The sequence below is a fragment of the Flaviaestuariibacter terrae genome, assembly GCF_054777635.1.
This window is the reverse complement of record NZ_BAAHAL010000008.1, coordinates 283,209-339,422: the sequence shown is the minus strand read 5'-3', so window position 1 is coordinate 339,422 and position 56,214 is coordinate 283,209. Positions and strand designations below refer to the sequence as shown.

Sequence of the window (56,214 nt, the reverse complement as noted above, 5' to 3'; positions counted from 1 at the left end):
CATCCGAGGAAGACGTCGGTAAGCACGATGGGCGTGCCGCAGGGCCAGCCGAAGGCACCCGAAAACACAACGCGGTTCGTAGGCTGGTTGAGGGCGGTGCTGAAACATTCTTTCTTCGTCGCCAGGGTGCTGCCGACTACGCCGTTACTGAAGTTCTTTACGTTCGCATATACCACCACACCGACGCGGGGTGTGTTGGTCGTCAGCTCGAGGGCCAGCTTTACGCTGACCGTGCCGCTGCAGGAAAAGCTTCCCGACAGGCGCTGGAGCGTTACCGGATCGACCAGGTAGGCCCGAAGGATCTGTACGTCGTTGGACGTGCAGCCGGTCTTGCAATCAGCCGGTGTTTGCGGCGTCTGTGCCCGGGCGTTATAGCCCGCCGCCGAAGACAGTATAAATACGGTAAGCAGGACTAGGGTCTTTAACAGGAAGTGATTTTTCATGGTCAGTTGTTTGTTGTTGGAGATTGGAAGGCCGTGTGCCCGCGCGGGAAGCGGGGCGCAGGTAGCGCGTATCTGTCAGTGAACGGGGGAGAGGTATCTGCACAATGCGTGCAGAGGCCGGGGCGCACGGAGGAGCCGCCAGCTGCCGGGTGCAACTGCATAGAATGGTTTTTGTCGGTTAGCAACGAGGAGGCTCAGGGGAGCCTTTTATCCCGCAGAGGAAGTGATGCGGCCGGCGCCAATCAGGCCACGGCCCGGCTCTTTCCGTTACGGGTAACGTTTTTGGGAACGATACGATCGCATACGTGTGTTTTTAGGTTGGTAGGTTAGCTGTCGAATAGGTTGACGGTTTCTGATCGATGTCGGACGACACAGGATTCCTGAAACAATTTTCACACCGATCTAAGTGGATTGTATTAATACAACCCGGAACGGAAGTCGGCAACGATGAGGCACTGCCCGCTAAATAATTGTTGGTAAACCGCTTGCCGGCTACGGCGCAGCGGAATTTTTTTTTCAGAAGATTTTTCTACCGCCCGCCTACAGCAGGGGCAGCTTGCCGCCGGCTGCGGGACGCATTCCCCAAAGCCCGCGCTCCCGGCCGCTCTCCGGCCGCGCTGTGCCGCACGCGGAGCCCGCTTCAGCCCGGCAACCGAAGTACCTTGTCCCTGGCCTACTTTTGCTGCTCAATCTCAACGTTTGTCCCAGGAAAAAAAGAAAAAGTCCTTCGACCTGGCGGTACTACGCCGCGTGCTGACCTTTGCCGCACCCTACCGTAAGCGTCTTTACCTCTCGATCGCGCTGGCCATCGTGCTGGCGATCTTCACGCCCGTGCGCCCCTGGGCCATCCAGTATACGATCAATCACTATATCCGGGGCGGCCTGGCGGAAATGCTGGTCCGCGTTACGATCTTCCAGATCCTGTTTCTCCTGCTCGAAACAGGCCTCCGCTTTTATTTCTCCTTTCTCACCTCCTGGCTCGGGCAGGCCGTGGTGAAAGACCTGCGCACGACCACTTATAAGAAAGTGCTCGGCCTCAACCTCCGCCAGTTCGACAGTACGCCCATCGGTACGCTCACCACCCGCACCGTCGACGATATCGAGCGCATCAACGACATCTTCTCCGATGGCCTTATCCCCATCCTCGCCGACCTCCTGTCGATCATCTGCGTACTCACCTACATGTTCGTGGCCAACTGGCAGCTCACCCTGGTGTGCCTTATCCCGTTCCCGATCCTGATCGTGGCCACGTATTACTTCAAGGAGAGCGTCAACAAATCGTTCAACCGCGTGCGCAATGCCGTGTCGGAGCTCAACGCCTTTGTGCAGGAGCACCTCACGGGGATGTATATCGTGCAGGCCTTTGCCGCCGAGGAGCGCGAGATGGACAAGTTCAGGAAGATCAACAAGGAGCACCGCGACGCCAACATCCATTCGATCTTCGCCTATTCGGTGTTCTTTCCCGTGGTGGAGATCATCCTGGCCACTTCCACCGGCCTTATCGTGTGGTTCGTTGCCCATCCCAACGTGGATGCGGGGATCATCACGTCGTTCATCCTCTGCCTCAACCTGCTCTTTCGCCCGCTCCGCGTGATCGCCGATAAGTTCAATGTGCTCCAGATGGGGCTGATCGCTTCGGAGCGCGTGTTCCGCGTGCTCGACAACGACGACTACACCCGCGATACGGGCCATTTTGCGCCGAAGCAGGTGCTTGGCAAGCTCGAGTTCGACCGGGTAAGCTTCGGTTACGACCCCGCGCACCCGGTGCTGCGGAATGTCTCCTTCGCGGTGCCACCGGGCAAAACCCTCGCGATCGTGGGCCATACGGGCTCGGGCAAGACCACCATCATCTCGCTGCTCAACCGGCTCTACGAGACCGGGGCGGGGGAGATCCGCGTGGACGATGTGCCCGTCGACGAATGGCAGCTCGATGCCCTGCGGGCCAATGTGGGCGTAGTGCTGCAGGACGTGTTCCTGTTCTCGGGATCCGTGCGCGACAACCTCACGCTCCGCAACCCCGCCATCCCGCAGGAGCGGGTGGAGGAGGCGGCGCGGCTTATCGGGCTCCACGAGTTCATCCTCCGCCTGCCCGGCGGCTACGACTACAACGTGATGGAGCGCGGCGCCACCCTGTCGCTCGGTCAGCGGCAGCTGCTCTCGTTCATCCGCGCCCTGCTCTACAACCCGGCCATCCTGGTGCTCGACGAGGCCACCTCGTCGATCGACACGGAAAGCGAGGGGCTGATCGAGCATGCCATCCAGACCCTTGTAGCCGGGCGCACGAGCATCATCATCGCCCACCGCCTCAGCACCATCCAGCGCGCCGATCAGATCCTGGTGCTCGACAAGGGCGAAGTGAAAGAGACCGGTACGCACGCGGAGCTGCTGCAGCAAAGCGGCTTCTATGCCCGCCTCTACGAGATGCAGTTTGAGAAGAAAATAAATTCGCCCGCGGGGCGTTAAACTCTTTGTAATATTACGGGTCATAGGGCGTCCGGCGCGGGCCGTCGCCACCTAACCAATGAGCCTGAACACTTTACATCCCTTGTTATGAAGCTGAAGCACCGATCGAAGCTGGCCCTGCCGGTTCTTTTTTTCCTGCTCCTCCTCTCCGCCTGCCGTCGTGAGGAAAGCCTTGAATCCGGGTTTACCGCCGCTTATTCGCTCCAGGACACCTTCGGCACCTGCTTCGGCAGCCAGGTCGTGGGCACCTACTACGCCGGCCAGCCGCTCGGCGATTCCAACTACCTCCAGATTAGTCTGTACGTAACCGTTCCGGGCCGCTACAGCATCAATACCGATGTCCAGAACGGGTTTTCCTTTACGGGAACGGGCACCTTCGCCGATACCGGGATGACCAGCATCCGGGTGCCGGCGCGCGGCACACCGACAGCGGAAGGCATGACCACGCTGCGCATAGCCCGCGACTCTTCCTTCTGCGAGATCAACGTGCTCGTGGTGGCCACGGTGCCGGGCAACGGCGGCGGCAGCTGCAATGCCAGCGTCACCGGGACATTCAAGAAAGACTCGGCCCTGACCAGCGCCCACACGGTAACGCTCCAGCACAACTACAGCGCCACGGGTTCCTACATCGTGAGCACCGATACCATCAACGGCTACTATTTTGCCAAGACCCTCACGATCACGTCCGTCGGCAACCAGTCGATCAGCCTCGACGGGTTCGGCACGCCGGCGGCCCTCGGCACCAATAACTTCACCGTGCACTTCGGCGACGGAACGACATGCGGGTTCCCTGTTACGGTAATTGCCGGAACAGGCGGTGGAGGTGGCGGCGGCTGCGGTACGGTCAACGGCGCGTACACGGTCGGGACGGCCATGACGGCTGCCAACACGTTTACCAGCAACGCGCACACGTATACAGCCACTGGCTCCTACACCGTGCGGGTGACACCCACGGCCCCCGGTCTCAGCGCGTCGACGGCTACGGTAACCGTTACCACGGCCGGCTCGACACCCTCGATCAGCGTTCCGCTGTCGGGAACGCCCACGACGGCTGGCTCCTTCGCCGTCAACATCGATTTCGGCGACGGCAGCACCTGCAGCACCTCGATGACCGTGCTTCCCTCGGGAACGACGCCCTCGGGCGACTACTTCCCGGTCAGCGCCAACAGCTACTGGACCTATAATGACCCCGGAGGCGATACGGTTGTGGTGCGGAACGATGCCAGCGGAACACTGGGCAATGGCCAGACCTACCGGTTTTTCCGGTTTTCCGATGCTTCGGGCGTTTACGATACGGCTTACTTCCGGAAAGAAACCGGCATCGCCTACCAGGGAGCCGACGCCAATAAGCTGTTCGACGGCACTAACCTGGTCTTCGCAGCGGGCACCGTCCTGGAAATGCCCATCGTAAAGAATTCGCTTTCGGCGAACGAAACCTGGTATTCCAACGCGTACAACGCCACTGTCGGAGGCGCCCCCGTGCAGGTGCGGGTCGTCTTTAAATGCGTGACGAACAATGCCTCCCTCTCGTTGAATGGACAGACGTTCAACAATGTATACCAGGTAAGCTCGGGTTTTGAATGGAATCCCGGTACGGGCTGGCAGGCCTTCCCGTCGAGTCCGGATTACCGCACCCAGTGGTTCGCCCCCGGCGTGGGCATTATCCAGGAAGCTTTCCCGATGACCACACCCCTGACCATCCGGTTCTACCAGGTCCTGTAGGCCCCGGCCGGAAACATATCGGAAAAGGCGCCCCCGGGCGCCTTTTCTATTCTATTTCTTCCCTGTTTTTTGGCACCTCACCCTTATCTTTGCGCCAAATTTCGGGTACAGTTATGATGGTTAGAAGTGCAAAAGCCTTGTTGGTAGCGGTTTTCAGCCTGTTTTCGGTGCTGGTTTCCGCGCAGCCGCAGCAGGAACATACTCCGGACGGACATACGCAGACAGAAGAGCCGACCCAGGAAGCGACGGGTCATGGCGAGAAAAAGAGCTTCGACGCCAACGAAGTCATCTTCGGGCACGTGCTCGATGCCCACCAGTTTCACTTCTTTTCCTATAAAGGCTCCGACAATCAGGAGCACCACGTAGGGCTCAGCCTCCCCGTGATCCTGTATGATAAGGACAACGGCGGCCTCGTCACCTTCAGCTCGGGCGAGTTCGAGCACGGGCACCATGTGGCCAAGGGCCGCTACCAGCTCGTGACCGACCACTACCGCCACGAGATGATCAGCCAGGGCGTGCTGACCGAAGAGGAAGGCAAGTCGCTCCGCAACGAGAACATCATCGCCGTCGACGCGGCCGGCCACCCGATCCGCGACGCCAAAGTATACGACTTCTCCCTCACCCGCAACGTGGTGCAGATGATGCTCGCCCTCATCGTGCTTTGCTGGATCCTGCTCGGCGTAGCCAAGCGCTACAAGACCGGCCAGGGTGTTGCCACCGCGCCCCGCGGCATGCAGAACGCCATCGAGCCCGTCATCACCTTCGTACGCGACGAGGTGGCGAAGCCCAACCTCGGGAATAAATACAAGAAGTTCCTGCCCCTGCTGCTGACGATCTTCTTCTTTATCCTGATCAACAACCTGTTCGGGCTTATCCCGGGCTCGGCCAACGTCACCGGCAACATCGCCTTCACGGCCATGCTCGGTATCGTTTCGGCCATCGTGATCAACTTCTCCGGCAACAAGCACTACTGGGGCCACATCTTCAACCCGCCCGTGCCTTTCGGTATCAAGTTCATCATGGTGCCGGTGGAGATCCTCTCGATCATCACGAAGCCCTTCGCCCTCATCATCCGTCTGTTTGCCAACATGCTGGCGGGTCACATCATTATCATCTGCCTTATCTCCCTCATCTTCATCTTCGGATCGCTGAGCAAGGGTGCCGGCTGGGGCTTTATGCCGATCTCCATTGCCTTCTCGGTGTTCATCTTCGTGATCGAAGTACTGGTGGCCTTTATCCAGGCCTTCATCTTCACCAACCTCACGGCGGTGTTTCTGGGCCAGGCAATCGAAGACCACCACCATCACGAGGAGATCGGGCACAACGGTCACCCGCCGACGGAGCCGGTGATTATCTAAGATCTTTTCATCTCGGATCTCCGGATCTCGGATCTGGCTTCAGGGATAATAAAACGTGTTTTCTTTCATCATTATAAAACAACAACCATGAGCTTGTTAAGCATTCTGATCAGCACTGTTGCCTGGGCTAACGCAGGTGGTGCCATTGGTGCCGGTCTCGCCGCTATCGGCGCCGGTATCGGCATCGGCCAGATCGGCCGTGGCGCGGTAGAGTCTATCGCCCGCCAGCCCGAAGCCTCCAACGACATCCGCGCCAACATGATCCTGACCGCCGCCTTTATCGAGGGTGTTGCCCTCTTCGCGGTAATCGCAGGTATCCTGGCGATGTTCGTATAAGGACAGCGCTGACAAAAGAAGTTTCCGCGCCCGACGCACAGGGCCGAGGGCGCGGTTTCTTAATCTCAGATCTCGGATCTGAGATCTCAAGATCTGAGATCAGATCGAAGAATCAACACATACCCAAATTCCTAGATAATGGATCTGTTACTACCCGGCCCCGGCCTATTTTTCTGGACGCTGCTTGCTTTCCTGATCGTATTCTTCCTGCTCCGCAAGTTTGCCTGGGGACCCATCCTCAGCTCGCTCAACGACCGTGAGAAGACCATTTCCGATTCTCTGGAAAGCGCCCAGCGCGTGAAAGCCGAGATGGCCCAGCTGAAGAACGAGAACGAGGAACTGGCGGCCAAGGCCCGTGAAGAGCGCTCGATGATGCTGAAAGAAGCCCGTGAGATGCGCGACAAGATCGTGAACGAAGCCAAGGAGCAGGCGAAAACGGAAGCCAACAAGATCATCGCCGAGGCCCAGCAGGCCATCAACGCCCAGAAGATGGCGGCCCTCACCGAGGTGAAAAACCAGGTGGGCAAGCTCGTGATCGAGGTGACCGAGAAGGTGCTGCGCAAGGAGCTTTCCAGCCAGCCCGCCCAGGAAGCCCACATCGGCGGTCTTGTAAACGAAATCAAACTGAACTAATGTGGTAATGTGCGGATGTGGTAATGTGGTAATTGATCTGATTTCATCACCACATCACCACATCACCACATTCATAAATTACGAATATGCCTAATCCCCGTTTAGCCGGACGCTACGCCAAATCCCTGCTGGACCTCGCCATCGAGCGCGGGCAGCTGGAGGCCGTATATGCCGATATGCAATACCTGCGCGAGCTGCTGCGCCAGAGCCGCGATTTCGCGGTGATGCTGAAGAGCCCGGTGGTGTCGGCCGATAAGAAGCAGGCCGTCATCGACGCGATCATCGGCAAAAATATCAGCGAGCTGACGTCCGCTTTTACCCGCCTGCTGGTATCGAAGCACCGCGAAGGCGAGCTCGTGGAGATCATCCCCGCTTTCCTGAGCCAGTACCGCCAGTACAAGGGCATTCACACCGTGAAGCTCACGACCGCAGGCCCCATCAGCGAAGAGCTGAAGAACCGCATCGTGGCCCAGGTCAAGCAAAGCGGCAACCTCGACCAGATCGAGCTCGAAACTTCCGTAAATCCCGACCTGATCGGCGGCTTTGTGCTGCAGACGGGCGACAAGCTGATCGACGCCTCCATCGCTTACGAGCTGAAGGAGATCGGCCGCCAGTTTGAGAAGAATGACTTTATCTACAAGCTTGTCTAAACTCGTTGGAGTTTGGTGCCGGCAGTTGAATAGAACCAATTTAGAAAACACAATAAATCAGCAAAAATGCCTGAAATAAAGCCTGATGAAATCAGTGCCATCCTTCGCCAGCAACTGAGTGGTGCCAACACCACTGCCGAGCTGGAAGAAGTAGGATCCGTTCTCCAGATCGGTGATGGTATCGCCCGTGTTTACGGCCTCGGAAACGTCCGCGCCGGTGAGCTCGTGGAATTTGAAAACGGTGTACAAGGTATCGCCCTCAACCTCGAAGAAGACAACGTAGGTGTTGTATTGATGGGTGAGACCGGTGCCCTGCAGGAAGGCGCCAAGGTGCGCCGCACCGGCCAGATCGCCTCCATCAAGGTGGGCGACGGCATGGTCGGCCGCGTGGTCAACACCCTCGGTGAGCCCATCGACGGTAAAGGCCCCATCAGCGGCGAGCGCTACGAGATGCCCCTGGAGCGTAAAGCCCCGGGTGTAATCTTCCGCCAGCCCGTAACCGAGCCCCTGCAAACCGGTATCAAGGCTATCGACGCCATGATCCCGATCGGCCGTGGCCAGCGTGAGCTCGTGATCGGTGACCGCCAGACCGGCAAGACCGCCATCTGCATCGACACGATCATCAACCAGAAAGAATTTTTCCAGGCGGGTAACCCCGTGTATTGTATCTACGTGGCCATCGGCCAGAAGGCCTCGACCATTGCCGGTGTTATGAAGACCCTGCAGGAAGCCGGCGCCATGGAATACACCGTGATCGTAGCCGCCTCGGCTTCCGACCCGGCCCCGCTCCAGTTCTACGCGCCTTTCGCCGGTGCCGCCATCGGTGAATTCTTCCGCGATACCGGACGCGCCGCCCTCATCATCTATGATGACCTGTCGAAGCAGGCTGTGGCCTACCGTGAGGTATCGCTGCTGCTCCGCCGCCCCCCGGGCCGCGAAGCCTACCCCGGTGACGTATTCTATCTCCACAGCCGCCTGCTGGAGCGCGCCGCCAAGGTGATCAACAACGACGCCATCGCCAAGCAGATGAACGACCTGCCCGAGAGCATCAAGCACCTCGTAAAAGGTGGTGGCTCGCTGACGGCCCTGCCGATCATCGAAACGCAGGCCGGCGACGTATCCGCTTATATCCCGACCAACGTGATCTCGATCACCGACGGCCAGATCTTCCTCGAATCGAACCTGTTCAACGCCGGTATCCGCCCCGCCATTAACGTGGGTATCTCGGTAAGCCGCGTAGGTGGCTCGGCCCAGATCAAGTCGATGAAGAAGGTAGCCGGTACGCTGAAGCTTGACCAAGCCCTTTACCGCGAGATGGAAGCCTTCTCGAAATTCGGTGGCGACCTCGATGCCGCTACGAAGCTCGTGATCGACAAGGGTGCCCGTAACGTGGAGATCCTGAAGCAGCCCCAGTACTCGCCGGTGCCGGTGGAGAAGCAGGTTGCCATCATCTACCTCGGTACGCAGGGCCTCATCCGCGACGTTCCCGTACGCCGCGTGAAGGAGTTCGAAGAGCAGCTGCTGATGGAACTCGAGAGCAAGCACCCCGAAGTGCTGGCCGAGTTCAAGAAGGGCGGCCTCTCCGACGAGTCGATCAAGAAACTGACCGACCTGTCGAGCCACCTCGTTCCCCAGTACAAGTAAGCCTTACCGCTTCTACGATACAAAAAGCCCCCGCCCCAGGTGTGGGGCTTTTTTGTGCGCGCCGTCGCGCGGTACCCAATGTGCAGGTTGGTACGATCATTGGCTATATACTTCTAAACATTTGATATGAAAACTGCCGTAGCAATCCTCCTCACCGGTGCCGCTGTAGCCGGACTGGTTTATTATTTCCGCGACAAGGAGCCCGTACGCAAAGCGCTCGACCGTGGTAACGATCTTCTTGCCAATGCTTCCGATATCGTGAAGGAGCAGTATGGTAAGATTTCGAAAAAAGGCCAGGACGTCGGCGCCGAAATGGCCTGATCCCTGTCGCCCGAAAAGCGCATTGCCGTCCCCTGGGGACGGCTTTCTTTTTTTGCGGAAAAATTTGGCCGCTTTTTGCAACCATCGTAATATTGCGATAGAAATCGATATGGGTACTACGAAATCCGAAATATTCACCGCGCAGCAGAACCGGACGGCAGCCCTCCTGAAGGCGCTGGCGCACCCGGCCCGGATCGCGATCCTGCAGCAGCTCATCCGGACGAACGCCTGTATCTGCGGCGACCTCGTGCAGGAACTCGGCCTGGCGCAGGCGACCATCTCGCAGCACCTCAAGGAGCTGAAGAACGCCGGCCTGATCCAGGGCAGCATCGAAGGGACGAGCGTTTGCTATTGTATCGAGCCGAAGGCCTGGAAAGCGCTCCAGAAGGAGCTCGACGGCTTTTTCGCTTCGTACAGGGGCGGCGGCTGCTGCTGATTTTTTTTGCTTTTATCAATCGTAATATTACAATCAAACAAAAAACAAACATCATGAAGACCGACCAGGAATTGAAGGACCTCGTGCGCGAAAAATACGCGCAGATCGCCGGGCAGGACAAGGACAGCAACAGCGCTTCCTGCTGCGGCGCCGGTGGCTGCTCCACTGAGGTGTACAACATCATGGCCGATGATTACACGCAGCTCGAAGGATATAACCCCGATGCCGACCTGGGGCTCGGCTGCGGGCTTCCCACCGAATTTGCCCGGATCGGGAAGGGCGACACGGTGATCGACCTCGGGTCGGGCGCCGGCAACGACTGCTTCATCGCGCGCCATGAAGCCGGCGAGGAAGGCCGCGTGATCGGAATCGACTTCACGCCCGCCATGATCGACAAGGCACGGAGCAACGCGGCAGCGCGCGGCTTTGCCAACGTGGAATTCCGCCAGGGCGATATCGAGCACATGCCCGTGGCCGACAATACGGCCGATGTGGTGGTGTCGAACTGCGTGCTCAACCTCGTGCCCAACAAGGCCGGCGTGTTTGCGGATATCTTCCGCGTGCTGAAGCCGGGTGGTCACTTCTCGATCTCCGACATCGTACTTGTGGGCGAGCTTCCCGAAGCGATCCGCGCGGCCGCCGAGCTCTATGCAGGCTGCGTTGCAGGTGCCATTCAGAAGGAAGCGTACCTGGGGCTCGTATCCGCACAGGGCTTTGCGAACATCAGCCTGCAAAAGGAAAAGCGAATCGTTGTGCCCGACGATATCCTACAGCAATACCTGTCGCCCGTAGAACTACAGTCGTTCCGCGATTCGGGCACCGGTATTTATTCCATCACCGTCTATGCTGAAAAGCCCGCAGCGGCATCCTGCTGCAAGCCGGGCTGCTGCGCATAATCACCGTAAACCTCAAACTATGACCAACAACAAGACAGCCTGTACGCAGGTATTCCAAACAGCGCAGGGGCCGATTCAGAACAGCTACCGTTGCGGGCGCCGTCGCCTCAGTAGCAGCACGCTCTGGCATATCCGGAAAATGCAGCGACGCAGCGCGACGATCCTTCCCGACCTTCGCTCCTGAATCCCCGCAGCCGGGGCTGCAGTAAACTATGCCTGTGCAACATTGTGCCCCCGCGGTAGGGCGTAAGCGCCTTTCTTTTCTTGATCGCTACCTCACGCTATGGATCTTCGCGGCCATGGCGCTCGGTGTGGCGATCGGCTATTTCTTTCCCGGCAGCGCGCGCCTCATCAACTCGTTTTCGTCGGGCAGCACCAACATCCCGCTCGCTGCCGGCCTCATCCTGATGATGTACCCGCCCTTTGCCCGCGTACGCTACGAGCTGATGGGCGCCGTGTTCCGCAATGGGCGCATTCTCCGGGTATCGCTGCTGCTCAACTGGGTGGTTGGGCCGCTGCTGATGTTTGTGCTGGCGATCACGCTGCTGCGCGACCAGCCCGCGTACATGCGCGGACTGATCCTTATCGGGCTTGCCCGCTGCATTGCAATGGTGGTGGTTTGGAACGAGCTGGCCGGCGGCAGCCGCGAATATGCCGCGGGGCTCGTAGCGCTCAACAGCGTGTTCCAGGTGCTGCTGTACTCGGTTTACGCGTGGCTGTTCATCAGCGTGCTGCCGCCGGTATTCGGGGTTCGCGGCAGCAGCGTCCACATCGGCATCGGAGACATTGCCCGCAGCGTGCTCATCTATCTCGGCATCCCCTTCGCCGCGGGCGTGCTCACGCGTTACGCGCTGCGCCGCTGGAAAGGCGACGCCTGGTATAGCCAGCGCTTCGTACCGGCCATTTCGCCCCTGACCCTCATCGCGCTGCTGTTTACGATCGTTGTGATGTTCAGCCTCAAGGGTGGGCTCATCCTCCGCATTCCTTTCGACGTGCTGCGGATCGCCCTTCCGCTGCTGGTTTATTTTACGGTGATGTTCCTTGTTTCCTTTGCCATCGGCCGGCGGATGGGTGCCGACTACGAGCAGAATGCCGCCATTGCCTTTACCGCGGCCGGCAATAATTTCGAGCTTGCCATTGCGGTGGCCATCGGGGTATTCGGGATCAACAGCGGTGAGGCCTTTGCCGGCGTGATCGGTCCGCTGGTGGAAGTGCCCGCGCTCATTGCGCTGGTGAACGTGGCCTTCCGGTTGCGCCGCCGCTATTATGCTCCGTCAAAAAAACGCAGCCCATGAAAATCGCGCTCTTCAGTGATATCCACGCCAACCTGCCCGCGCTCGAGGCCTGCCTCGCCAGCATCGATGCGCAGCGCCCCGATGCCCTGTATTGCCTCGGCGACCTCGTTGGCTACAATGTGTGGCCGAATGAAGTCATCGCCGCCATACGCGGCCGCGGCATTCCCTGCATCGCCGGCAACTACGACCTCGGCATCGGGCTGCATAGTAACGATTGTGGCTGTGCCTATAAGACCGACGAGGAGAAAGCGATGGGGCAGGTGTCGATCTCCTATACCAATTCCAGTACGGGGGAGGAGGAGCGGCGCTACCTGCGCGGGCTGCCGGCCCATATCCGGCTTCAGTTCCGGCGCGGGCAGGAGGAGCTGCAGGTGCTGCTGGTGCATGGCTCGCCGCGTCGGGTGAACGAATACCTGTTTGAAGACCGTGATGAAAAAAGCCTGCTGCGCATACTTACGGAATCTTCTGCCGATATCCTTTGCTTCGGCCACACGCACAAACCCTATCACCGTATTATTACGGATGACGGCGGCCGCAGCTACCACGCGATCAATACCGGCTCTGTAGGTAAGCCCAAGGACGGCGACCCGCGCGGCTGCTACGTGCTGCTCGACATCGCCGCTGATCGCCCCCTTGCCGAATGCGTGACGGTGCAATTCATCCGTTTCGAATACGACGTGGAGCGCGCTGCCCGGGCCGTTGAGGACAGCCCGCTGCCCGATGCGTATGCGGCGATGCTTCGCGAAGGACGCTAGCGCCGGTTTTAACAGGCGTTTAAGTCCCGTGCCATCAGCATTTCGCTGCGCCGGGCGTTATTGTGCATAAGTGGATAAGAAAAGTGTCCCGGAGTTTTTACGGCTGAGTTTCCGGGTCAAACGGGTCACTTATTTTTGTCCGTCCCCTTAACGCAGCCTCCCGTGGATCTCAACTATTATCATCTCGACACCGACACCCTGCAGCGTCTCTATCTGCACGAGACCGAGCGCCTGAAGGTGGCCCTGCTCGAAGGCAGCAGCTGGCAGGAAGTCCAGGAGCTGCGTCACCGCATTACCGATATCGAAGCGGCCCTGTACCGTCATGTAGCGCCCGGGTCGATTCATACGGCAGCGGGCCAGCCCGACCGAGAAGGAACGGCGCTTCCCGAATAGACGCAGCAGACCGCCGACCGGCGGTCTTTCTTTATCCGCTATTCCGTGTCGATCGTAAGGCTGCGCAGGAGCTTGCGCTTGCCCGGGCCGAGGAAGGAGCCGATGCTGTTGTCGGTCATGATACGGCGGATGTCTTCCTGCACGGCCTTGAAATGCTCGTGCAACGGGCAGGGATTCTTTCCGTCGCAGGAGCGAAGCCGCAGCACGCAGGTATGAAAGATCGACAGCCCGTCGATGGCGGCAAGCAGCTCGATCAGCGGCCTGTCGAGCACGGCGGGTGGCACCGAGAAGCCACCGTGCTGTCCCTTTGAAGATTGCAGGAAGCCCTGTTGCCCCAGCGTTTTGAGCACCTTGGCCATAAAGTGTTTCGGCACGGCGAGCTCGCGGGCGATGTCGTCGGTCTGAACCAGCTGTTGCTGCTCCTGGCAGGCTGCGATATAGAGCACTCCACGTAAGGCATAGCCGAATGTTTTGGAAAAGATCATGGTAGCGCGTCCCGTTTCATAGTGCGAAAATAGGGTGCTCCTGTACCGAAATCCTGCTGTCTGATTTCAATCATCCTGCGCTTTGACGCTTCTCAACCCGGGCCTCCCACGCCGCGGATAGTTTTGTGGTAATAAGACCTGAACGTCTTAAAAGACAGGGATCGTTCCTGATGTCTGTTCACCATCAAACTACTTTTTATGTCATCTCCATCTAGTGTTCTACGACTCGGGGTTGCTGCGGCCGCGGTCGTATCCATCTACGGCTGCAAGCCCACAGGCGCCGAGTCGGCTGTTACCGGCGACGCAGCCAGTAAGGTTTACGTAGCACCCGGCAAGTACGACGAGTTCTACAACATCGTTTCGGGTGGCTTCAACGGGCAGATGTCCGTGTACGGCATTCCCTCCGGCCGGATGTTCCGCATCATCCCGGTCTTCTCGCAGTTTCCCGAAAACGGCTGGGGCTACAGCGAAGAGACGAAGCCCATGCTCAACACCTCGCACGGCTTTGTGCCCTGGGATGACCTGCACCACATTGCACTGTCGACCACCAACGGCGTGCACGACGGGCGCTGGGCCTTCGGCAACGCCAACAACACGCCGCGGATCGCGCGTGTAAGCCTTTCCACCTTCCGCACCGAGGAGATCATCGAGATCCCCAACAGCGCGGGCAATCACTCGTCGCCCTTTCTTACGGAAAACACGGAGTATGTGATCGCGGGCACGCGCTTCTCGATACCGATGGACAACCAGAACGGCGATGTGCCCATCAACACCTATAAGAAAAACTTCAAGGGGAGCATATCGTTCATCAAGGTCGACACGGGCGGCCATATGAGCATTGCCTTCCAGCTGCGGCTGCCGGGCATCGACTTTGACCTGGCGCGCGCCGGCAAAGGCAAGTCGCACGGCTGGTTCTTCTTTTCGTGCTACAATTCCGAAAAAGCCAATACGCTTCTCGAGCAGAATGCCTCCGCAAAAGACAAGGACTTTATCATGGCCGTGAACTGGAAGAAGGCCGAGGAATATGCGCGCAGCGGGAAGGGCGTGAAAGAAAACGTTCGCTATGCCCACAACGTGTACAGCGACCGCACGCATACCGCAACGTCCACCATTGAGAACTCGGTGCTGGTGCTCGACCCGAAAGACTGCCCCGACATGGTGTACTTCATTCCCTGTCCGAAGTCGCCGCACGGCTGCGACGTAACCCCCGATGGATCTTACATTGTCGGGTCGGGCAAGCTCGCCGCGGTGATCCCGGTATTCTCGTTCGACAAGATCCAGCAGGCCATTGCTGCCAAGACCTACGACGGCGATTACGACGGCATTCCCGTGATCAAGTACGAGGCGGCTCTTAAAGGCGAAGTACAGAAGCCCGGTCTCGGCCCGCTGCACACGGAGTTCGACGGCAAGGGCAACGCGTACACTTCTTTCTTCGTTTCCTCGGAGATCGTCAAGTGGGACATCAACACGCTGAAGGTGCTGGACCGCGTGCCCACGTACTACTCCGTTGGCCACCTCTGTGTACCCGGCGGACCGACGGCAAAGCCCTGGGGCAAATATGTGATCGCCTACAACAAGATCACCAAGGACCGCTACCTGCCCACGGGCCCCGAGCTTACGCAAAGCGCCCAGCTATACTCCATCGACGGCGATAAAATGAAGCTGCTGCTCGACTTCCCGACGGTAGGAGAGCCGCACTACGCCGAAGCGATCCCCTCCGAGCTGCTCAGCAAGAAGAGCCAGAAGATCTTCCGCATCGAAGACAACAACAGCGCCTTTGTCGCCAAGGGCGATGCGAACGCGAAGGTGGAGCGCAGGGGCAACGAGGTGCACGTGTACATGACGGCGATCCGCTCGCACTTCACACCCGACAATATCGAAGGAGTGCGGATGGGCGATGTGGTGTACTTCCACGTCACCAACCTGGAGCAGGATTGGGATGTGCCCCACGGCTTCGCGGTGAAGGGCGCCAACAACGCCGAGATACTCGTGATGCCGGGAGAAACGCAAACACTCCGCTGGACGCCCGAGCGCGTGGGCATCTTCCCCATCTATTGCACCGACTTCTGCTCGGCGCTGCACCAGGAAATGCAAGGCTACGTGCGTGTGTCCGCTCCGGGCAGCAACGTGCCTATCAGCTTCAGCACCGGCAAGACCGAGCCTGATCCCGCGCCGGCCGCCGCAACGCCACAAAATCAAACCAGGAATTAACTAACCGGGAAGCCCGCCGGCGGCACAGCCGGCGGGCGCCCCTTAAAAAAGGTTTTATGAAAAAGATCGCCTTCTCCTTTTATGCAGGAATCTTTCTTTTCGCGCTTGCCGCCTGCTCGGGCGGAACAAGTGAAGCGCCGGTAGTAGCCGCTGCTTCTGAAACCGCGGGCACGCCGGGACAATCGGGGGTGCAGGACAATGAGTCGCAGAAGGACGTGGTAAAAGTTGCCGCGTCGTCCAAAGACCACACAACGCTGGTCGCTGCCGTCAAGGCCGGCGAGCTGGTGGATGCGCTTTCGAATGCCGGACCGTTCACGGTATTCGCACCAACGAATGCCGCTTTCGACAAGCTCCCGAAGGGTACGGTGGAAGACCTCCTGAAGCCGGAAAATAAAAGCAAGCTGCAGGACATCCTCCAGTACCACGTGTTCGTGGGCAGCCTGAAGGCGGAGCAGATGCGCGACGGCCAGGTGATCAACGAGGTAAATGGCGGCAATATTACCATCACGAAAAAGGATGGCAAGCTGCTGCTCAACAACAGCGCAACCATCATCGCGACGATACCCGCTTCCAACGGCGTTATCCATGTGATCGATGCCGTGCTCCTGCCGCCGGCTCACTAGCCGCCATCCCTACCAGCTCCTGTCTTTTTGCCACAGCTTCCGGAGACGACGCGCTACCGCGTGCTCCGGCGAAGTACAACCGCCTGTCATGACACCTAAAATGCGCCCTCTTTCCCGGATCCTGATCGCAGCGGCCTCCCTCTCGCTCGGTCTTACCTACTTCCTCCCGGTATGGTTCATTTACCTGCTGGCGCCGCAGTATCCCGAGGGACTGACCATGAATATCTGGCTCAATCACCTCAGCGGGCAGGTTGAGATCATCAACGGCCTCAACCACTATATCGGGATGAAGCATATCAACGAGTCGATGTTCCCTGAGTTCGGCTACCTCGGTATTATTATGGGCGCCTTTATCGTGCTCGGCCTCGCGGTGGCCGCCGGCGGACGACGGAAGCACCTGTCTGCCTACCTGCTGTTGCTGCTCGTTGCGGCGGGAGCGGCGCTGTACGATTTCTACCAGTGGGGCTACGACTACGGTCACCACCTCGACCCGAAAGCGGCTATCCAGGTGCCGGGGCTTTACTACCAGCCGCCCCTTGTGGGACACAAGAAGCTGCTCAATTTCGACGCCTACTCCTACCCCGACACCGGTGGCTGGATCGTGATCGGCGCGGGTGCCCTTTGCTTCGCCGTGTGGGGCTGGGAACGCTTTGGCCGCCGGCGCGTAACAGCGACCGGGGCAAAAAAACGCGCGCAGATTCCGGTGGCGGCGATCGTGCTTGCCGCCGCGATCGGTCTCAGCTCCTGCCACCCCGGCCCGCAGGCCTTTCGCATCGGCCGCGATGCCTGCTCCGATTGCAAGATGACCATTATGGATGCGCGCTTCGGTGGCGAGCTCATTACGGCAAAGGGACGCGTGTACCCGTTCGACGACCTGCATTGCCTCGCGCACTTCCGCAGGCAGCATCCCGACATCGCGCAAGGTGCGGATCTCTATTTTTCCGATCACAGCAACGGGCAACTACTGCCCGCAGGCGCCGCCTGGACGCTGCGCGATAAATCGTTCAACAGCCCGATGGGCAGCCATGCCGCTTCGTTTGCCAGCAAGGCTGCGGCTTCTTCCGTGCCCAACGCGCTGCCGGTTGCCGGCGCCGACATACTCAATCAACTATAAGCCATGCGTACGATCTTGCTACTCGCGCTTCTCCTGCCGGCCGGCCTCCTTTTCGGCCGAACGATCGAAGTGGGCCCGCAAAAGCCGGTCCGCTCGCTGCGCCAGGGCATTGCGCTGGCCCGCAACGGCGACACCGTGCTCGTATGCGGCGGCAGCTACCGCGAGGGAAACATCGTGCTGCGGAAATCGATCGCGCTGATCGGGACCGGGGCGCCGGTGATTGACGGGCAGGGCCGCTACGAGCAACTCACCGTTAGCGGACAGAATATTCTCATCCGCGGCCTGCACTTCACGGGCACGGGCTATTCGAGCATGACCGACAACGCGGCCATCAGCATTATCGATGCGCGGAATGTGGTCGTGGACCATAACGACATCAACGGCGCGTATTTCGCCATTCACGTGGCCAATGCGCAGCACTGCACGATCGCGTACAACCGGATCGCCGGTATCCCGAAAACCGAGCAGACCTCGGGCAACGGCATTCACCTGTGGAAGTGCTCCGGGATGCTGGTGGAGCGCAACAGCGTACAGGGCCACCGCGACGGTATTTACTTCGAGTTCGTTACCGGGTCAACCATCCGGTATAACTACAGTCACGACAACATCCGCTACGGGTTGCACTTCATGTTCTCCAACAACGACGCCTACCTGAAAAACACCTTTTCGGGCAACGGCGCGGGCGTGGCCGTAATGTATTCGAAGGGCGTGCGGATGCAGCAGAATTTGTTTCAGCACAATTGGGGCGCCAACGCCTACGGCCTGCTGCTGAAGGAGATCTCCGATGCGCAGATCAGCGGGAACGTCTTCGATGCAAATACGATCGGCATCCTGATGGAGAGCACGAACCGCATAGATGTAGCGGGCAATGAGTTTCGCCGCAATGGCTGGGCGCTGCGGATCTCCGCTTCCTGCAACGGGAATACGGTGCGTCGCAACAACTTCAGCGGAAACAGCTTCGACGTCGGAACAAACGGGGAGCTGATGCTCAATACAATTTCCAACAACTACTGGGACAAGTACGACGGCTACGACCTCGATCGCAACGGGATCGGCGACGTCCCGTACCACCCGGTTAGTCTTTATTCGATGGTCATCGAGCGCAACCCCCAGGCGCTGATGCTGCTTCATTCTTTTATGGTGACGCTGCTCGACAAGGCTGAAAAGGCAATGCCCAGCCTGACGCCGGAGCATATGGTCGACGACAAACCACTAATGAAACCGTACCGCTATGATCCACATTAACCACATTGCAAAGCGCTTTCGCAAGCTTACCGCGCTCGATGATATCAATGCGCGCTTCGGCGCCGGCCAGGTAGTTGCGCTTATCGGTCCCAACGGGTCGGGGAAGACAACGCTTATCAAAACGATCCTTGGCCTCGTGCGCCCCGACAGCGGGAGCATCCTGTTCGAGGGGCGGGCGATCAGTGACGACGTTGCCTACCGCAGCCGCATCGGGTATATGCCGCAGATCGGTCGCTACCCGGACAACATGACCATCGGGCAATTGTTCCGCATGATCCGCGACCTGCGCGGCGCGGCAGGCGGCCTCGACGAGGAGCTTTATTACCAATACAAGCTTGATGCGATCCAGGACAAGCCGATGCGCTCGCTGTCGGGTGGCACCCGGCAGAAGGTGAGCGCCGCGCTGGCCTTCCTCTTCAACCCGCCGGTGCTGATCCTCGACGAGCCGACCGCGGGACTTGACCCCTTATCGAGCGAGGTACTCAAAAGCAAGATCCTCCGCGAGAAGGCGAAGGGAAAGCTACTGCTCATCACCTCGCACGTGCTGACCGACCTCGAGGAAGTGACTACGGACGTCCTCTACCTGCAGGACGGGAAAGTGCTTTTCAACGAGACACTCGAAGTGCTGCAGCAGCGCACCGGCGAAACCCGTCTAGGCAAGGCCATCGCGCAGCTCATGAAGCATGGACTTCCCGATGCCGTTGGCAACAATGTATTCCTGTACCTTAAAATGGCCAACTGATCATGCTCAAGTTATCCCGCTACGTGCTGACCGATATTATCCGCAACAAGGTGATGCTTGCGTATACGGCCTTCCTGCTGCTGCTGTCGCTGAGTCTTTTCCAGATGGAGGAAGATTCGGCCAAGGCGGTGCTCAGCCTGCTCAACATCATCCTCATTGTAGTGCCGCTGGTGAGCATCGTGTTCGCCACCATCCACTGGTACAACTCGTACGAGTTCCTGGAGCTGATGCTCACCCAACCCATTAGCCGCGGCAAAGTGCTGCTGTCGGAGTGGGCCGGGATCAGCGCCTCGCTGCTGCTGGCCTTCCTGCTGGGCGTGGGCCTCCCGGTGCTGCTCTTCCAGGGCAATGCGACGGGCGGAGCACTGGTGCTGGTTGGAAGCCTGCTTACGCTGGTGTTTACGTCGATCGCTTTCCTGGCATCGGTGCGCAGCCGCGACAAGGCGCGCGGTATCGGGTCGGCGCTGCTGCTCTGGTTCTTCTTCACGCTGATCTATGATGGCCTTCTGCTCCTCGTGCTCTTTGCCTTCGGCGACTACCCGCTCGAAACCGTGACGCTGTTGCTCTCCTGCCTGAACCCGGTGGACCTCGGTCGCATCTTCATCATGCTGCACCTCGATGTGAGCGCGCTGATGGGCTATACCGGAGCGGTCTACAAGGACTTCCTCGGTACCAGCGGCGGCACCGCGCTCACGCTTGGTATCCTGCTGTTGTGGGTACTGCTGCCACTGGCGGCGGCGCTCCGGACCTTCCGGAAGAAAGACCTGTGATTCACGAATGATAAACTGACCGGGAGATGATCCGCATTGCAATTGCGCTCGCCTTGTTTGCAAGCTATGTGCTGTACAGCGCGCTGGTGTTCACGAAAGGAACAGAGCTGCCAACGGGCCAGCCGGCCCTGAGCGCTGCTGCGGCCCGCGGCAAAGAGTTGTACCAGCAGTACAACTGCCAGGCCTGTCACCAGCTGTTCGGCCTTGGCGGCTACCTCGGCCCCGACCTGACGCATGCCTGGTCGGACCCGCGGCGCGGTCCCCTTTACCTGAATGCGCTGCTGCAATCCGGTGGCAGCCGCATGCCCGATTTTCACCTGTCGACCGATGAGCGGGAGTGCCTCCTCGCTTACCTGCGCTCGGTCGATCAAAGCAGCACCCATGAGCCTCCGCGCCCGCGCTAAGCCGCATACATCGTCCGACCCCATTGCGCTCGCCTTCCTGGCCCTCGCGCTTTCATACCTGCTGCTCGGACTCCTGTTCGGCTCGCTGGGAAGCCTGCAGTATGTGCTGCCCGGTTTCCTGCGTACAGCGCTTTCCTTCCAGAAAACGCGCCCGCTGCATGTGTATCTCGTCACTTCCTGGATCTTCTGCGCGGCCCAGGGCGGATTGTATTTCTACGTACCCCGTGCGGCTGGCCGACAGCTTTGGTCGATCAAGGCGGGATGGCTGCACTTCGGGCTCCAGGTTCTTGCATCGCTGCTCATTATCGGATGCTTCTTTGCCGGGCGCTTCGGTGGCCGCGAGTACCTGGAGTTTCCGCCGCTCCTGGGTGCGCTTGTCGCCGCCAGCTGGCTGCCACTCGCCGTCAATTTCTTTGCAACGCTACGGCCACGCTACCGCGCTGCGCCGGTTTACTACTTCAGCTGGACGGCCGGCATCGTCTTTTTCTTCATCACGCTTTCGGAAAGCTATCTCTGGCTGTTCGACCACTTCTCGCGCAACCCTGTGCGCGATGTTACCGTGCAATGGAAAGCGCTCGGATCGATGGTCGGCAGCTGGAATATGCTGATCTACGGCTGCAGCCTCTACGTGATGGAGCAGCTCAAAGGCGACGGACGGCTGGCACGCTCCGGCACATCGTTTTTCTTCTTTTTCCTCGGACTGACCAACCTGCTGTTCAATTGGGGGCACCATACCTACGTGGTGCCCGCGGCGCCCTGGGTGCGCAGCGTTTCGTATGCCATCAGCATGACGGAGCTACTGCTGCTGGCTCAACTGCTGTTCAAATTCCGGCGCACCCTGAATGAGGCACGACGCAGGTCCCACCAGCTTACGTTCCTCCTGCTGTCGCTGGCAGATGGCTGGGTGTTGCTCAACCTCGCGCTGGCGATACTGCTTTCGGTGCCGGCCATCAACCGCTATACGCATGGCACCCACATCACCGTTGCCCACGCCATGGGTGCTACCATCGGTATCAACACCATGCTCCTCCTGGCTTCGGTCAGCTATATTCTCGGCCAGGCCAGGCCGAGGGCTCTGGCAGCCCACGGGCGAACGCTACGGCGCGCGCTTTGGGTGACCAACGGCGCCCTGCTCCTGTTCTTCGTTTCGCTCCTGGGCAGCGGCCTGGTAAAGATCTCCGGAACGCTTTCCAACGAGGCCTTTGCGACCATCATGCGCCGGTCGGCGCCGCTGTTCCGTGCCTTCGCCGCAAGCGGATTATTCGTGCTGGGCGGGCTGGCCGTTGTGATCGTGTGCCTGCTCCGGGTGATGCGCAGCAGGGAGCAGCAGCTGGCATCGGGCAGCGGGTTTGTTCGCGTTCGTTCGCGGCCCGAGCCGGCCTCGGGGATACTGCGCTGAGTGTATTGATGACAGTCATGCGACCGCTTGAGCCCCGTTAACCGGTCGGCCCGCTGCTAATAAGACATTTGTATCCAATTAAACAGCTGCCGCATATGAAATCACGTTACGCGCTCTTCCTGCTGATGCCGTTGCTCGGAAATGTGCCGGCAGGCGCCTGCGATATCTGCGGCTGCGGTGTGAGCTACTACAATCCCAACCTTTTTCCCCACCTCGCCCGGAATTATTTTGGTATCAGCTACCTGCACCGGGTATACCGTACTTATACGGACGAAGGCGCCGGGCGCGAGAGCTACAACAGCCTGCTCCTCACTGCGCAGTATTCTGTCAGTAGCCGCTTCAAACTGATGGCGCAGTTGCCCTGGCAGGCCAACAGCCTGCAGGGCGCATCCACGGTTCGCTACCTGGGCGGCTTGGGCGATGCGAGCCTGCTCGGGCAATACCGGGTATGGGACCGGGCTTCCGACAAAGGCCTGCGGCAGACGCTGCTTCTTGGCGCCGGGGTAAAGCTTCCTTCGGGACGCTATACGGGTGCCGACGCCGGCAAAGCAGGGGAGCAGAACTTCCAGCTGGGCACCGGCAGCACCGACCTGCTGCTCAACGGCGCCTACCGGGTATCGCTGCCGCGCTGGACCTTCAGCGCCAACGGATCGTATAAATACAATACGTCGAACCGCGATGGATTCCGCTACGGCGATATGGTTAGCAGCGGCCTGCAGGCGGCGTACCGGAAAGAGTGGCGCCGCTGGTCGCTTGCGCCCTATGTGCAGCTGAGCGGCGAGTGGCAGCTGCCCGATGCGCGGCAGCACGTAATTCAGGAGGAGTCGGGTGGGCGCGTGCTGTATACCGGCGCGGGCGTAGACATCAACACGCGCCGGCTGGCCTTTGGCATCAATTACCAGGCTGCGCCGCTGCAGCGACTGGCAGGCGGACAGGTCGAGGTCGGCGGCGGGCTGTCCCTGCGAAGCACCTTTCTTTTCTGACCCAATTCTAATCAGTGATCAACCGTATGAAAAAGAAAATACTCCTCTGCCCGCTGCTTGCGCTGCTGGCCTGCACAAAGCACCCCGGCGAAAGCACCGCTCCCGTCACGGCGTCGCCCGCTACGCTCCACGTGGCTGCACCGACGGCCAATGCGCGCTATGCTGCTGCAGACACCGTTCGCATCGTCGCATCTGCGATCGCGCCCGCCACGATTCATGGCTACGAATTGTCGATACATAAAGCCGGTGATACCACGACGTTGTACTACGCGCATATCCATGACCACAACGACACGCTCGCCATCAACCAATATTGGGTCAACGACCAGCCGGCTCCGGCAAACCTGGAGCTCCGCATCGTACTGGCGCTCGATCACGAGGGCCATACGCTCGCGCAAACGGTCCCCTTTTCCATACAATGATGTTTCCGATTCTTCACCATAAAAAGTCAATTATGAGAAATTCGTTTTTAACCGCGGCACTCGGCGTATGCAGCCTGCTTGCTGTTTCCTGCGGCTCCGGCCCGGGGAGTGACAGCCCTGCCCCCGCAGCCGATGCGGGCAGCGCGGCGCCGGCCACCGAAGCGAGCAACCCGAAAGGGGTTGGTCCCGTTTCGGAAGTGAAACTGAACAGCCCGCTGGATCCCAAGCTTGTTGCGGGCGGTAAGAGCATCTATGAGGTCAAGTGCGGCTCCTGCCACAAGCTGTCGGGCGAGAAGCTCGTGGGGCCCGGCTGGAAAGGTGTTACGAGCCGTCGTCAGCCCGAGTGGATCATGAACTTCGTGATGAACACCGAGGAGATGCTCAACAAGGACACGGCCGCCCAGAAAATGCTGGAAGTGTGCATGGTGCGTATGCCCAACCAAAGCCTGACCGAGTCCGATGCACGTTCGGTGCTCGAATTCATGTTCAGCAACGATGCAAAGAAATGATCGCTGCCGGCACGTGAAGAGCCGCTGTCTTCGGGCAGCGGCTTTTTTTATGCCGGATCTGTTTGCGCGCGGTTACGCCACACCGATACAGCCATCGATACGGCACCCGCCAGCAGCAGCAACGCGGCGGCCAGCAGCCCCCAGCTGTAGTACCGGCTGTTGGTGCCGAGCAATACGCCAAGACCCTGCAGCATAAGCAGCGCTTCGTTCGCAAACACGCCGGCGGCAAACAGCACTATCGCTGTTGCGCGCATGCCCCGCTCTTTGGTGAAGTAGCCTTCCTCTACCAGTATCGCGAGAAGGCAGAAGCTCACGAATCCAAGAAACACGAGGTGCAGGAAACCGATGATCACGGGGCGGTCGCCATAGACGGCATTGCCAAGGCTGGGCAGAATGGTGCCTGCCTGCAGCAGCAGCTTCAGCGCAAGCGAGAGAAACGACAGGCGCAACAGGCGCCGCGACAGGCGGTGCCGGCAGAACGCCAGGGCACCCGGCGCTGCAAGTATCTGTGCCAGGTAATACAGGCTCGCCAGCAGCAGCGCTACGCCCACGGCGCTGATCGCATAATACAGCGGGCGGTTGTGCCACAGCAACGCGAGAAAAAGCGACGGCAGAACAGACGCAGTAAGGCAGCCGGCAAAGCGTTTCGCCACCGGCGGCAGGGGAGTGGCCGATGGGAAGCGTGCACGGAAGAACCAGGCCATCAGCGCCAGCGTAAAAAAGCCGTTGTACTGGAAGTGCAGGAACCAATAGATCGCATCGCGGTACAGCAGTGAATCAGCCGAACCCGTGCGGATCATCCAGGCGAGTACCGCGGGGCCCGCTGCCGACAGCAGCAGTGAGAGGATCGACCCGGTGACCAGCAGGCGCTCCGGCTTGCTGGCATGCTTCCGGAAGACAGGCCAATAGAGCACCGCAAACACGTAGGTGAGGAGGATATAGCCCGAAGAGAAAATAAGAGCCGCCGCACGGTAGCCGCCAAACGGGAAGCTGAAGGCCATCCCGAGCGCGCAGGCATCGACGGCCAGCAGGAGCCGGCCCCATTTTTTCTGCGCCGCGATGTCGGCGGGCAGCAGGTAATGCAGCAGCACCGTAAGCAACATGAAGCCGACCCAGCCGGCAAAGGCGAAATGCGAGTGCGCGCTCAGCAGGTTCCGGTAATCGATAAAGGGAAGCTCGAATAAGATCTTGAGCCGCAACCCGACGCCGAACAAGGCCACGAGGGCCAGGTTGCTCAGGCCCAGGCGTGCGTACAGGTGTTTGTCGGGCATTGGCAAAATAACTTGTAAAATGACATCGGTTGCCTGAGCAAGATCAACAGCATCGGTTGTCTGCATCAGCCGCTGCGCGGCAAGGCACGTCGACCTTTGCGGAAAGCTCTCGCCATGACCAGTACCGAAGTGATCGAACGGCTGCGTACGATCTACGACCCCGAGATTCCCGTAAACATCTACGACCTCGGGCTTATCTACGATGTGCAGGTCATCGGGGCGGATGCCTACGTGCTGATGACGCTGACCACGGCGTCGTGCCCGGCGGCGGCGTTCCTGCCCGAGGAGGTGAAGACGGCCGTCTCAGGCATTCCCGGCCTCAATGCCGTTCATGTCGATATTACCTATGAGCCGCGCTGGACGCAGGCGCGTATGAGTGAAGAAGCCCGCGCGCAGCTAGGCTTTTCCTGAGCGAAGCTGCCGCGTTGTTCGCAGCGCCACCATGCCGGCAAAAAGCAGGATCGAAATGCCGTTGCCCAGCCCCGCCCAGCGACGCAGTGCTCCCGAGCCATGCAGGTCGGCGCACAGGCGCAGCAACAAGGATAGCTGCAGGAGCACGAATGGCACATACAGCACCGGGTGATAGAGCTGCAGCCGCTTCTTCAGCAGCGCCGGGAGAATGACCGGTGCATGCGCGAAGATCATCGAGAACACAAACCCGATAAAAAAGCTGTGGAGTACAGCGTCGTAGCCGAATACAACACGTCCCTGTCCCAGCAGGAAGGCCGCGCAGGCCAACAGCCACCAGAACCCAATGATCAGCAGGAGCGCCGAATAGTAGTGGGTGCCGTTTGCGCGGAGGGCGCGCCGCGCCATATCGTAGCGCAGCAGCCAAAGGCCGGTGGCGCCAAGCGCGAGGGCCAACAGCGCGCGCCCGGCAACAGGATCCGCCGGTAGCAATGCGCCCAGGGCGGCGGCAAGGAACAGCAGCAGCAGGCCTTTCTGCACGCCCGTGCGCGGGAGAAATTTCGAGAGCTCCAGGCGCTCGGCCACGATCGTAAGGAGCAGGAAGTCGATCCAGCAGGGCGCGGCCGCCGCGTAGCTTCCCGTCCGTAGAAATACAAGGTGGCCGGCAAGCCCGCAGAAGGCGCCCGCGGCAAATACGTAATAATACAGCTCGCGGTAGCGGGCCACGAACCAGCAGCAAAGGAGCAGGAAGCCGGTGCCGCCGGCGATGAGAAAGGCCTCCGCCAGCATCGGCGCGCCGGCAAGGAAGGCCAGGACGCTGGCGGCATTGAGCAGCGGCAGCAGGCGTACCCACAGCTGGCGGAACAGAATAGCGCGCTCCAGCATGATAAGCGATGCCAGGAAGCTGTTGACCATCAGGTTGCCGTGCTGTGCGGCCGCGGCCGTCAGCGGAAGGTTCCAGCCTGTGCGGATCCACCCGCCCCAGATCGCGGCAAGCAGCGAAAGGAGTACGAGGGGCAATGCAAGGAGTGCTGTTTTCATCAGCGGGTCTTCAGGAACGATCGTCCGCGGTCGAGGTCACGGGCAAGCCCCTGCACGGTGATGCGGCAAAACTCCGCGTGCAGCTGCTCGCGGACCGCCTTGTAGCTGTTGTGGATCGGGCAGGGCTTCGTTTCGGAGCAGCGTTTCAGCCCAAGACCGCAGGCGGTGAACAGATCGGTGCCGTCGATAAGGCGCACGATGTCGATGAGGTAAATGGCCGGGGCCCCGGGCGGCAGGAAGAAGCCGCCACTGGGGCCTTTGGCCGATGCGATGAGGCCTTCGCGGACCAGCTGCTGGAGGATCTTGGCCGTGGTATGCTCGTTCGCCCCGATATCGGAGGCCACTTCGCGGATACCCGCGCGCTCGCCCTTATGGGAGCGGGCGGCAAGGTATACGGCCGCCCGGAGTGCGTATTTGCAGGAGGTGGAAAGCATGCGCAAAGATGTAGGAAATCGTCAGGCGCCGGCGCGAAGCGTGCGCTCCAGCTGCAGTGCCTTCGGAAAAAGAATGTTGTTCTCGAGGTGAATATGCTGCTGCAGGTCGCGCTCGAGGTCTTCAAGTTTTGTATAGAGCAACCCGAAGCTGTTGCAGGCGCCGGTGGGCATGCGGTACCCGTTGGTAAGCGTGCGGATCGTTGCCAGCAGCTCACCGGCCGATTCGTGGTCGGCTTCCATCATCTGTAGTGGCTCCCGGAGCGTAAACGAACGCTGCAACGCTTCGCCGTCACCGGCCTGCGCGGCCACCAATGTTTTGATAAAAGGAAAAAGCACTTTCTCTTCCCGGGCGAAATGCGTGGTCAGCTCGCTTGCAAGGATCTTCCAGGCGCGGCGAACTTCGAGCAGCTGCGGGAACTGCGCACCGTGATGCCCGGCCACTTTTTCGAGAAGGTCGTCGATGACGGGTGCCTCGTCGTAGTAATACCGGTGGTGCTGGTTGTAAATGTAGTCGGCAAGAAATGCAGCGTCCCAGCGGTCGAAGCTTTGCGACGGCGCGCCGCCGCGCGTGCTGGCGTCGAGCTCCGCTTCCACGGCGGCAAGGTCAAGACCTTTTTCGGTGCAGGTTTGCTGCAGCGACTTGCGGCCACCACAGCAGAAGTCGATCCCGTACTTGCGGAATACATCGGCCTTGCGGAGGTCTTTGGCGGCGATCTCGCCGATCGTGGGGCCATTGGCCGCATCGTGCTTCCGTATTTCTACAAGCCAGGTCTGCGGTCCCTGCTCCAGGTAGGTCCACCCGAAAACGTTGCCGCGCTCGGCGATCAGCTGGTAATAGAGGGGCTTCGGGTCATGGTCGTTGAGGATGCGGAAAGCGGCGCCGGGCGCGAGCTCATCGAAGTAGCGGAAGATGGTCGGGTGCTTGAGGCGCGGCTCAAGGTCGGGCACATGCAGCGTAAACAGGTTGTCGGCAGTGGGAGCGAAGGTATCCGGAGCAATCATGGTGATTTGTTTTTTTACGGAGTAAAAGTATCCGGATACTTTTACTCGCGGGCTGATCTTCGTCAGCCGACGAGCTGTTTTCAGCTGACGGCGCGCTCGCGGATCATCCAGTCGGCCATGTTTTCGAGTTCCTGGATAGAGTGGGGCTTGGTAAGCATGTCGATACCGTGGCCGCGGCAGAAGGCCTGGTCTTCGGGGTTCGAGGAGCTGGTGAACACCACGATCGGCACGCGGTGCCCCATGGGCAGCGTACGAAATTGCTCGATGAATTCGTAGCCCTTCATGCCGGGCATGTTGAGATCGAGTACGATAAGCTGTGGGTATTGGTCGGGCAGGCACATCTGCAGGCGCCACAGTGCCTTGGCGCAATCATCGGCCTCCTCGAAGCGCACGAGGTGGCTTTTCACCAGGAAACATACACGCAGCAACTGGCGGTAGTCGGGATCGTCTTCAATATGTAACACGCGGATCGGGCTGCTCATCGCCAACCTAAGGTAGTGCTTGAGCGAAAAACGGCCTAGCCCAAAATCGGTAGTGCAAGTGTTTTTACTTAGTGCGCTGAGCGCCTCCTCTTTTACGAGTGAGTTATTTACGTCGTTTGGGGCCGGCAGGCAAACCCTTAGTGCCGGACCGGCGAAAACCCCCGGATCGATGCCGTTCACCGGGAAAAAGGCTGAGCTTGTCTAAGTGTTTACCCCAGCCAAGCTCTGCTATACGAACTTTGCACTCCATCTGCCCGAAAGGCGTGGGTTTTCACAGATCAGCCAAGCTAACCTCCTTTATGAAAAGTGCCCGAATATCCGTTCCCCGTTTACGAATAGTCACTTTCTCCGGCCAGCTAGCCGGCCTTCCGGCGTCATTATCCCGTCAGGTGAGGGTCCTTTTCGTTCCCAGAATCTGCCCCTTGCTTCCCATGGTTGAGCTAAAAGGCACCAATAGGGTATACACCAAGGAAAAACTGCGTACTTTTGTCTATATATAATGGATAATCTATTATCTTAGGGTAGTCGTAAACACTTAGATTTCTTTCGATACGACCAACTCATTCCAATATTCTTACGGACAGCCCCCTTTCCCTACCGAAGCCAAGACATCACATCAAAACGAAACTGGAATGAGAAATCCTGCCCCCGCACGTATCGCGCGCACTGCTGCTTTTTCCCTGCTTCTGATTTGTCTGCTCGCGGGCACCGCCCTCCAGGCCCAGATCGGCCCCGGCGTTATCATCCGCGCGGCCACCGACGCGAACGGGAAGACCATCCTCAGCCCGAACTACAACACAGTTACAAAGACATTCGGTACCAGCACCTACCACTATGCTTCGGCTACAAATGCGGGCTGGGCGCTGAGCGGCGACGACACGTCGGCCTCGGTGAACAATATCCCCTACAAGCCGATCGCCAGCTATTGCGGTGAGCCCTGCTGCGACCTGCGCCGCGGCCCCGACAACCGCTTTTCCGACATCGTATACGACCAGCAGAAGAATGGCGTATACCTCTACCACGATGCGACCAACAGCGCTACCCTCGTGCGTTTCCGCATGGGCACCATCATCCCCGGTGCCAAGGGTTTCAGCCTGCTGATCGATACTGACCTTAAGTGGGGCGCGGGCTCCGATCCCAACTACGTGGCCAAGACCACGGGTATCAACGGCAACCCCGGTTACGAGCTTGAGCTCGTCATGGAAACCGGCTTCCGCATCGCCCTGTACAATATCGACGGCCTCGGCAACCCGAGCGACAACATCAAGACCAGCCACAAGATCTGGGCTTCTACCGACAACACGGTCGGTAAGAACTGGACCGACTTCTCGCAGGTGGTGATGGCCGCTACCACCGAACACGGCGACCCGGATTACTTCCTGGATTTTTACGTGCCCGATTCCGCCTTCACCAACTCGGGCTTCTTTACCAACGGCATCAGCCAGAAGCTGCGCATCATCCCCACCACGGTGATGGCGCCGAAGCCGTCCACCGCAGGCCCGATCTCCGATATTTACGGCTGCGACGATTCGTCCACGCTGATCAACCAGCCGCCCATCTGTATTTCCTGCAACGCCCCGACGGGTATCTGCACCCCGGCGCCGACAATCTCGACGGCTGTTCAGAGTGGTGCAACCACCACGATAACCGGTACCTGGACCAAAGCCACCGGCGGCTCCGGTACGGCGACCATCTATTTTTATAAAGGATCGGATACGACCACCGTTATCGGCTCCGGCTCCGCGACGAGCGGCGTGCCCTTTACCATCAACCTGACGGGAACCGTCTACGCCGTGGGCGATATCATCTTCGCCAAGGCAAAGGGTACGGGCGCCAATGAATCGCGCTGGTGCTATACGTCGAACTACAAGAACGTAGCAGGCTGCTCCGGCACGGTTACACCGCTCTATATTAGCTGCGTGGCCAATAAGGGCCTGAACGGCACCGGCTATACGACGGGCTATACCATCAGCCTGTACCGGATGACAAGCACGGGCAACACGCTGGTGGTCTCGGGTGTTCCGACAACACCGAAAGCAAACACCGGTCTCACCTACGACGCCAACGGCTGGTATTACTCCGGCGGCTGCAGCGGCAACGGCAACGCCCAGCTCGACCCGGGCACCTATATGGCTTATGCGACCAACAGCGGCTGTAATTCGGCGGTGACCCTGCTGTGCAACAGCGCCTCCAACGGCAGCAAGTCGTCCGGCACTTCGCCCACCCCGACGCTGACCTCGGGCAGCATCACAACTGCCACCACGTCCATCAGCGGCGGCTTCAGCGCCACAACGCCCGCCGTGGCCGTCGTGCGCGTATACCGCGATTCCGTTCTCCTCGGAACGGCTACCCTCAGCGGCAGCCCCGTGAACGCCTGGTCGTTCTCGCTCAGCAACTATACCCTGAACGCCGGGGAGCAGATCCGCATCGCGGCACAATCGGCCGATGCCGGCAACACGTATTACTGCGCCACAGAGCTCCGGAGCACCGTCGCCGCCGTTGCCTGCTCCAATACAGCTCCCGCGATCAACATCGACTCGCTCACGGGCAAGCTCATTCCCACAACCACGATCACCGGAACCGGCACGGTCGGCGGTACCGTATTGCTGTACAACAACAGCAATACGCTGCTGGCAACGGTAACGGTCGATTCGGCCGGCTACTGGAACTCCGGCGTTACCGTGGCCAGCTCGGGTGTTTCTTCGTACTACGCCACGCTGACGACAGCGCGCTGCGGTACCGCGGCTACATCGGGCTCCTATTCGGTATCCGGCAGCAACACGGGCAGCACCTATTGCGGTGGCGGCGTTACCTTCTCTACCGACGCTTCCTCGGGCGGCACCTACACACCGGTGTATGACGCCAGCGGCAACGCGGTGCAGGTAAGCATCAACGGCGTGCTGCAGAACCAGCCTTTCTACTCCGACGCCACCTATATCAAGGGTACATTCCCCACGGGTGTGTTCGCGCCGACCAACTCGTACATGACCGTTTACGTTAACGATGTTGCGGTAGCCAACTACACGCTGGGCGGCTCTTCCAACAGCTGGGGCCCCATTTATGTGGGCGGTATGCTCTTCCAGGGCGCCGAGCTGACGATCTCGATCAGCGAAAGCGGCACGAAGGGCGAATACGTATGCGCCTCGCAAAAGATCATCTGCGCCTGTGCCGTCAGCAATACACCCATCGCACCCGTGATCGGCGTAACGAGCAAGACGGCCGTTCAGTCGGGCCAGAAGGCGAAGCTGGTGATCACCAACCCGCAGGACAATTACTTCTACCGCGTGTACAACTCCAACGGCGTTGCGATCTCCGACGGTATCTGGTACAACAGCGGCCTGGGAAGTCCCACGGTAGGCCGTGTACTCAGCACCGACTCGATCACGATCAACTCGTACACCGTAACCGCCACGACACTGGCCGACGTGAAGTCGCTGTACGTGGGTGGTACCGAATCCTGCGTGTCGTCGACACAGAAGACCATCACCTTCCTGCCGATCTCGCTGCTCAGCTTCCGCGGAAGCCGCGAAGGCAAGGACAACGTGCTCAGCTGGGCAACAGCCGACGAGATCAATGCGGCTTACTTCCAGCTGGAGCGCAGCTCCGATGGCGTCGTGTTCGGCAACGTGGCTTTCGTGCAAACGCGTGGCTCCAACTCGACCTACAGCTACACGGATATGGCCGTGCCCGCGGGCGACAGCTACTACCGCCTCAAGCTGGTAGATGCCGACGGACGCTTCCGCTACAGCAACGTCATCCTGCTCCGCAACAACGCCATCAGCAGCATCGTGCTGAACACGGTTCGCCCGAATCCCTTCACCGATAAGATCTCCTTCTCGGTGTACCTCCGCCAGGCCGGTAACCTGCAGGTGCAGCTCGTGGACATGAGCGGCCGCATCGTGGCCAGCCGTGTGGAGAAAGGAGTACGGGGCACCAACGACTTTACCCTCGGCGGCCTGCCCAGCCTCGGCGCCGGTCTCTACACGCTGCGCGTCGTGACCGACGAGCAGGTGTACCAGGAGAAAGTAATGAAGGGACAATAAGTTCTTGGTTACTTATAGCGTAAGGGGCGGATGGCAACATCCGTCCCTTTTTTGCAACGGATGGTCTAAAATATAGTTTGGTTTATATCATAAACCAGTTTATGTTTGTCAAACAATTGCCTCTTATGCGACTCTACCTGCTTCCCATCTTTATTCTTCTTACGCTCGCCGCCGCTGCCCAGCCCATCAGCGGGATCGTGCGCGATGCCAAGGGCGCGCCGATCGCCGGCGCCAGCCTCGGCATCAAGGGCAGCTACGATGGCGGTACCACCGATTCGTCGGGTCACTTCCGCTTTGCCAGCACCGAAAAGGGCGCGCAGGTGCTCCAGGCAACGGCCGTGGGCTATAAGTCCTGGGAAGGCCCGGTGACCCTCGGCAACGGCCCCGTCCAGGTTACGATCGCCCTGCGCGAGGAAGTGACCGAGCTGAAAGCCGTCGTGATCTCAGCCGGCTCCTTTGAAGCAAGCGACAAGAAGAAGACCACGGTGCTCAGCCCCATCGACATCGTGACGACCGCCTCGGCACTGGCCGATGTGACCGGTGCCGTCAAGACGCTGCCGGGCGCGCAGCAGGTAGGAGAGAGCGAAGGCCTCTTCGTGCGCGGCGGCACGGCGCAGGAAACCAAAACCTTTATCGACGGAACGCTGGTCAACAATTTCTTTTACAGCTCTGTGCCCAACGTAGCCCAGCGCGGCCGCTTCTCTCCCTTTATTTTCAAGGGCACGGTGTTCAGCGCCGGCGGCTATTCGGCCCTGTACGGCCAGGCGCTTTCCTCGGCGCTCATCCTCGAATCGATCGACCTGCCCGACGTCAGCTCCGGCTCCGTGGGTGTATCGGTACTTGGTGTCAACGGCGGCATCCAGAAGCTGGCAAAGAATAAGAAATCCTCCTGGGGTGCGTCCTACGGCTACACCAACGTAGGTCTTGGCTTCGCCCTGATCAAACTGCGCGACGAATACTTCCAGGTGCCGCAGTACCATACGGCGGACGCCAACTTCCGCATCCGCACCGGCCGCAGCGGCATGCTCAAATACTACGGCTACTTCGGCATCAACAAGCTGGGGCTTCGCCAGGCCAGCATCGACACGCTGGGTTACAAGGATGCCTTTTCACTCCGCAACCACAACCTGTACCACAACCTGTCGTGGCGCGGCAACCTGGGCGCACGCTGGAAGCTTGCCGTTGGCGCTTCCTACGCCGATAACCGCGATGATATCGACGCGCAGCTGGTGGATGCGCAAAACGATCCCAAAGTGATCGCCGGTTACGAGTCGAAGAACTTTGATCTAGTCAACCGCGGACACTATGCCAACGCGAAGGCGGTGCTGGATTACAAGCTGCGCGGTCTCAGCGCGCTTCGCTTCGGAACCGAGTACAACTACAGCTCCGACCGCAGCGATTATACCCTGTTCAACGGCCAGCAATATCCCAACAGCGTTACCGAGCAGCTCAAGGCCCTTTTCGGCGAGGCAGACCTCTATATCACCAATGCCCTCGCCGCGCGCGTCGGTGTGCGTGCCGAGCACTCGGCGCTGCTCGGAAAGATGAATGTCGCCCCGCGCCTGTCGCTGGCCTACAAGGTCGGACAGGAGGGACAGGCCTCGCTTGCCTATGGTGAATTTTACCAGACGCCCGAGCGGCACTACTTGCCGGCGCCCGTCACCCTCGACTACGCCAAGGCAACGCATTACATCGCGCAGTACCAGCGGGTAACCCCCAAGCAGACCCTGCGCGTGGAAGTCTTTTACAAAAAATACCAGAGCCTCCTGAAGACCGGCGTATTCAATGGCCGCGAAACGGCCACCGGCTCCACGGGCTACGGCGATGCCTCGGGCTTTGAGCTGTTCTGGCGCGACAAGAAAACGATCAAAAACCTGGATTACTGGATCTCGTATTCCTACCTCGATACAAAGCGGGACTACCTCAACTTTCCCGCCGCCATCGAGCCGTCGTTTGCCGCGAAACACACCGCAGCTTTCGTGCTGAAGCGTTTTGTGCCTTCGATCAAAACGGGCTTCAACCTGTCGTACACCTATGCTTCAGGACGCCCGTACTACAACATCGGCTACGACAACGGGGCCGGCAAGTTTGTGCTCACCGATGCCGGCCGCACCATCGATTACCACAGCGCGTCGTTCAGCATGAATTACCTGCCGAAATTGTTTACAAAAGGTGCCTCGAAAAACACCGTGCTCGTGGCCTCGGTCACCAACTTCCTCGGCAACCGGCAGGTGTATGGCTACAAGTATGCGCAAAACGGATCGCGCAAGGAGGCCATCACCCCGCCGACCAACATGTTCTTTTTCCTCGGCGCGTTCATTTCCTTCGGCGTCGACCGCACCGAAGACGTGATCAACAATAACCTGTAAGCGGATATTCGATCTCTGATGTCGGATGTCTGATATAATTAAATAACCAATCAACTTTTCCGCATGAATTACAACGACACACCCCAGGGCAAAGACCCGCAGCTGTGGCGCATTGCGCGCCGCCGTGCCGCCTTTCGCCGCTCGCTGTACACCTACCTGGCTGTAAATGCCTTTCTGTGGCTGATCTGGTTTTTCACCGGCGGCAATTACTACCGCACCTGGGTACCGTGGCCCGTTTGGCCCACGATCGGCTGGGGCATCGGCATCGCCATGCAGTGGTACTCCGCCTTCGGTCCCGGCAGTCAGCACGGCGACCCGGCCGAAACCGAATATGAAAAGCTTCTCCGCGACCGCCGCTGACACGTAACTCCGAACTCCAAACCCCCAACTCCAAACTTTTCGATATGAAACAGCTACTCGTCGTTATCGCCCTCTTTGTATCGGGCGCCTCCTTTGCGCAGAATGAGAAATATGTAAGCGCCATGCAGGGCCGCATCGCTGCCCTCGACACAACCCGCGACGTTGCTGCCCTCACCGATCTTTCGGCCGGCTTCGAGCGCATTGCCGACGCCGAGAAAACCCAGTGGCTCCCGTATTACTACGCAGCGCTGGCCAAGGTGAATTCCGGCTATTCGCTTTCGCAGGGAAAGCAGAACATGGCCGCGCAGGTTGATCCCATCGCCGATAAGGCCGAGGCGCTCCTCAACAAGGCCGAGGAGCTGAGCAAGGACAACTCCGAGATCTTCGTCGTGCGCAAGATGATCGCCACGCTGCGCCTGTCGCTCGACCCGATGAACCGCTACATGACCTACGGCCCGGCGGCTTCGGAAGCGCTCGAGAACGCCAAAAGGCTCAACCCCGAAAATCCGCGTGTATTCTACCTCGAAGGGCAGGACAAGTTCTTCATGCCCCCGCAATTCGGTGGCAGCAAGGAAGAAGCGGGCATTATCTGGCAGGAAGCCCTAAAAAAATTCGATAGCTTTAAGCCCGCCGATGCGCTCGCTCCGACATGGGGCCGTAGAAATACGGTATACTTCCTGTCGCTGCTTTCCAAATAGGCTGCAGGTGAATGGTGAGCGGCGGGCGATCAAATGCGCGTGCCGCTCACCTGCTCACTGCTCATCGCTCAGTAAACAGACAACCATGTCCGAACCCGCTTTTACTCCCGACGACAGCCTCGCGCTGATCCACACGATGATCCGGAAAACGCGCTCCAGCCTCGGCGCCAACCGGTTTTATTTCCTCTTCTGGGGCTGGATTGCCTTTGCTGCCCTCATGGCGCAGTTCCTGCTGAAGGTCGTGGTCCACTACCCGCAGCACTACCGGGTGTGGTGGGTGATCGTACCGGCCGTGATCATTACCATCCTGCGCTCGCGGCGGCATGGGCGCGACGGGGTGCGCAGCTATGTCGGTGAATCGATGGGCGCGCTCTGGATGGGTGTGGGCATTTCCTTCTTCGTGCTGTCTTTTCTCATCGCGCAGCTCCGCGACGGGTTTCTCAACGCCTACCCGTTCTATATCCTCTTTTACGGGCTTGGCACCTTCATCTCCGGGCGCCTGCTTCATTTCCGGCCCCTGGTGATCGGCGGCATCCTCAACTGGCTCCTCGCGATGGCCTGCGTGTTTGTCGCCTATGACTACCAGATGCTGCTGACCGCCTTTGCCATCCTGAGCAGCTACATCATCCCGGGTTACCTGTTAAAAGAAAAAGCAACGTCGTATGCATCGTGAAGAAGCGCCGCTATCGCATGAGGAAAGCCTGCAGCTGATCACCGAGATGATCGACAAATCGAAAAGAAACTTTCATGAGACCGGCACCAGCGCCATACTCTGGGGCTCGGTGATCGCCTTGTGCGGGCTCCTGAGCTTCGCCCAGATGAACTGGCACTTTTCCATCGGCTTCGACGTTTGGATCCTGACCCTCGTGGCGTTGGTCCCGCAATTGATCATTTCGATCCGGGAGTCGCGGCGGCGTACCGTTCTGACGCACACCCAGGAGGCAATGAACGCCGTGTGGATGGTGTATGGTCTCAGCATTTTCGCGCTGGTGTTTTACTTCAACGTCGTGCCCGGCCAAACCGAGCGCCTCATGCTGGCCGAGGGAACTCACGTGTTCCAGCGCGGCCCGAACAATGAAATCATCCCGTTCCATGTATTCGTGCCCAGCGCCGCCAGCCTGCTGCTCCTGCTCTACGGCATACCGACGCTTGCTACGGCTCTTGCCCAGAAGTTCCGCCCGATGCTGTATGGTGCGCTGCTCTGCTATGCGCTGTTCGTGTTTTCCTGCTATACGGTCACGAAATACGATTACCTGTTCAACGGCATCGCCGGCATCGCCAACTGGCTCGTACCGGGGCTTATCTTGCGTGCCCGTTACCTGAGGAAGACCCGTACCCAGCATGTTTAAGGACCTCGATCCCATATTGCATTCGCAACTGCGCCTGGCCATCGTGTCGCTCCTCATCGGGGTGAAGGAGGCCGAATTCACGTTCCTGCGCGAGCAGACCGGTGCTACCGCCGGCAACCTGAGCGTGCAGGTGCAGAAGCTCAAAGACGCCGGATACATCGAGGTAACGAAGCAGTTCAAGGAAAATTACCCGCAAACGCTTTGCAAGATCACCAACAAAGGGGTGGATGCCTTTGAGGCCTATGTGAAGGCGCTGCAGGGATATATCAAGAAGTAGGCTCCGTTGGCTTACGGGTTTAGAAAAGTTTTTGTCGAGAGGTTTTGAAAGCTGATGCCGACGTATCAACTATCTTTTGAACGAGCGGCGAATGCAAGTAGCATAACAATCCCGGATACATTTCGCCGCATAGCGGCGGCCAGCTATTGCCCCGGACTTCAGTCCGGGGGGGCGATAGGCAGGAGAAATAATGTGGCGCGTAGTGCCGCCACTTTGTTGGAGCGCTTCAGCGCTCGTGCCGATTTCCCATCGGTAACAACCTTTCCCTTCGCCGCTTGTTATTAGGGCATGGCCCCGGCCTAGCTTTGCACTTTCCCATGCCCCCAGTCATCTCCGTTTCGCATCTCTCGAAGCAGTATCCCGGCCTGAAGGCGGTGGACGATCTCTCGTTCTCCGTACAGGAAGGCGATGTGTTTGGCTTTCTCGGGCAGAACGGCGCGGGCAAGAGCACCACGATCCGGATGCTGCTGACGCTGGTACAACCTTCGGCGGGGCGTATCGAGCTGCTGGGAAAGGAACTCCAACACAACCGCCACGCCATCCTGGCGCAGGTCGGTGCCGTGATCGAGCGCCCCGACCTGTATAAATACCTGTCGGCCTACGACAACGTCCGGATCATGGCGCGGCTCAGCGGGATGCGGCCAACACGCGAGACCGTACTCCGCCAGCTCGAAGTCGTGGGTCTCCGCGACCGGGCCTTCGACAAGACCAAAACCTTCTCCCAGGGGATGAAGCAGCGCCTCGGCCTCGCCTGCGCGCTCGTACACAACCCGCGCCTCCTTATTCTTGACGAGCCGACCAATGGTCTCGACCCGCAGGGCATCGCCGAAGTGCGCACGCTCATCCGCCGCCTCAGCCGCGAGGAGGGAAAGACGGTTCTGGTATCGTCGCACCTGCTTGCCGAAGTGGAGCTCGTGGCCGACGCGATGCTCATCATCGACCGGGGCCGCAAGGTGGCCGAGGGCAGGGTACAGGAGTTGCTCAACCCGGCGGATATGCTGGTGGAGCTGAGCGCCACCGACAACGTGAGCGCCCGCGCGCTGCTGGCCGCTTCCTCCTGGGCCGGCGCCCTGCAGCCCGCCGCGGACCGCATCCTGCTGCGGATGGCCCGCGCCGATGTGCCGGCGCTGGCACGCGATCTCGTGTCCCTGGGCGTCGGCGTACAGGCCCTGCAGCCGCGTCATTCGCTCGAAGATTATTTCCTCGCCATAACCCAACCCGCCCATGTGGACCATCGTCCGGATCGAGCTGTATAAGATTGCGCGGAAGCCCCGTACCTATATCGCCTTCGGCGCCATCGCGGCAATCGTGCTGCTGCTGCAGCTGGCCCTGTATGCCGATGGCGCCACCTACCTCGGCTTCGCCCTGCAGTCGGTGGAAAACACATTCTCCATCAGCGGGCGGATCATCAACGGCTACTTTGTGTGCTTCGTCATCCTGCAAACGCTGCTGGTGCACGTGCCGCTGCTGATCGCGCTGGTGGCCGGCGACAGCATTGCCGGCGAAGCCAACATGGGCACGCTGCGGCTGATCTTCTCGAGGCCGGTAAGCCGCAGCACCCTGCTGCTGGGGAAGTTCGTCGCTGCAACGATCTATACGCTGCTGCTCCTGCTTTTCATGGCGCTGCTGGCCCTTTTCGGCTCGCTGCTCATCTTCGGCACCGGCGATCTCATCATCCTCAAGAGCGACATGATCGTGATCCTCGACAGTGGCGATGTGTTCTGGCGCTACGGGGCAGCCTTCGGTTTTGCCGCGCTCGCCATGACCACCGTGGCGGCACTGGCCTTCTTCTTCTCGCTCTTTGCCGAGAACGCCGTAGGTCCCATCATCGCCACCATGAGCGTCATCATCGTATGCACCATTCTTACTACGATGAACATCCCGCTCTTCAACGCGCTGAAGCCGTACCTGTTCACCAACCACATGCTCAACTGGAAAGGCTTTTTCGAGCGGCCGATCGACGGCCCCGAGATCGCGCGCTCCGCGGGGGTATTGCTGCTGCATATCGTTGGTCTCGTCGGGGCCACCATCCTGGTCGCCCGGAAGAAAGACATCCTCTCCTAAACTGATATTATGAAACGAATCCTCGTTCTTTTGCTCACGTTTTCCGGCCTTGCCGCCCGCGCGCAGGACGCGGCCACGCTCGTGCGGCAGGTAAAGGCCCGTCTTGAAAAGGTGCGCGACTACAGTGCCGCCGCCAGCATGCTGATCGACGTGCCCTTTATCAACGCGCCGTCGTCGGCCGTGCTGGTGTTCTTCAAAAGCCCCGACCGCTTCCGGGTACAGAAGCCGAACGGCATCTCGGTGCTTCCCAAGGGCGGCGTGCGCGTCAATATGGCGTCGCTGCTGGCCGGCAATCAATACAGTATCGTGGATGCGGGAACGGCGCGCGTTGGTACGTTTACCACCCGCGTTGTGAAGCTTCTTCCCACCGACGAAGCCGCCGAGGTCGTCCTCAGCACCCTCTACATCGACCCGGCCGCGGGCGTCATCCGTAGAAGTACGGTCGTTACCCGCGATGGCGGCACCTACGAAATGCTGCTTGATTACGGCAAGTACACGTCCTGGGGACTCCCCGACAAGGTCACCTTCGTGTTCAGCACCAAGGACTTCAAGCTGCCCAAAGGCGTCACCTTCGACTACGAGAAAAGCGGCGGTAAAAAAGATCCCCCGAAGGGTGATGGCAAAGGCCGCGTGGTACTCACCTATACGGGCTATACCATCAACAAGGGTGTGGCAGATAGCGTGTTTAAGTAGTCTGCTGGTCTGCTAATTTGCTGGTCTGCTAATACATAGTTTCTATCAGTAAATGGCAAACGCCTCGACAAAGTCGAGGCGTTTGCATATTAGCAGACTAGCAGACTAACCCATTAGCAGACTATCCTATCGTCTCATCGATCCGCTCATCCTCCACGTTCTTCAGGATCTCGCCCGTCACTTTGCGCAGCGGGTTTTTCGTCCGCTCTTCGTAGTCGCGGCGGCGGTTGATGATGTCGACGCACTCAAAGACGGCAGTCGTAAAGGAGGTCGCGTCGGCCAGGTTCTTCCCGGCGATGTCGAAGGCGGTGCCGTGGTCGGGCGAGGTGCGCACGAACGGCAGGCCGGCGGTGAAGTTGACGCCTTCGCCCACGGCGATCGTTTTGAAGGGGATAAGGCCCTGGTCGTGGTACATGGCCAGCACCGCATCGAACTGCAGGTAGGAGCGGCGTGCAAAGAAGGCATCGGCGCTGTAGGGGCCGAACACGAGCATCCCGCTTTGCTTTGCTTCCTTGATGGCCGGGCGGATGATCGTATCCTCTTCGCCGCCGATAAGGCCTTCGTCGCCGGCATGTGGGTTAAGGCCGAGGACGGCGATCTTCGGCTTGTCGATGCCAAAGTCGCGGCGAAGGCTCTGCTGGAGCAGCTGGAGCTTGCTGATGATGGCGCCTTTGGTGATCTGCGTTGTCACGTCTTTCACGGGTACATGCTCCGTTACCAGCGCAACGCGGATGTTGTCGGCATAGAGCAGCATCAGCACGTCGCGGGCGCGGGCCACTTCCTTGAAATAGGGTGTGTGACCGGTATGCTTGAAGTCTTCGGATTGTACGTTCTTCTTATGGATGGGAGCGGTTACGAGGCCGTGGATATGTCCCTCGAGAAGCGCCTGGGTGGCTGCCTGCAGCGATTTGATCGCGTAAAGACCGCCGGTTTCATTGAGCTGGCCGGGGGTGATGGCCACGTCCTCTTCCCAGCAGTTCACAATATTTACCTGCTTGTGGTTCACCTTGGCGAGCTCCTTCAGGCTCGTGTAGTTGAAGTTGGCGTCGGGGATCGTCTTCTTGTAAAAGTTGATCAGTTTATTCGAGCCGAAGATCACCGGGGTGCAGTGCTCCAGCAGCCGGTGGTCCGAAAACGTTTTGATGATCAGCTCGGTACCAATGCCGTTCAGGTCGCCACAGGTAATCCCGATTACAGGTTTTTGCATGCTGCAAAGGTTAGGAAAAAACCGCACTAGGTAAAAACCCGGATCACGGCCATCGTAAGATTACTATAAAAATCACCAACTTTTACCCTTGTGGGATTTGTCCGCTTTAGTTAATTTTGAGCCGGTTAACCCTTAGTCCCACGACGAAGGTTTGACTGAACCGAATCCGTACCCGACAACTGAACTATCCTCCTTTCGATGCCTCGCGAGCAAGGCCGCAACTGCGGGTTTGTTCGGACGAGGGTACGGTGCCTGTTGCGCGCTTCCCCGGAAGCGTACCAAATCCTAACTAAAACCGTATCCTATGCATCGACTTTTACGCCTTTTTTTGGTGGTAATGGTCATCTCTTCCAAGGCCCTGGCCCAATGTACCACCGGCTCGCAGGCCCAGCTCAACTGGGACGCCTTGGACTTCCTCCACACAAATGGCTCATATGCAGGGTACGTTACCAGCACGGCGGCAGCCACCCAGAAGTTTGCCTTTGGCACCCAGAAGGTGACCATCACGCACAACTATACCGGTACCAACACACTCGGTGTGATGAGCGACCATACGGGTGAAACGGGCTCCAACGGCGCCGGCGCAGACGTGAAATTCCTCGGCAACGGCGCGATCACCTTCACCTTCGACGTAGCCGTTCAGAACGTAAAATTCTCACTGTACGATATCGATGTGAACCAGCGCGCGGCCATCACCGCCGGCGATGGTGTTACCAGCGGCGCCTCGATCACACTGTCGACGATCACGGGCACCGGTCTTACGATCACGAACAACAACAGCGCTACGGCCCGCGTGGATGCGAGCTCCTCGGCACAGTCCCTCACCTCCACGGCGGGCACGGTCAACGTGTCGATCGCCGGCCCGGTGACGAGCGTTACGATCACGATCACGAATACCGGCGTCGTAACCGGCGGTCCCGCAAGCGGCCGCGAAGACGGCGCCTTCTGGCTTTCCGATGTAACGGCCTGCAGCAGCTCGGCAGCCTTCGCCAGCAATTATTACTCGGTGAGCACACCCTGGACGGGCCAGCCGGGCTACGTGCTGACGGTGGTGAACAACACGATCTACCAGATCGACCCCGCTACCGGCAAAGCCAAGTCCATTTTCACCGACGCGGGCGCCAGCAACATCAACTCGCTTGCGTACGACCCAGTAAAGCATTACATCTATTATACCTATAGCCTCACTTCGTCGCCATCGACCGACAAAACGGTAAAGAAGTACGATTACAACACCGGAACCATCAGCACGTTCATCTCGGACGTTACCTCGCTTGGCATCCCCGTTTACGAATCGGGTGTTGAGTCGGGGTCGGCGGCCTTCTATGATGGGAAGCTGTACCTCGGCATCGAAGGCTACGCCAGCGGCGGCACCACTTCGATGGGTCGTAAGTCGAACGTGTGGCGCATCGACATCGACGCCACAACCGGGTCGGCCACCGGCGCCGTGCTGGCCTACTCGGTTGCAGCAGACAATGGCACCTCATCGTCCAACACGCACGACTGGAGCGACATCGGTATCAACAACGGCGTGCTGTACGACTTCGACGGGTCGGCCGGCAATGAGGACGTATACCAGTACAACATGTACACCGGCGTGGTTACCCGCTATACGCCTGTTTCCACCTTTACGCCCAACCAGGTTTCGGTCGACTACCAGGGCAACGTCTACAACGTGAATGCCGGTATCGCCAAGTATAACGGTACCACAAACGTGGGCACGGTGTACACCATGACGGCTACAGGCCTTCCCGCCAGCGGCAGCTATGGCGACGGCGCCGAGGCCTTCAAGCCGATGGGCGACCTCGGTGATGCGCCGGCCAGCTACGACCCCGTGGCCAACTCGCCGGCCGTTCACGAGGTGAATACCAACCTGCGCCTGGGAGCCGCCGTTACGTCGGAATGGTCGAAGAATACATCGACGCTGGCAACGGGCGATGCCGACGATGGCATGCCTACGCCGTCGATCGTCATCAACAACAGCAACTACGTCACCAACGTAAACGTATACAACAACACCGGCGCCGCCGCCACCGTATGTGCCTGGGTGGACTTCAACAGCAACGGGCTCTTCGATGCCAGCGAAGGCATCACGGTAAACGTTCCAAGCAGCAGCTCAACGCAGACCGTGCAGCTGTTCTGGCCGACGCCGACCACGACGCTCACTAACTACTCCTATACATTCATCCGCATCCGCGTTACCTCGGCGACCAACGGCATGACGACGAGCAATGCCACCGGCTACTTCTCCGACGGCGAAGTGGAAGACTACCGCATACAAGTCAACGCCTACCTGCTTCCGTCGAACCTGCTTTCCTTCGATGCCCGCAAGGACGGAACCCGCAGCCAGCTTCGCTGGAACGTATCCGACGAACTCGCCGGCACCTCGTACCTCCTGCAGCGCAGCGCCGATGGCCGTCGCTGGGAAGACCTGCAGCACGCGCAGGCCACGCAGGCGGCGCAGCAGCGCTCCTATGTTGGCTACGACCTGCACCCGGTTAGCGGGATCAACTATTACCGCCTCCAGCTGCGCAAGCCCGGAGGGCAGATCGTCTGGAGCGCCGTACGCGAGCTCAACTGGGGCGCTGATGCGGGCTTTGTGCTGACCCCCAACCCAACCTCGGGTGCGCTGAGCATCGAGGCAACCGCGCCCGCCGACGGCACCGGCACCGTCCGTATTTATACGGCCGCCGGTGGACTTGTGCTGCGGCAGGATATCCGCCTGCCCGCGGGCTCGAGCCGCCAGCCGCTTTCGCTGCCCGCCGTACTCCCCGCCGGTACCTACCTGGTGGAGCTCGAGACCGCCGGTATGCGCAGCGTGCAGCGCCTCGTTCTGCGCCGCTAGCCCCGACTTCTGAAGAAACCAAAAAACCAATATCCAATCCAACCTGTTCATGAGGAAATCCATTACCATCATCCTGTTGCTGCTGGCCAGCACCCTTTTTGCACAAGACGATAAATACAGCAAGGTTCGCATACCGGTAAAAGACAAGGCCGCCAAGGCATTCGCCATCGACCAGCTGGAACTCGATCATTACGAGACGAAAGACGGGGCCATTGAAGTGATACTCGACCAGCGAGAGCTGGCCCGGCTCCGTGCCTCTGGTTACACGTACCAGGTTCTCGTTGACGACTACGTGTCGTACACCACCGAGCGCAACAAGCGTATCGGCGAGCACTGGTCGGAATACCAGAACGACAACACCGCACGCAGCAACTTCTACACGAGCTGCAGCACCGCCTCTTCGATCTTCACCAAGCCCACATCCTTCGGCAACGGTGGCTCGCTGCGCCTCGGTGCAGCAACCGGCTACGGCTACTTTACCTATGCCGAGATGATATCCGAGATGAACGCGCTTGCAACGGCTTATCCCGCGCTTGTATCGGTATTCAATATCGGCACGTCGGAAAACGGGCAGACGATGTACGGCGTGAAGATCTCCGATAACGTAGGCACCGACGAAAGCGAGCCCGAGGTGCTCTTCACCGGCCTGCAGCATGCGCGTGAGGCCATCGGCGGCACAAGCCTCATCTTCTTCGCCGAATACCTCGCCGAGAACTACAGCACCGACACCCGCATCAAGGAGCTGGTGAACAACCGCGAGATCTACATCATCCCCTGCCTCAACCCCGATGGCTACGCCTACAACTACAGCGGCGCCAGTGCCTCGTATCCCACCACCGGTGGTGGCCTCTGGCGCAAGAACCGCCGCCTTATCTCCGGCAGCACCTATGGCGTCGACATCAACCGCAACTACGGCATCGACTGGGGCAACTGCGCCGGCGCGAGCACCAGCTGCGGCTCCAACGTATCCTCCGACGACACCTATTATGGTCCGAGCGCGTTTTCGGAAAAGGAAACGCAGAACGTGCGCGCCTTTGTTACCGCTCACAACTTCGTTACGGCCATCGACCAGCACTGCTACGGTCCGTACTATTCGCTGCCCTTCGGCCGCCCCTCGCTGCACACGATGAGCACGCTGGATTCCTATTTCTATTCGGCGATCCCGGCGCTGATGGGTACCTACAACTGCCACCGCGCGGGCAACTCGCCCGAGACCGTGAACTATGAAGTGGCCGGCGGTATCAAGGACTGGTTGCTCATGGGCGACATCGGCATGGGCAGCAAGGGCAAGATCTACGGCATGACTGGTGAGGCCGGCGGCGGCGACTTCTGGGCGCCCATCAGCCAGATCCTCACGCTGTGCCAGGAAAACTGCATGCAGAACCTGCAGCTGGCTTATGCCGCAGGCTCCTACTTCGACATCCAGGACGGCAACGATGTGGCCCTGACGGCCAAGTCGGGAACGCTGGCTTTCACGCTCCGCAATATTGGTCTTACCGCGGGCCAGGCAACGGTATCGATCGTGCCCATCGAGAACATCACGATGAGCGGATCCCCGGCCACCTTCACGCCGACCAACTACTACGATACCTACAACGGCACGGTGGGCTACACGCTGCCGGCAGCCATCGCCAACGGCTACCGCGTGCGCTTTGCCTGGAAAGTAACCGCGGGCGGCATCAGCACATACGATACGGTGACCAAGATCTTCAACCCTACCACGCTCCTGTACGACGATATGGAAGGCACGCTGTCTACGAACTGGACGGTGGCCAGCAACGTCAACCAGGCTTCCGGTAAGTGGGCCTATACCACGACGTCGGCCTACGGTGGCACGCATTCGCTTACCGAGTCGCCGAGCGGAAACTATACCACCAGCACCACCCGCACGATCACCTACAACAGCACCTTCGATTTGTCGGACGCAGCCAACGTGTACCTCAGCTTCTGGGTGAAGCACCGCGCCGAAAACTGCCGCGACAAGCTACAGGTGCAGGCATCGGTGAACGGCACCACGTGGACCGCGCTGTGCGGCAGCCACACGGTAGCCGAGCCCACGCTGACAGGCGCCGGATCGCTTGGCGGACAACCGGCCCTCACGGGTATCCGCGAACAGTGGACACGCGTGTCGTACGACCTCAGCTCCTACAAAGGACAGCCCGCGGTGTCTTTCCGGATGCAGTTCACGTCGGATGCCGACGCGAGCAGCTATACCTACGAGCTCGACGACGGATTTTATATCGACAACCTCAAGCTCGTAAAAACGACGCAGACCTTCGACGTGCTGCCCGTCCACTTCTTCCGGTTTACCGGCCAGCTCCAGCCCGACGGGCAGGTGCGCCTCGACTGGGAAGCCTACACCGACAGCGAGCACGATCATTTCGAAGTGGAGCGCTCGGCCGACGGTATTCATTTTACCACGCTCGGACGCAGCAACCCCAACCCGCCATACCGATACCTCGATGCGCATCCCGAGCCCGGATCGAACCACTACCGCATCAAGCAGGTGGACCGCAGCGGCCATAGCACGTACAGCAACATCGTGCTGATCAACGTGCAGCTGCACGTGCAGCTCAATGTATCGCCCAACCCCACGCGCGACCTGTTGCGCATAGAGCTGCACAGCACCCGTCCGGGCACCCTGCAGCTCCGCATCGACGACATGCAGGGCCGCAGCCTCTGGCAGCACAGCGGAGTAAATTCCGCGAGCCTGCAGGTGCCGATGGGTAACTGGGCGCAGGGTACCTACGTGCTTCGTGCTTACGATCCCAACGGGCAGCTGCTGAGCACGCAGCGCATCGTGAAACTTTAGTTTTTGGATTTGGTTTCCTCTGGAATGATCACGGACAGCAAAGGTCTTCTGCCCCTTGCGACCGTGATCTTCTTTTTTGGGGGAAATGTTGACGGGCCTGTCCGCAACCAACCATCAGAACCATCAGAACCTTAAAATCCTCCCGAACCTCCCTGAACCTAACTTCGCGCTATGTATACGTTGAAGAAATCCCTTGGCCAGCACTTCCTGAAAGATGAGAACATCTGCCGGAAGATCGTAGCTGCCCTGCAGGAGCGGCCCTTTACGCGCCTGGTGGAGGTAGGGCCCGGGGGCGCAGCGCTGACGAAATACCTGCTGGAGCTACCCGGCATCGATTTCCGCGCCGTCGAGATCGACGACGAGAAAGTGGCCTGGCTCGAGCAAAATTTCCCGGCCATCAAAGGCAAGCTCATTCACGAAAGCTTTCTCGATACCGCAGCGCCGTTTACGGAGCCCTTCACCGTCGTCGGCAACTTTCCGTACAACATCTCCACGCAGATCGTCTTCAAGATCATCGAGTGGCGCGCGCTCGTGGAAGGCGTTGTCGGGATGTTCCAGAAAGAGGTCGCGCAGCGCTTTGCCGCTCCCGAGGGCAACAAGATCTACGGGGTGACGAGCGTGCTCACGCAGGCTTTCTTCGATGTAGACTATCTCTTCGATGTGGCGCCGGGCGCCTTCAACCCGCCGCCGAAGGTGATGAGCGGCGTGATCCGCCTGCTCCCGCGCCGCGTGCCGCTGGACATTGCCTCGGAGAAAAAACTTTTTGCGCTGGTAAAGGCTGCCTTCAACCAGCGTCGCAAGCAGCTGCGTAATGCCGTCAAGGGACTCTTCACGGAAGAGGAGCTGCAGGATCCTCTTTTCAACCGGCGCGCCGAGCAATTGAGCGTGTCCGAATTTGCCGAACTTACTTTCCGCATGCGATGAAACACGCCCTGCTGTCTGCACCCGCCCACGCCCTGCTGCGGCCCGCGCTCGAAGCGGCGGGCTACCGCGTTACCGACGCGCCGGCGATCAGCTACGAGGAGCTTGAATCGGTCATTGCCGACGTTACGGGTCTTGTGGTTACGACGCGGATACGCATCGATGCCGCCCTGCTCGAAAAGGCAAAAAGCCTCCGCTGGATCGGCCGCCTCGGCTCGGGGATGGAGCTGATCGACGTAGGCGCTGCTGCCTCCCGCGACATTGCCTGCGTGAGCACACCCGAAGGCAACCGTAACGCCGTGGCCGAACACGCGCTCGGCCTGTTGCTGTCGCTGCTCAATCACATTCCGCGCTCCTTCGATGAAGTGAAGCAGGGTCTCTGGCGCCGCAACGAAAACCGCGGCACCGAGCTGACCGGCAAGACGGTCGGCATTATAGGTTACGGCAACACGGGCAGCGCCTTTGCGCGCCTCCTTGCGCCCTTCGGCGGACCGGTGCTTGCCGTTGACAAATACAAGCAGCATTTCGGCGATGGCTTTATCCGCGAGTCGTCGCTCGCAGAAGTGCAGGCAGGGGCCGACGTTATCTCGCTGCACCTGCCCCTGACGGCTGAAACGCGGCATATGGCCGGGCCTGCCTTTTTTGAAAAGCTGGAGCAGCGGCCGTTCTTCATCAGCACCTGCCGCGGTGCGGTGACCGATACGGCGGCACTGCTGGCGGCACTCGAAGGTGGGTTGCTTCGCGGCGCCGCGCTCGACGTGCTCGAGAACGAAAAGCTAGGATCGTATACTGCGGCCGAAAAGGATCTGCTGGAGCGCCTGTGCAGCCGTCCCGATGTGATCGTAACGCCCCATGTGGCGGGCTATAGCTTCGAAGCCTACCAAAAGATGAGCGAGGTACTTCTCGAGAAGCTCGGCGCTGCCGGCCTGCTGTAAGCCGCAAGCCTTGAAATCTGCCCGTCACTCCCTATATTTGTCGGTACGGCAACGCTCCGGTGAAGAACTGGAGCGTTGCTCTTTTTTTCATAACTCAACCGAACGACCATGAGTTTAGTTCAATACGTGACGAAGGAAACGCTCGAGCTGATGAAGGCCGAACTGCAGCATATGAAAGCCGTCGACCGTCCCGCCGCCTCCCGCGCCATCGCCGAGGCCCGCGAAAAGGGTGACCTCCGCGAGAATGCCGAATACGACGCCGCCAAGGAAGCCCAGGGTCTGCTCGAAGCCAAGATCGCGCAGCTCGAAGGCCAGATCGCCACGGCCCGCATCGTCGACGAAAGCACGATCGATACGTCTAAAGTCTCCATCCTCACCAAGGTGAAGGTGACGAACCTGAATAACAACAAGCAGGTAACCTACCAGATCGTTTCCGAGAAGGAAGCCGACCTCAAGTCGGGCAAGATCTCGTCGACCTCACCCATCGGCAAAGGCCTGCTTGGCAAGGCTGTCGGGGAGATCGCCGAAGTGACGGCGCCCGCCGGCACGCTGAAGTTCCGGGTGGAAGAAATAAGTGTGTAACGTATAAGAAGGGTCGGAACCGCAAAGAAATAAGTGAAGAAGGGTTTTCGCAACGGAATTAATGAACGGCTGTGCATTGCACAGCCGTTTCTCTTAGCGTATAGCTTCTTTTCTTTTTGTCTTCGCGGTTCCAACCCATCTTCTCCTTAATTTTCCTTCATGAGCATTTTCAGCAAAATCATCGCCGGCGAAATCCCTTCCTACAAGATCGCTGAAGACGAGCACTTCTTTGCCTTCCTGGATATCTTCCCGCTGCGTGCGGGGCATGTGCTCGTGATTCCCAAGATCGAGGTGGACAAGCTGTACGAGTTGCCGGAGGAGTACCTCTCGGGCATGCTGGTATTTGCGCAACCCATCGCACGGGCGATCGAGAAGGCTTTCGGAAAGCGCGTGGGCATGTCCGTGATCGGCATCGAAGTGCCGCATGCGCACCTGCACCTGGTGCCCATCTCCTCGGCCAACGACATCAATTTCACCCAGCCAAAGCTGAAGCTGTCGGAAGCGGAACTGAAGGCGGCGCAGGAGAAGATCCTGGCGCAGCTCCCGGAATGACAGCAGGCAGTCGGCCACGGCATTGTGGTAGCGATTTGCTACCTTCCCATTCGCAGCGCAGCCTGCGTCCCCTGCCACTAATGCTTAACCAAACCTAAACCAATGAGAACGTTACTGTTCTTCCTTCTCCTGGCAACTGCTGCCTATGGACAGAATCAACCCGCCTGGACCTGGGTCAACGGCGATGGGAATTTCTCGCCGACCCCCAGCCATTACGGTACCCGGGGCGTGGCCAGTGCCCCCAACAAGCCGCCTCATCGCGCCAATGCCTGCACCTGGACCGATAAGCAGGGAAACCTATGGATGTTCGGGGGCAGCGAAGGCCTCAGTCACGCGTTTTATAACGACCTGTGGAAATACAGTCCTGCCAGTAATACCTGGACCTGGATGCATGGGGATACGTTGGCCGACAGGCCCGGGAACTACGGGGTAAAAGGCGTGCCGCATCCACTCAATAAACCCGCGGCGCGAAGCAATGCAGGGTGCTGGATCGATAGCGCCGGCAACCTGTGGCTCTATGGCGGCTATTATGTCTATAGCAATAACGACTTCGGTATACTGGCCGACTTGTGGAAATACGATATTGGAGCGAATGAATGGATTTGGGTTGCCGGAAGCAGCGACCGCTTCGCCCTCCCGGTTTATGGCGTTCAGGGTGTCCCAAGCAGCGCCAACAGTCCTGGCGCGGCGGAACGATCTGCGTGCTGGACCGGCAGGGACGGCCGGTTTTATTTATATGGCGGATTCCAGGTAACCACCTACAATTCAGGCGGGTGGAACTCATTGCTTTGGAGTTATGATCCGGCAACCGGTATGTGGACCTGGGTGACCGGGCAAAAAAGTCCGCCTGGTCCGGTAGTCCCGGTGCCTCCCGTTTCCCTGGCCGACGGACAATTTTCGGACAGCAATACCCCCGGTGGCATCATCAATGCCGCGACCTGCGTGGATTCTTCCGGACGTTTATGGCTATACGGTGGGCAACCTTCAACCGGGAACTTTTCGAACGAACTATGGTGTTTCGATCCAAAGATCAATCAATGGGCAATGATGCGCGGCAACCTCGCCGTGACTTTGCCGGTCCGTCCCGCCTGGCCGAATGTTTACGGGCAAAGGAATGTTCCCGATGCCGCTAACATCCCCGGTGCCCGCGGTGGTGCTTTGTTGTGGACTGCCGGCGATGATACGATCTGGATGTTCGGGGGAGAAGGATTTTCGGACGGGCCGTCGCCGTGGGATTTGAGCGTGCGGAACGATCTCTGGAAATTCAGTATCGCTTCAAAGACCTGGACCTGGGTAAAAGGTGATTCGACGTTACGCTCGCTGGGTCGCTACGGCGTAAAAGGCGTAGCCGATACCCTCAACAACCCGCCTGCCCGGGCCTACGTTGCGCGCTGGACCGACCAGGCCGGAACGTTCTGGCTGTGGGGCAACTCCGGGTACTATACCGACCTCTGGTCGCTGAATGCGGGATCGATCGGGAAGCAAACGGAATTAGAGCTGTGGGGCCGGTTCCAGGGCAATGATATTTTAGTAAACTGGCAAACGACCCGCGAGGTGGGCACCCATCATTTTATCCTGGAAAAAGGAGCAAGCAGGACGGCATTCAGTCCCATCGACTCGGTTCCGGCAGCGGGCTACAGCATTGGAACCCGTTCCTATATGCACAACGATCTCTACCCGTTTGCCGATACCAACTTTTACCGCCTGAAGATCGTAAATACCGGCGGCGCGGTCAGCTATAGTCGGACCATCGCTTTGAAACGGACTATGGGCGGCGGTGCGATTGATCCGGGTGGCGCTTCTTCAGGGATCATCTATCCCAACCCGGTGAGAGATGTGCTGCATGTGCGGATGACCGCCACCGGATACAACACGATAACCCTCTTTGATGCTACGGGCCGCAAAGTGTATGAGGAAGGCGTTTTTGTCAACACGCCTTTTACGCAGCAGGTTAACGTATCGCGATGGGCTTCAGGTGCCTATCTTTTGGTTTTGGAAAACGCGCAGGCGCGCTTCGGTGTGAAGCTGGTAAAGCTCTGATGGCCTGCAACATAGCAAATGATCACCGCGAACCTTTGCCGTTCGTACGTATGTCCGGCAAAGCCGTTGGCTTTAAATCCTGTGCGGCCCGGCAGCAGTTATTGTTTCGCGGGTGCCGCGGATTGTCTGCGGCGATAGATCAACTCCAGCACTTCTTTTTGCTTCATCCGAATGCGAATCTCCGTTGGCCCGATCGAGGCCACGCCAAAGCTTCGTGCCGGCATCCCTTCGCCCGGCTCGATGTAGAGGCTGTCCTGGCGGATCGTCCAGCTGCCTTTCCAGGTCTTTTCGGGGGTTACCAGGTCAACGCTGCTCCCGCTCACGTGCAGTTCCGGGATGGCGGGCGGGAGGCCCGTGTTGCGGTTGGTAAAGGCGACGCCGTAGCCTTCGAGGTCATTGACCTCTTCGAGTACCCAGGCGCCATCGGGAAGTGCTTTTGTACCGCTGCTGCTTTGGGCGTTGACAGCATACGTAAGCAGGAGGCAGGAAAAAGACAGGAGCGTGATGCGTTTCATGCCGGTAAGATAACAAACCCAATCGTGTTCCCGCACGTCGTCCAACCAGAGTTTCCGAACATTCCCGGTTAAAGCGTCGTGGTTGATCCGCGTGGCGCTTCGCCAGGGAGCATCTGTCCCAACCCCGTGAGAAATGTCCGCCAGGGGCGCATGACCACTACCGGCCGGAATGCGATAAACCAGGGCTTCAAGCCGCTAAAACCGTAACTACCCGCACGCACGGCGTTTGCATAATTTCTGCGCCTGGAAACTCCAAACTCCAAACCCCAAACTCCAAACTGCTAACCCCTCCGCTCCGGGTTCGCCGCCAGGAACCGGTCCCAGTCGGATGCGGCCTTTGCCTTCCGCGGGTTGCGGGCGCGGCCGCTGCTTTTGGTAGCCTGCGGGAGGCCGTCGGAGAAGTGGTGGGTGATGGCCACGGCAAGGGCATCGGTAGCGTCGAAGTACTTCGGCGACTCCTCGATGGTCACGATGCGGTGCAGCATCTGCCATACCTGCTCCTTGTCGGCATTGCCGTTGCCGGTGATGGCCTGCTTGATCCGCTTGGGTGAGTATTCGGTAACGGGGATGCCGCCGCTCATGGCCGCCGCGATGGCCACGCCCTGCGCCCGCCCGAGTTTGAGCATCGACTGGACGTTCTTGCCGAAGAAGGGCGCCTCGATGGCGAAGCTGTGGGGCTTGTGCAGGCGCACGAGCTCGGTTACCTTCTGGTGAATGAGCTGCAGGCGCACGTAGCTGTCCTCCTTCACCGGGAGCTTCAGCGCATCGATCTCCAGCACGCGCAGATCGTTGCCCGTTACGGCGAGGACGCTGTAGCCCATGATCACGGTCCCCGGGTCGATCCCCAGTATGATTTTCGGTTGTTTTTGCAAGGTGGCGGTTATATTTACGGCAATGCGGCCGGGTAAAATTAGTAAAAAATTTAGCAATTACTTCCTGGGGCCCCTGCTCTTCGCCTGGCTGTCCTGGTCCATCTGGCGGCAATTACAGCGCCAGCCGCACCTAGGCGCCTCCTGGTCGTCGCTGAAAGCCTCGCTTCAGAACGGGAACGGCTGGTACCTGGCGGCCATCGGGGCGCTGATGCTGTGCAACTGGGGCATCGAGGCCGTCAAGTGGCGGATCCTGGTAAAACCCGTGCAAGCCATCTCCTTTGGCCAGTCGTTCAAGGCGGTGCTCTCGGGGGTTTCCTTTTCCATCAGCACCCCCAACCGGGTGGGCGAATACCTTGGGCGGATGCTGTACCTGCCCGAAGGAAAGCGGTTACGCATCATCGCGCTGACGCTGGTGGGCAGCCTCGCCCAGCTCCTCGTGACCATCGGGGCGGGCACTATCGGCTTTGTTGCGCTACGGGAACGCCTGATCGCTTCGGGGCTGCTGCACCCCATCGCCTACCAGTTCGGCCTGTTCGGGCTGCTGTTCGTGCTGGCTATTTTAACATTGCTTTATTTCAATGTGGGCGGCCTCGAAAAATGGCTGGAATCCGTGCTGCGTAAGGCTTCGTGGCTTCCATTGGTGCATGCGCTGCAGGAATTCGGGATGCAACGCCTCGGCCATTTGCTGCTTCTATCGCTAGTACGCTACGCGGTGTTTGTGATACAGTACCTTTTAGCATTTCGTTTGTTTTCGGTTGCTGTATCATTGCTCCCCGCGGTAGGGGTTATGAGCCTGGTCTTCCTGGCCCTGGCCGTGATCCCGAGCGTTGTGCTGCTCGAGGTGGGCATCCGGGGCGAGGTGAGCCTGAAACTGATCGGCTTGTTTTCTGCCAACAGTTTGGGAATTTTGCTCACTTCGGTGACGATCTGGCTGGTGAACCTGGTGATACCGGCCCTCGCGGGCAGCATACTGATTCTGGGGATCAAAATATTTAAGCAACGATATGAAGAAACTTAAACCCATACTTTTCGTTACCGCCGCCAGCCTCCTCTTCGTAGGCGGTCATGCCGGACGCCCGCAGCAGGAGCAGCCCGTGGCTACGGCCAACGATTTCTGCGCCGTGCGCAACACCACGTTCCAGAACGGCGAGGTGCTGAGCTACAACGTGTATTACTCCATCATCGGCATCTACGTGCAGGCTGCCGACGCCACCATCAACGTCAATGCCGAGCGGCTCAACAACCGCCCCGTGTACCACGTTACGGCCACCGGCAAAACCACCAGCTCGCTCGAGTGGATTTCGAAGGTCAACGACCGCTTCGAGACCTACATGGATACCGGCACCCTGCAGCCGTACAAGTTCGTACGCAACATCCAGGAAGACAACTACCGCAAATACGAGTCGGTTACTTTCAACCGCAACGCCAATACGGCCATCACCAACGACGGTGTGTTCAAGGTACCGGGTTGTGTGCAGGATGTGATGAGCTCGCTGTACTACGCGCGCAACATCAACTTCGACGCCTACAAGCCGGGCGACAAGATCACCTTCAACATGTTTATCGACAACGAGGTGTACAACATGTATATCCGCTACGAGGGCAAGGACAACATCAAGACCAAGTATGGTAAGTTCCGCGCCATCAAGTTCAAGCCCCTGCTGATCAAGGGCACAGTTTTCGAAGGCGGCGAGAAGATGACCGTGTGGGTGAGCGACGACGAGAACCGCATCCCGATCCGCGTGGAAACCCCGCTCAAGGTGGGTTCCGTGAAGGTGGATATGATGGGATACCAGAACCTGCGGTACCCGCTGAGCAGCCTGAAGAGCCTGCGGTAACTATCGAATAACGAATAGCGAATATCGAATAACGAAGTGGGGCTTTCCGTAAATGGGAAGCCCTCCTTATTTAGGGGAGGGCGTTTCCGATATTCGATAGTCAGTCTCGATATTCTATAATTCTTCCAGGCGGAACTCCCGGCCCATCCGAATTCCTTTCTCCGTTTGTACCAGCTCGCAGCACTCGCGCTGATGGTCGTGCTCGAAGAAAAGAACGTAGTTGCCCTCCGCGGCTTCGCGGAGAAAGCTTTTTTTCTCGTCGAGGGTCAGCAGGGGACGGGTGTCGTAGGCCATTACGTAGGGCACCGGGATATGGCCCGCCGAAGGGAGCAGGTCGGCCATGTATACGATC

At 59.3% G+C, this 56,214-nt stretch carries 56 protein-coding genes (2 of these 56 running past the window's edge); 45 read left to right on the top strand and 11 right to left on the bottom strand.

Going from position 1 to position 56,214, the window contains the following annotated elements; translation table 11 throughout:
* Nucleotides 1-443, bottom strand: the 5' end (the start) of a protein-coding gene (locus tag ACYU7Z_RS09525; protein WP_460569785.1) for a hypothetical protein. The gene continues 1,729 nt to the left of window position 1, outside the view; 443 of the gene's 2,172 nt are visible here — the first part of the coding sequence; its start codon is at nt 441-443; the stop codon falls past the left edge of the window.
* A 699-nt stretch (nt 444-1,142) separates the two neighbouring features.
* Between ACYU7Z_RS09525 and ACYU7Z_RS09520 the strand changes: the two genes are divergently transcribed.
* The 14 genes from ACYU7Z_RS09520 to ACYU7Z_RS09455 all read left to right on the top strand — a co-directional run bounded on the left by ACYU7Z_RS09520 (nt 1,143) and on the right by ACYU7Z_RS09455 (nt 13,345).
* The gene (locus ACYU7Z_RS09520; RefSeq protein ID WP_460569783.1) at nt 1,143-2,906 is read left to right on the top strand and encodes an ABC transporter ATP-binding protein; all 1,764 of its coding nucleotides are present in this window, start codon (nt 1,143-1,145) and stop codon (nt 2,904-2,906) included.
* A gap of 87 nt (nt 2,907-2,993) precedes the next feature.
* Complete coding sequence (locus ACYU7Z_RS09515; protein WP_460569781.1) at nt 2,994-4,628, top strand: hypothetical protein; 1,635 nt, start codon at nt 2,994-2,996, stop codon at nt 4,626-4,628.
* A gap of 113 nt (nt 4,629-4,741) precedes the next feature.
* Nucleotides 4,742-5,986: a F0F1 ATP synthase subunit A gene (gene atpB, locus ACYU7Z_RS09510; RefSeq protein WP_460569779.1), complete on the top strand. Its 1,245-nt coding sequence runs from the start codon at nt 4,742-4,744 to the stop codon at nt 5,984-5,986.
* An 87-nt stretch (nt 5,987-6,073) separates the two neighbouring features.
* Complete coding sequence (gene atpE / locus ACYU7Z_RS09505; RefSeq protein ID WP_460569777.1) at nt 6,074-6,322, top strand: ATP synthase F0 subunit C; 249 nt, start codon at nt 6,074-6,076, stop codon at nt 6,320-6,322.
* A 138-nt stretch (nt 6,323-6,460) separates the two neighbouring features.
* A complete protein-coding gene (gene atpF, locus ACYU7Z_RS09500) occupies nt 6,461-6,955 on the top strand; it encodes an ATP synthase subunit B family protein (RefSeq protein WP_460569775.1) in 495 nt (164 codons plus the stop codon).
* 86 nt (nt 6,956-7,041) lie between these two features.
* Nucleotides 7,042-7,605, top strand: coding sequence for a F0F1 ATP synthase subunit delta (gene atpH, locus ACYU7Z_RS09495; protein ID WP_460569773.1), 564 nt, complete (start codon nt 7,042-7,044; stop codon nt 7,603-7,605).
* 66 nt (nt 7,606-7,671) lie between these two features.
* Nucleotides 7,672-9,249: a F0F1 ATP synthase subunit alpha gene (gene atpA / locus ACYU7Z_RS09490; RefSeq protein ID WP_460569770.1), complete on the top strand. Its 1,578-nt coding sequence runs from the start codon at nt 7,672-7,674 to the stop codon at nt 9,247-9,249.
* Between the two features lie 126 nt (nt 9,250-9,375).
* Nucleotides 9,376-9,570 carry a hypothetical protein gene (locus tag ACYU7Z_RS09485; protein WP_460569768.1) on the top strand — a complete coding sequence of 65 codons (195 nt, stop codon included), beginning with the start codon at nt 9,376-9,378 and terminating at the stop codon, nt 9,568-9,570.
* A gap of 109 nt (nt 9,571-9,679) precedes the next feature.
* Nucleotides 9,680-10,006, top strand: a complete 327-nt coding sequence (locus ACYU7Z_RS09480) for an ArsR/SmtB family transcription factor (RefSeq protein WP_460569766.1) — start codon at nt 9,680-9,682, stop codon at nt 10,004-10,006.
* A 53-nt stretch (nt 10,007-10,059) separates the two neighbouring features.
* Complete coding sequence (locus ACYU7Z_RS09475; protein WP_460569764.1) at nt 10,060-10,902, top strand: arsenite methyltransferase; 843 nt, start codon at nt 10,060-10,062, stop codon at nt 10,900-10,902.
* 19 nt (nt 10,903-10,921) lie between these two features.
* A complete protein-coding gene (locus ACYU7Z_RS09470) occupies nt 10,922-11,086 on the top strand; it encodes a hypothetical protein (RefSeq protein ID WP_460569762.1) in 165 nt (54 codons plus the stop codon).
* Nucleotides 11,087-11,114: 28 nt separating this feature from the next.
* Nucleotides 11,115-12,197, top strand: coding sequence for an ACR3 family arsenite efflux transporter (gene arsB / locus ACYU7Z_RS09465; protein WP_460569760.1), 1,083 nt, complete (start codon nt 11,115-11,117; stop codon nt 12,195-12,197).
* On the top strand, nt 12,194-12,952 hold the full coding sequence (locus ACYU7Z_RS09460) for a metallophosphoesterase family protein (RefSeq protein WP_460569758.1): 759 nt from the start codon (nt 12,194-12,196) through the stop codon (nt 12,950-12,952). The genes arsB and ACYU7Z_RS09460 overlap by 4 nt, the downstream gene beginning before the upstream one ends.
* A gap of 135 nt (nt 12,953-13,087) precedes the next feature.
* Nucleotides 13,088-13,345, top strand: coding sequence for a hypothetical protein (locus ACYU7Z_RS09455; RefSeq protein ID WP_460569756.1), 258 nt, complete (start codon nt 13,088-13,090; stop codon nt 13,343-13,345).
* 38 nt (nt 13,346-13,383) lie between these two features.
* Here the strand turns inward: ACYU7Z_RS09455 and ACYU7Z_RS09450 are convergent, their stop codons facing one another.
* Nucleotides 13,384-13,830: an RrF2 family transcriptional regulator gene (locus ACYU7Z_RS09450; protein ID WP_460569754.1), complete on the bottom strand. Its 447-nt coding sequence runs from the start codon at nt 13,828-13,830 to the stop codon at nt 13,384-13,386.
* Nucleotides 13,831-14,028: 198 nt separating this feature from the next.
* Between ACYU7Z_RS09450 and nosZ the strand changes: the two genes are divergently transcribed.
* From nosZ to ACYU7Z_RS09395, 11 genes are all read left to right on the top strand, one after another.
* Nucleotides 14,029-16,041 carry a Sec-dependent nitrous-oxide reductase gene (nosZ, locus tag ACYU7Z_RS09445; protein WP_460569752.1) on the top strand — a complete coding sequence of 671 codons (2,013 nt, stop codon included), beginning with the start codon at nt 14,029-14,031 and terminating at the stop codon, nt 16,039-16,041.
* 56 nt (nt 16,042-16,097) lie between these two features.
* Nucleotides 16,098-16,664, top strand: coding sequence for a fasciclin domain-containing protein (locus ACYU7Z_RS09440; protein ID WP_460569750.1), 567 nt, complete (start codon nt 16,098-16,100; stop codon nt 16,662-16,664).
* An 88-nt stretch (nt 16,665-16,752) separates the two neighbouring features.
* On the top strand, nt 16,753-17,778 hold the full coding sequence (locus tag ACYU7Z_RS09435; RefSeq protein ID WP_460569748.1) for a nitrous oxide reductase accessory protein NosL: 1,026 nt from the start codon (nt 16,753-16,755) through the stop codon (nt 17,776-17,778).
* Nucleotides 17,779-17,781: 3 nt separating this feature from the next.
* Entirely contained in the window at nt 17,782-19,023 is a 1,242-nt protein-coding gene (gene nosD / locus ACYU7Z_RS09430) for a nitrous oxide reductase family maturation protein NosD (RefSeq protein WP_460569746.1), read from the top strand.
* On the top strand, nt 19,010-19,765 hold the full coding sequence (locus tag ACYU7Z_RS09425; protein ID WP_460569744.1) for an ABC transporter ATP-binding protein: 756 nt from the start codon (nt 19,010-19,012) through the stop codon (nt 19,763-19,765). Before nosD ends, ACYU7Z_RS09425 begins: the two co-directional genes overlap by 14 nt.
* A gap of 2 nt (nt 19,766-19,767) precedes the next feature.
* Nucleotides 19,768-20,535 carry an ABC transporter permease subunit gene (locus ACYU7Z_RS09420; RefSeq protein ID WP_460569742.1) on the top strand — a complete coding sequence of 256 codons (768 nt, stop codon included), beginning with the start codon at nt 19,768-19,770 and terminating at the stop codon, nt 20,533-20,535.
* 26 nt (nt 20,536-20,561) lie between these two features.
* Complete coding sequence (locus ACYU7Z_RS09415) at nt 20,562-20,939, top strand: c-type cytochrome (protein WP_460569740.1); 378 nt, start codon at nt 20,562-20,564, stop codon at nt 20,937-20,939.
* A complete protein-coding gene (locus ACYU7Z_RS09410) occupies nt 20,917-22,338 on the top strand; it encodes a cbb3-type cytochrome c oxidase subunit I (RefSeq protein WP_460569738.1) in 1,422 nt (473 codons plus the stop codon). Before ACYU7Z_RS09415 ends, ACYU7Z_RS09410 begins: the two co-directional genes overlap by 23 nt.
* Before the next feature lie 95 nt (nt 22,339-22,433).
* On the top strand, nt 22,434-23,321 hold the full coding sequence (locus ACYU7Z_RS09405; protein WP_460569736.1) for a transporter family protein: 888 nt from the start codon (nt 22,434-22,436) through the stop codon (nt 23,319-23,321).
* A gap of 26 nt (nt 23,322-23,347) precedes the next feature.
* The gene (locus ACYU7Z_RS09400) at nt 23,348-23,743 is read left to right on the top strand and encodes a hypothetical protein (RefSeq protein WP_460569734.1); all 396 of its coding nucleotides are present in this window, start codon (nt 23,348-23,350) and stop codon (nt 23,741-23,743) included.
* Nucleotides 23,744-23,775: 32 nt separating this feature from the next.
* Nucleotides 23,776-24,252 (top strand): c-type cytochrome, encoded by a 477-nt coding sequence (locus ACYU7Z_RS09395; protein WP_460569732.1) that lies wholly within the window; start codon nt 23,776-23,778, stop codon nt 24,250-24,252.
* 47 nt (nt 24,253-24,299) lie between these two features.
* Here ACYU7Z_RS09395 and ACYU7Z_RS09390 read toward each other — a convergent pair whose 3' ends face one another.
* On the bottom strand, nt 24,300-25,523 hold the full coding sequence (locus ACYU7Z_RS09390; RefSeq protein ID WP_460569730.1) for a hypothetical protein: 1,224 nt from the start codon (nt 25,521-25,523) through the stop codon (nt 24,300-24,302).
* A 114-nt stretch (nt 25,524-25,637) separates the two neighbouring features.
* Between ACYU7Z_RS09390 and ACYU7Z_RS09385 the strand changes: the two genes are divergently transcribed.
* A complete protein-coding gene (locus ACYU7Z_RS09385) occupies nt 25,638-25,934 on the top strand; it encodes an iron-sulfur cluster assembly protein (RefSeq protein ID WP_460569728.1) in 297 nt (98 codons plus the stop codon).
* Here the strand turns inward: ACYU7Z_RS09385 and ACYU7Z_RS09380 are convergent.
* The 4 genes from ACYU7Z_RS09380 to ACYU7Z_RS09365 all read right to left on the bottom strand — a co-directional run bounded on the left by ACYU7Z_RS09380 (nt 25,920) and on the right by ACYU7Z_RS09365 (nt 28,890).
* A complete protein-coding gene (locus ACYU7Z_RS09380; RefSeq protein ID WP_460569726.1) occupies nt 25,920-26,972 on the bottom strand; it encodes a hypothetical protein in 1,053 nt (350 codons plus the stop codon). The two genes, ACYU7Z_RS09385 and ACYU7Z_RS09380, sit on opposite strands and share 15 nt — an antisense overlap.
* On the bottom strand, nt 26,972-27,406 hold the full coding sequence (locus ACYU7Z_RS09375; protein WP_460569724.1) for an RrF2 family transcriptional regulator: 435 nt from the start codon (nt 27,404-27,406) through the stop codon (nt 26,972-26,974). Before ACYU7Z_RS09375 ends, ACYU7Z_RS09380 begins: the two co-directional genes overlap by 1 nt.
* Nucleotides 27,407-27,427: 21 nt before the next feature.
* Nucleotides 27,428-28,408 carry an iron-sulfur cluster repair di-iron protein gene (gene ric / locus ACYU7Z_RS09370; RefSeq protein ID WP_460569722.1) on the bottom strand — a complete coding sequence of 327 codons (981 nt, stop codon included), beginning with the start codon at nt 28,406-28,408 and terminating at the stop codon, nt 27,428-27,430.
* A gap of 80 nt (nt 28,409-28,488) precedes the next feature.
* Nucleotides 28,489-28,890, bottom strand: coding sequence for a response regulator (locus tag ACYU7Z_RS09365; RefSeq protein ID WP_460569720.1), 402 nt, complete (start codon nt 28,888-28,890; stop codon nt 28,489-28,491).
* Between the two features lie 632 nt (nt 28,891-29,522).
* Here ACYU7Z_RS09365 and ACYU7Z_RS09360 point away from each other — a divergent pair.
* From ACYU7Z_RS09360 to ACYU7Z_RS09315, 10 genes are all read left to right on the top strand, one after another.
* The gene (locus ACYU7Z_RS09360) at nt 29,523-32,933 is read left to right on the top strand and encodes a T9SS type A sorting domain-containing protein (protein ID WP_460569718.1); all 3,411 of its coding nucleotides are present in this window, start codon (nt 29,523-29,525) and stop codon (nt 32,931-32,933) included.
* Nucleotides 32,934-33,058: 125 nt separating this feature from the next.
* Nucleotides 33,059-35,302: a TonB-dependent receptor gene (locus ACYU7Z_RS09355; protein WP_460569716.1), complete on the top strand. Its 2,244-nt coding sequence runs from the start codon at nt 33,059-33,061 to the stop codon at nt 35,300-35,302.
* A gap of 63 nt (nt 35,303-35,365) precedes the next feature.
* Nucleotides 35,366-35,662: a 2TM domain-containing protein gene (locus ACYU7Z_RS09350; protein ID WP_460569714.1), complete on the top strand. Its 297-nt coding sequence runs from the start codon at nt 35,366-35,368 to the stop codon at nt 35,660-35,662.
* Between the two features lie 44 nt (nt 35,663-35,706).
* Nucleotides 35,707-36,360, top strand: a complete 654-nt coding sequence (locus ACYU7Z_RS09345) for a tetratricopeptide repeat protein (protein ID WP_460569712.1) — start codon at nt 35,707-35,709, stop codon at nt 36,358-36,360.
* A gap of 85 nt (nt 36,361-36,445) precedes the next feature.
* Complete coding sequence (locus ACYU7Z_RS09340; protein ID WP_460569710.1) at nt 36,446-37,033, top strand: hypothetical protein; 588 nt, start codon at nt 36,446-36,448, stop codon at nt 37,031-37,033.
* The gene (locus ACYU7Z_RS09335; RefSeq protein ID WP_460569708.1) at nt 37,023-37,709 is read left to right on the top strand and encodes a hypothetical protein; all 687 of its coding nucleotides are present in this window, start codon (nt 37,023-37,025) and stop codon (nt 37,707-37,709) included. The genes ACYU7Z_RS09340 and ACYU7Z_RS09335 overlap by 11 nt, the downstream gene beginning before the upstream one ends.
* Nucleotides 37,702-37,986 (top strand): winged helix-turn-helix domain-containing protein, encoded by a 285-nt coding sequence (locus tag ACYU7Z_RS09330; RefSeq protein WP_460569705.1) that lies wholly within the window; start codon nt 37,702-37,704, stop codon nt 37,984-37,986. The genes ACYU7Z_RS09335 and ACYU7Z_RS09330 overlap by 8 nt, the downstream gene beginning before the upstream one ends.
* Nucleotides 37,987-38,303: 317 nt before the next feature.
* Entirely contained in the window at nt 38,304-39,242 is a 939-nt protein-coding gene (locus ACYU7Z_RS09325; RefSeq protein ID WP_460569703.1) for an ABC transporter ATP-binding protein, read from the top strand.
* Nucleotides 39,211-40,050 carry an ABC transporter permease gene (locus ACYU7Z_RS09320; RefSeq protein WP_460569701.1) on the top strand — a complete coding sequence of 280 codons (840 nt, stop codon included), beginning with the start codon at nt 39,211-39,213 and terminating at the stop codon, nt 40,048-40,050. The genes ACYU7Z_RS09325 and ACYU7Z_RS09320 overlap by 32 nt, the downstream gene beginning before the upstream one ends.
* A gap of 9 nt (nt 40,051-40,059) precedes the next feature.
* Entirely contained in the window at nt 40,060-40,743 is a 684-nt protein-coding gene (locus ACYU7Z_RS09315) for a LolA family protein (protein WP_460569699.1), read from the top strand.
* Nucleotides 40,744-40,864: 121 nt separating this feature from the next.
* Here ACYU7Z_RS09315 and pdxA read toward each other — a convergent pair whose 3' ends face one another.
* Nucleotides 40,865-41,950 carry a PdxA family dehydrogenase gene (gene pdxA / locus ACYU7Z_RS09310; protein WP_460569697.1) on the bottom strand — a complete coding sequence of 362 codons (1,086 nt, stop codon included), beginning with the start codon at nt 41,948-41,950 and terminating at the stop codon, nt 40,865-40,867.
* Between the two features lie 304 nt (nt 41,951-42,254).
* Here pdxA and ACYU7Z_RS09305 point away from each other — a divergent pair, with 304 nt between their 5' ends.
* From ACYU7Z_RS09305 to ACYU7Z_RS09275, 7 genes are all read left to right on the top strand, one after another.
* Entirely contained in the window at nt 42,255-44,795 is a 2,541-nt protein-coding gene (locus tag ACYU7Z_RS09305) for a GEVED domain-containing protein (RefSeq protein ID WP_460569695.1), read from the top strand.
* 49 nt (nt 44,796-44,844) lie between these two features.
* The gene (locus ACYU7Z_RS09300; protein WP_460569693.1) at nt 44,845-47,607 is read left to right on the top strand and encodes a M14 family zinc carboxypeptidase; all 2,763 of its coding nucleotides are present in this window, start codon (nt 44,845-44,847) and stop codon (nt 47,605-47,607) included.
* Between the two features lie 171 nt (nt 47,608-47,778).
* The gene (gene rsmA, locus ACYU7Z_RS09295; RefSeq protein WP_460569691.1) at nt 47,779-48,531 is read left to right on the top strand and encodes a ribosomal RNA small subunit methyltransferase A; all 753 of its coding nucleotides are present in this window, start codon (nt 47,779-47,781) and stop codon (nt 48,529-48,531) included.
* Nucleotides 48,528-49,463: a Rossmann-fold NAD(P)-binding domain-containing protein gene (locus tag ACYU7Z_RS09290; RefSeq protein WP_460569689.1), complete on the top strand. Its 936-nt coding sequence runs from the start codon at nt 48,528-48,530 to the stop codon at nt 49,461-49,463. The genes rsmA and ACYU7Z_RS09290 overlap by 4 nt, the downstream gene beginning before the upstream one ends.
* A 108-nt stretch (nt 49,464-49,571) precedes the next feature.
* On the top strand, nt 49,572-50,045 hold the full coding sequence (greA, locus tag ACYU7Z_RS09285) for a transcription elongation factor GreA (RefSeq protein WP_460569687.1): 474 nt from the start codon (nt 49,572-49,574) through the stop codon (nt 50,043-50,045).
* A 159-nt stretch (nt 50,046-50,204) separates the two neighbouring features.
* Nucleotides 50,205-50,597: an HIT family protein gene (locus tag ACYU7Z_RS09280; protein ID WP_460569685.1), complete on the top strand. Its 393-nt coding sequence runs from the start codon at nt 50,205-50,207 to the stop codon at nt 50,595-50,597.
* A 102-nt stretch (nt 50,598-50,699) separates the two neighbouring features.
* The gene (locus tag ACYU7Z_RS09275; protein ID WP_460569683.1) at nt 50,700-52,637 is read left to right on the top strand and encodes a kelch repeat-containing protein; all 1,938 of its coding nucleotides are present in this window, start codon (nt 50,700-50,702) and stop codon (nt 52,635-52,637) included.
* A 98-nt stretch (nt 52,638-52,735) separates the two neighbouring features.
* Here ACYU7Z_RS09275 and ACYU7Z_RS09270 read toward each other — a convergent pair whose 3' ends face one another.
* Nucleotides 52,736-53,152 (bottom strand): hypothetical protein, encoded by a 417-nt coding sequence (locus ACYU7Z_RS09270; RefSeq protein WP_460569681.1) that lies wholly within the window; start codon nt 53,150-53,152, stop codon nt 52,736-52,738.
* Between the two features lie 281 nt (nt 53,153-53,433).
* A complete protein-coding gene (gene ruvC, locus ACYU7Z_RS09265; protein WP_460569679.1) occupies nt 53,434-54,024 on the bottom strand; it encodes a crossover junction endodeoxyribonuclease RuvC in 591 nt (196 codons plus the stop codon).
* Nucleotides 54,025-54,046: 22 nt separating this feature from the next.
* On the opposite strand from ruvC, the gene ACYU7Z_RS09260 reads away from it, so the two are divergent.
* Both ACYU7Z_RS09260 and ACYU7Z_RS09255 read left to right on the top strand, forming a co-directional pair.
* On the top strand, nt 54,047-55,042 hold the full coding sequence (locus ACYU7Z_RS09260) for a lysylphosphatidylglycerol synthase domain-containing protein (RefSeq protein WP_460569677.1): 996 nt from the start codon (nt 54,047-54,049) through the stop codon (nt 55,040-55,042).
* Nucleotides 55,029-55,862 carry a DUF3108 domain-containing protein gene (locus ACYU7Z_RS09255; RefSeq protein ID WP_460569675.1) on the top strand — a complete coding sequence of 278 codons (834 nt, stop codon included), beginning with the start codon at nt 55,029-55,031 and terminating at the stop codon, nt 55,860-55,862. Before ACYU7Z_RS09260 ends, ACYU7Z_RS09255 begins: the two co-directional genes overlap by 14 nt.
* 114 nt (nt 55,863-55,976) lie before the next feature.
* Here the strand turns inward: ACYU7Z_RS09255 and ACYU7Z_RS09250 are convergent, their stop codons facing one another.
* Nucleotides 55,977-56,214, bottom strand: partial view of an MBL fold metallo-hydrolase gene (locus ACYU7Z_RS09250; protein ID WP_460569673.1) — the end only. Its footprint extends 623 nt past the window's final position; the window shows 238 of its 861 coding nt (coding positions 624-861); its start codon lies beyond the right edge, outside the window; its stop codon occupies nt 55,977-55,979.

Excerpts from the sequence above, each read along its gene's own strand:
- ACYU7Z_RS09345 (WP_460569712.1), top strand. The coding sequence starts at position 35,707 with ATGAAACAGCTACTCGTCGTTATCGCCCTCTTTGTATCGGGCGCCTCC.
- atpH (WP_460569773.1), top strand. The coding sequence starts at position 7,042 with ATGCCTAATCCCCGTTTAGCCGGACGCTACGCCAAATCCCTGCTGGAC.
- ACYU7Z_RS09450 (WP_460569754.1), bottom strand. The coding sequence starts at position 13,830 with ATGATCTTTTCCAAAACATTCGGCTATGCCTTACGTGGAGTGCTCTAT.
- ACYU7Z_RS09420 (WP_460569742.1), top strand. The coding sequence starts at position 19,768 with ATGCTCAAGTTATCCCGCTACGTGCTGACCGATATTATCCGCAACAAG.
- atpF (WP_460569775.1), top strand. The coding sequence starts at position 6,461 with ATGGATCTGTTACTACCCGGCCCCGGCCTATTTTTCTGGACGCTGCTT.
- ACYU7Z_RS09260 (WP_460569677.1), top strand. The coding sequence starts at position 54,047 with ATGCGGCCGGGTAAAATTAGTAAAAAATTTAGCAATTACTTCCTGGGG.
- rsmA (WP_460569691.1), top strand. The coding sequence starts at position 47,779 with ATGTATACGTTGAAGAAATCCCTTGGCCAGCACTTCCTGAAAGATGAG.
- ACYU7Z_RS09315 (WP_460569699.1), top strand. The coding sequence starts at position 40,060 with ATGAAACGAATCCTCGTTCTTTTGCTCACGTTTTCCGGCCTTGCCGCC.
- ACYU7Z_RS09360 (WP_460569718.1), top strand. The coding sequence starts at position 29,523 with ATGAGAAATCCTGCCCCCGCACGTATCGCGCGCACTGCTGCTTTTTCC.
- ACYU7Z_RS09255 (WP_460569675.1), top strand. The coding sequence starts at position 55,029 with ATGAAGAAACTTAAACCCATACTTTTCGTTACCGCCGCCAGCCTCCTC.
- atpA (WP_460569770.1), top strand. The coding sequence starts at position 7,672 with ATGCCTGAAATAAAGCCTGATGAAATCAGTGCCATCCTTCGCCAGCAA.
- ACYU7Z_RS09320 (WP_460569701.1), top strand. The coding sequence starts at position 39,211 with ATGTGGACCATCGTCCGGATCGAGCTGTATAAGATTGCGCGGAAGCCC.
- nosD (WP_460569746.1), top strand. The coding sequence starts at position 17,782 with ATGCGTACGATCTTGCTACTCGCGCTTCTCCTGCCGGCCGGCCTCCTT.
- ACYU7Z_RS09335 (WP_460569708.1), top strand. The coding sequence starts at position 37,023 with ATGCATCGTGAAGAAGCGCCGCTATCGCATGAGGAAAGCCTGCAGCTG.
- ACYU7Z_RS09400 (WP_460569734.1), top strand. The coding sequence starts at position 23,348 with ATGAAAAAGAAAATACTCCTCTGCCCGCTGCTTGCGCTGCTGGCCTGC.
- ACYU7Z_RS09290 (WP_460569689.1), top strand. The coding sequence starts at position 48,528 with ATGAAACACGCCCTGCTGTCTGCACCCGCCCACGCCCTGCTGCGGCCC.
- ACYU7Z_RS09390 (WP_460569730.1), bottom strand. The coding sequence starts at position 25,523 with ATGCCCGACAAACACCTGTACGCACGCCTGGGCCTGAGCAACCTGGCC.
- pdxA (WP_460569697.1), bottom strand. The coding sequence starts at position 41,950 with ATGCAAAAACCTGTAATCGGGATTACCTGTGGCGACCTGAACGGCATT.
- ACYU7Z_RS09415 (WP_460569740.1), top strand. The coding sequence starts at position 20,562 with ATGATCCGCATTGCAATTGCGCTCGCCTTGTTTGCAAGCTATGTGCTG.
- ACYU7Z_RS09365 (WP_460569720.1), bottom strand. The coding sequence starts at position 28,890 with ATGAGCAGCCCGATCCGCGTGTTACATATTGAAGACGATCCCGACTAC.
- greA (WP_460569687.1), top strand. The coding sequence starts at position 49,572 with ATGAGTTTAGTTCAATACGTGACGAAGGAAACGCTCGAGCTGATGAAG.
- arsB (WP_460569760.1), top strand. The coding sequence starts at position 11,115 with ATGCCTGTGCAACATTGTGCCCCCGCGGTAGGGCGTAAGCGCCTTTCT.
- ric (WP_460569722.1), bottom strand. The coding sequence starts at position 28,408 with ATGATTGCTCCGGATACCTTCGCTCCCACTGCCGACAACCTGTTTACG.
- nosZ (WP_460569752.1), top strand. The coding sequence starts at position 14,029 with ATGTCATCTCCATCTAGTGTTCTACGACTCGGGGTTGCTGCGGCCGCG.
- ACYU7Z_RS09515 (WP_460569781.1), top strand. The coding sequence starts at position 2,994 with ATGAAGCTGAAGCACCGATCGAAGCTGGCCCTGCCGGTTCTTTTTTTC.
- ACYU7Z_RS09385 (WP_460569728.1), top strand. The coding sequence starts at position 25,638 with ATGACCAGTACCGAAGTGATCGAACGGCTGCGTACGATCTACGACCCC.
- ACYU7Z_RS09405 (WP_460569736.1), top strand. The coding sequence starts at position 22,434 with ATGAAATCACGTTACGCGCTCTTCCTGCTGATGCCGTTGCTCGGAAAT.
- ACYU7Z_RS09375 (WP_460569724.1), bottom strand. The coding sequence starts at position 27,406 with ATGCTTTCCACCTCCTGCAAATACGCACTCCGGGCGGCCGTATACCTT.
- ACYU7Z_RS09410 (WP_460569738.1), top strand. The coding sequence starts at position 20,917 with ATGAGCCTCCGCGCCCGCGCTAAGCCGCATACATCGTCCGACCCCATT.
- ACYU7Z_RS09475 (WP_460569764.1), top strand. The coding sequence starts at position 10,060 with ATGAAGACCGACCAGGAATTGAAGGACCTCGTGCGCGAAAAATACGCG.
- ACYU7Z_RS09435 (WP_460569748.1), top strand. The coding sequence starts at position 16,753 with ATGACACCTAAAATGCGCCCTCTTTCCCGGATCCTGATCGCAGCGGCC.
- ACYU7Z_RS09380 (WP_460569726.1), bottom strand. The coding sequence starts at position 26,972 with ATGAAAACAGCACTCCTTGCATTGCCCCTCGTACTCCTTTCGCTGCTT.
- ACYU7Z_RS09330 (WP_460569705.1), top strand. The coding sequence starts at position 37,702 with ATGTTTAAGGACCTCGATCCCATATTGCATTCGCAACTGCGCCTGGCC.
- ACYU7Z_RS09280 (WP_460569685.1), top strand. The coding sequence starts at position 50,205 with ATGAGCATTTTCAGCAAAATCATCGCCGGCGAAATCCCTTCCTACAAG.
- ACYU7Z_RS09275 (WP_460569683.1), top strand. The coding sequence starts at position 50,700 with ATGAGAACGTTACTGTTCTTCCTTCTCCTGGCAACTGCTGCCTATGGA.
- atpE (WP_460569777.1), top strand. The coding sequence starts at position 6,074 with ATGAGCTTGTTAAGCATTCTGATCAGCACTGTTGCCTGGGCTAACGCA.
- ACYU7Z_RS09395 (WP_460569732.1), top strand. The coding sequence starts at position 23,776 with ATGAGAAATTCGTTTTTAACCGCGGCACTCGGCGTATGCAGCCTGCTT.
- ACYU7Z_RS09300 (WP_460569693.1), top strand. The coding sequence starts at position 44,845 with ATGAGGAAATCCATTACCATCATCCTGTTGCTGCTGGCCAGCACCCTT.
- ACYU7Z_RS09355 (WP_460569716.1), top strand. The coding sequence starts at position 33,059 with ATGCGACTCTACCTGCTTCCCATCTTTATTCTTCTTACGCTCGCCGCC.
- ACYU7Z_RS09440 (WP_460569750.1), top strand. The coding sequence starts at position 16,098 with ATGAAAAAGATCGCCTTCTCCTTTTATGCAGGAATCTTTCTTTTCGCG.
- ACYU7Z_RS09425 (WP_460569744.1), top strand. The coding sequence starts at position 19,010 with ATGATCCACATTAACCACATTGCAAAGCGCTTTCGCAAGCTTACCGCG.
- ACYU7Z_RS09485 (WP_460569768.1), top strand. The coding sequence starts at position 9,376 with ATGAAAACTGCCGTAGCAATCCTCCTCACCGGTGCCGCTGTAGCCGGA.
- ACYU7Z_RS09270 (WP_460569681.1), bottom strand. The coding sequence starts at position 53,152 with ATGAAACGCATCACGCTCCTGTCTTTTTCCTGCCTCCTGCTTACGTAT.
- ACYU7Z_RS09340 (WP_460569710.1), top strand. The coding sequence starts at position 36,446 with ATGTCCGAACCCGCTTTTACTCCCGACGACAGCCTCGCGCTGATCCAC.
- ACYU7Z_RS09460 (WP_460569758.1), top strand. The coding sequence starts at position 12,194 with ATGAAAATCGCGCTCTTCAGTGATATCCACGCCAACCTGCCCGCGCTC.
- ACYU7Z_RS09470 (WP_460569762.1), top strand. The coding sequence starts at position 10,922 with ATGACCAACAACAAGACAGCCTGTACGCAGGTATTCCAAACAGCGCAG.
- ACYU7Z_RS09480 (WP_460569766.1), top strand. The coding sequence starts at position 9,680 with ATGGGTACTACGAAATCCGAAATATTCACCGCGCAGCAGAACCGGACG.
- ACYU7Z_RS09305 (WP_460569695.1), top strand. The coding sequence starts at position 42,255 with ATGCATCGACTTTTACGCCTTTTTTTGGTGGTAATGGTCATCTCTTCC.
- ACYU7Z_RS09325 (WP_460569703.1), top strand. The coding sequence starts at position 38,304 with ATGCCCCCAGTCATCTCCGTTTCGCATCTCTCGAAGCAGTATCCCGGC.
- atpB (WP_460569779.1), top strand. The coding sequence starts at position 4,742 with ATGATGGTTAGAAGTGCAAAAGCCTTGTTGGTAGCGGTTTTCAGCCTG.
- ACYU7Z_RS09350 (WP_460569714.1), top strand. The coding sequence starts at position 35,366 with ATGAATTACAACGACACACCCCAGGGCAAAGACCCGCAGCTGTGGCGC.